The sequence below is a fragment of the Pseudomonas sp. H11T01 genome (genome assembly GCF_048515765.1).
GTDB lineage: Bacteria > Pseudomonadota > Gammaproteobacteria > Pseudomonadales > Pseudomonadaceae > Aquipseudomonas.
In genome coordinates this window covers 57672-113310 of record NZ_JBLYED010000017.1, presented here as the reverse complement: position 1 = coordinate 113310, position 55639 = coordinate 57672, and the positions used below count along the sequence as shown (strand labels likewise).

Genomic DNA, 55639 nt, shown 5'->3' with positions numbered 1-55639 from the left:
CTGCCGATGGCGACAGGTTTTTCGTCTGATTGCAGGAGAAGCTTGCTTAGCGTTAATGGGGCAGTGTCTGATTTAAGTTCAGCCAAACCATCCTCCCCGAAAGAAGTGTCGGTCTTCCCGATATTGGTGAAACCGGCCAAAAAGCTTTGAGTAGCTGTTGTTCCCCCAACAATGATTCTGCCGCTGGTTTTTTGAGTGACCAATCCAATGGAGGAGGTGGGTTGTCCATTGAGTTTGAAGAAGGCATAACCTTGACCATTAAAGGTGGTGTCCAACTCTCCAGTCGATGTCAGTTGAATCAACAAGCCCCAATCACGGTATGGCGCAATCGTGTTGTTGCTGCAAAAGAGGATCTTTCCATCCTCGTTCGTTTCTACCACCGCCAGATTACCGATAGCACTCGTTTGTTGTAGGTACGGGGCTGAAGTGTTTCCGGCGGTGGGCGGTTGTTCTCTGAAAGAGAACACTCCACTGACACCAAAAGTGAGATCAGGAGAGCCATTGACGTTGAAACGCGCTGCGGCAGGGTAGGAGTTACCGCCGATACTTCCTTCTTGAGCATGACCTGCTACAAAAATCTTGTTGTCACTCAGCACTGTGATGCTCGCGGGGACTGAACGGGTTGAAGTGTTCCCGAAACCCCAGCGCGAGTAGCCTGTGGTACCGAACGTGGGGTCCAGTACGCCGTCCTTTTCGAGGCGGAAAAGTATGAAGTCGCTTGCGGTACTGATGACACCAATGATTTTGCCTTGATCAGCCCCTGGAGCTTTCAAGACGGCGAGGGCCTTTACCTCGCTTCCTTCCAGCAACGTTGTGCCGTTATCACCAAAGCTTGCGTCCAGTTCGCCTGACTTGCGTGGTGATTGAGAGGTGTTTTGAGTCGACATGGGGTGTCTCCCTACAGTGTGATGAAATGCTCCGGCCCCGTGTCGATCAGGGGCAGGTCATTCAGCCTGTAGAGAAACGAACTGGGAACTATCAGAACTGCTAGGTAGCTGATGGCCGCTATCTGGTGTATGAGTCCAATTAATGCAAAAGGCCCCGCAGCGTGAGCTGCGGGGCCTTTTTATTAGCGTCCGACTCAGACCATCTTGTCGCCGACGTGCAGGATCTTCATGCCATTGGTGCCACCGGTGGTGTGGTAGCTGTCGCCTTTGGTCAGGATCACCCAGTCGCCTTTCTCGACTACACCGAGTTTGAGCAACTCGTCGATCGCGGCCTGGCTGACTTGCTCAGGCGGCAAGGATGCCGGATCGAACGGTACGGTGTAGACGCCACGGAACATGGCCGCGCGGGCCTGGGTTTCGCGGTGCGGGGAGAACGCGTAGATCGGGATGGAGGAGCGGATCCGCGACATGATCAGCGGCGTGTAGCCACTTTCGGTCAGGGAGATGATAGCTTTCACACCCGGGAAGTGGTTGGCCGTGTACATGGCCGCCAGGGCGATGCTCTGGTCGCAGCTTTCGAAGACCTGACCGATGCGGTGGCCGGAGGTTTTGCTGGTCGGGTGCTTTTCAGCGCCGATGCAAATCCGTGCCATGGCCTGGACCGCTTCGAGCGGGTAAGCGCCGGCAGCACTTTCGGCCGAGAGCATGACCGCGTCGGTGTAGTCGAGCACGGCGTTGGCTACGTCGGACACTTCAGCGCGGGTTGGCATCGGGTTCTGGATCATCGACTCCATCATCTGGGTCGCGACGATCACCGCTTTGTTGTGGCGGCGTGCGTGCAGAATGATCTTCTTCTGAATGCCCACCAGCTCCGCGTCACCGATTTCCACACCGAGGTCACCACGGGCAACCATCACCGCATCGCTGGCCTGGATCAGACCGTCGAGGGTTTCGTCGTCGGCCACGGCTTCAGCGCGTTCGATCTTCGCGACCAGCCAGGCAGTACCGCCGGCTTCGTCGCGCAGTTGGCGAGCGTATTCCATGTCGGCAGCGTCGCGTGGGAAGGACACCGCGAGGTAATCGACTTCCATTTCTGCGGCGAGCTTGATGTCAGCCTTGTCTTTTTCGGTCAGGGCTGGAGCGGTCAGGCCACCGCCGCGACGGTTGATGCCTTTGTGGTCCGACAGCGGGCCACCGATCAACACGGTGCAATGCAGCGCATCATCGGTTGCTGTGTCGACGCGCATCACTACACGGCCATCATCGAGCAGCAGTTCGTCACCGACGCCGCAATCCTTGACCAGGTCTGGGTAGTCGATACCGACGACTTCCTGGGTGCCTTCGGTCAGCGGATGGCTGGTGGAGAAGGTGAACGTGTCACCGACTTTCAGCTCAATGCGCTTGTTGGCGAATTTGGCGATACGGATTTTCGGGCCTTGCAGGTCACCCAGCAGCGCGACGAAGCGGCCGTGCTTGGCAGCGATGGAGCGCACCAGCTTGGCGCGAGCTTTATGCTCGTCGGGGGTACCGTGGGAGAAGTTCAGCCGGGCGACGTCCAGGCCAGCCAGAATCAGCTGTTCGAGAACTTCCGGCGAGTTGCTGGCAGGGCCAAGGGTAGCGACGATTTTAGTACGACGTACGGACATGCAGAGACTCCTGAGTTCAAGCGCAACGAGAGGCTACTATGGTCCGAAGTTGTAGTCATTGTTCGTTTGCACTACTTATTTTTTTGTTTTTTGTTTGTTTCTTGAACCTATCATCACAGGCAGCCTGAAGATTTCCGCCAATGGGTCGATACAGTGCTCAAGACAGGAGATCCCCCATGCGATTCGTGCTCATTGCGGCCCTTGCCCTCAGTGTTGTTGGCTGCACCCGTTGGTCGATGGACCATCATTTGAATAACGCCTACCACGCTTATGACCGTGGCAATTGCGAGCAGGTGATGCTCGAGCTGTCCAAAGTCGACCGCGAGAGCCGTTCGCGGCGCTATATGCAGCCGGAAGTGTCGATGATGCGTGGGCAGTGTCTTGAGCGTCAGAAGCTGTTCATCGATGCGGCGCAGACTTACCAGTTTCTCATTACGCAGTATCCGGACAGCGAATATGCATTCCGCGCTCGCGCCCGTCTGGAAACCTTGCAGTCACTGGGCCATTACCCAACCCGCAGCGCCGCGCAGGCACGTCCGAGCGTCTACTAATGACAGCGGCCATTTAATCGGGCTGACGGTCAGCATTGAGCTAGTATTCGAATACGTAGTTTTAGAAGGTGCAACCTAAAACACGTAACACTTGGGAGTGGCAGAGAAACAGTGACAGGGCCAAGGCCGCTGGCACACCGCGACCGAGGAGAGCGTGCCTGCTCGGCAGGTCCGTTCCGAAGCACTAGTGCGGCCATGCTTAATGGCCTTTTATAGCGATACTCAGCATGTTCACCGACCGCCGGATCGAGCGGCATCAACTGCCGTATTTTTTAAGGGTGTTCAACAGCATCACCGACAAGCCCATTGGCTTTCTGGGTAACGTTTCCGAAGACGGGCTGATGCTGATCAGCCAGTTACCGATGATGATCGGCGCCGACTTCGAACTGCGCCTGAAGATTCCTGTCAGCGACGGTTGCCAGCAGGTAATCGATTTCACGGCCTGTTGCCTGTGGTGCCATGAAGACGCGACGCCGCACCACTACGATGCGGGTTTTGTCGTGCTTAAGGCACCGGTTGAATATGGGCAGTTGGTCAGCGCCTTGAAGCAATATTTCAGTTTTCATTCGTTGTCGGCTTCGGCGTGAGGGCCGGGTCCGTTGACATTGGCTTGGGCGGGTGTTGATCATTCGGCCGCTATCGCGAGCAAGCCCGCTCCCACATTAGGTCTGCTTAGGTCACACCATAATGGCCTTACACAGATCCAGTGTGGGAGCGGGCTTGCTCGCGATGGGGTCTTTCATTCAACAATTGCTTGCCTGACAAACCGCGCCCTACACCTTCACCGATTGCTCGCGATCCATCATTTTTTCGACCAACAACAACCCCAACTCCATCAGGCTATAAATCGCCAGGGCGAGGTTGCGGTGCTTGCCCTCCAGATCATCGGACAAATCCAGGGTCAGGGAGCTGGCCGAGCAAAAGGTTTCATAGGCGTGGGCCAACAAGGCTTCGGGGTTGATGTCCGGGGCGACGGTGAAGATCTGCGGCGGACGGTCGTCGCTTGCGCGTGGCTTGTCGGATGGCGGCGGGGTCAGGTAGTGATCGAGGGGCTGGTGTACGGCCTCGTGGAGCTTTTTTGAGTCGAGGGTTTCTTCGGGAGAAACGGTTGGGGTTTCGGGCGGATTGGGGGTGACTTTGAACATGTTTGGTGCTCCTTGAGTGGAGCCGCAACCACCTCGCTACTAAACGAAGGGGTGGCGGCTGTACGCAGGTTAGTAGACCGGGGAGTCACCATTACCGGCGCGCCGAAGCGCCCTGCGCACAGCCACCATCAAGTGCAGGAATAGGGAATACCTGACTGAATGATGCTTGTACACCGTAATGACAACCTCCGGGCTACTAAACCCGATCGCTGATGGGCAGCGACTGGAGAACCTTAGTAGCGTGGGGCAAGGTGCACAAGCGGGGCGATTCTGGGGGATGTGTAGGCAATGGCGCAAGTTAGTGTAGTCAGTGTAAAGTTTCGAAATAGATGCCTACGACATTAATAGTTGCCGTGCAGGGCTTAACCCGTTAAAGCACGCCAGCCTTCTTCCAGCTCAAGTAACGCGTCACCAGTTCGGCGCCCAATTCACTGGGCCGCGCATCCAGTACCGGAACGCCGTGAGCGGTCAATCGTTCATGAAGCTCGGCCCGTGCATTCAAATAATCGACTGTGCCGCAGTAGGCCAATGCTTCGGACAAGGTTTGCACGGGCGCTTGCCGAACAACGTCTAATACTTCCTCGCGCAGGCTGGCGACCAACACTCGATGTTGTCGGCTCAGGCGTTTGACGGCGGTCAGCAATTCGTCGTCGTCTTCATCCCGCAGGTTCGTCACCAAGACCACCAGCGCCCGGCGTTTTTGTCGGGCCAGCAGTTGGTTGGCGGCGGCCTGGTAATCGGCGGGGCGTTGGCTGCTGTCGAGGTCGTAGACGGCGTTGAGCAGGACGTTGAGTTGGCCGCTGCCTTTGACCGGGGCGAGGTAACGCGGTTGCTCGCCGGCAAAGGTGCTCAGGCCCACCGCATCGCCCTGGCGCAAGGCGACGTAGCTGAGCAACAGGCAGGCATTGAGGGCCTGGTCGAAGTGCGCCAGCTCAACGTCCTGGCTGCGCATGCGGCGGCCGCAGTCGAGCATGAAAATAATCTGTTGGTCGCGTTCGTCCTGATACTCACGGGCAATCGGTGTGCGCTGACGCGCGGTGGCTTTCCAGTCGATCTGCCGCAGGCTGTCGCCTTCGCGAAACTCGCGCAGTTGGTGAAACTCCAGGCCCAACCCGCGACGTTGACGCTGGCGTACGCCGAGTTGGCTGAGCCAGTTGTCCACGGCCAATAGTTGCGCGCCATACAAACGGGCGAAATCAGGGTAGACGCGGGTGCTGTCGATCAGGGTCAGATAACGTCGATCAGACCACAAGCCCAGTGGGCTGGGCAGGTTGATTTCGCAGCGTTCGAAGCTGAAATGACCGCGCTTGAGCGGGCGCAGGCGGTAGCCGATCTGGCTGTGTTGGCCAGGCTGCAGCTCGACCGATTGCGGCAGGTTCTCGAAGCTCAGACCGTCTGGCACGTGGTCGAACAGGTGTACGTTCAGCGGTTGGCGATAGTCGTGTTGGATATCCAGACGTACTTCGCCCCAACGCCCTAGCGCCAGGCTGCCGGGCATCTGCCGTTGCAGGCGCGGCGAGGGCAGGCGTTTGAGCCTGAACGCATCGAGCATTGCCAGGAGCAGGAGGGCCAGCAGCAGTCCCCAGTTGATGGACTGGATGTTTTGCGCCACGTCGACCCCAAGCGCTCGGAATGCACCCAGCACAATGCCAATGCCCAGCAAAACGCCGAGCCAGATCAGCAGCAGGCGGGTGGGTTTCATGGGCAGAGAGGACTCATCATAAGGTTGCCCACCTGTTTTCAAGGCGCACGCACTGTGGCGAGGGAGCAAGCTCCCTCGCCACAGGGGGGTAGTCGATCCAGCTGGAGGTATTCACAACCGTGGCGCCGGGACTTGGTCGAGCAGTTGCTTGAGCACTTGATCGACCTCAAACCCTTCGATATCCAGCTCCGGTGCGATGCGCACGCGGTGGCGCAGTACGGCCAGCGCACAGCCTTTAATGTCATCCGGGATCACAAACTCACCGCCACGCAGCAAGGCTCGGGCCCGTGCGCCGCACACCAGCGCAATCGAGGCGCGAGGCCCGGCACCGAGGGTTAAACCTGGCCAGCTGCGGGTGGTGCGGGCTAAACGCACGGCGTAGTCGAGCACCTGTTCGTCCAGCGGCAAATCGCTGGCGATGCGTTGCAAGGCCAGTACATCCTTGGCTTGCAGCACGGTGCGCAGCGGTTGTACGTCAAGCATGTCAGCCCTGGTCGAACGGCTGACCTGACGAACCATGTTCAATTCCTGGTCGGCATCCGGGTAGTCCATGCGCACTTTGAGCATGAAGCGGTCGAGCTCGGCTTCGGGCAGCGGGTAGGTGCCTTCCTGTTCGATGGGGTTTTGCGTGGCGAGCACCATGAACGGCTGGCCGATCGGCAGCGCGCGACCTTCGAGGGTGACCTGACGCTCTTGCATGGCTTCGAGCAGCGCCGCCTGGGTTTTTGCCGGGGCGCGGTTTATCTCGTCGGCCAGCAGCAGGTTGGTGAACAGCGGGCCTTTACGCAGCTTGAACTGCTCGGTTTGCATGTCGTACACCGCGTGGCCGGTGACATCGCTGGGCATCAGGTCCGGGGTGAACTGGATGCGCGCAAAGTCACCGCCGAAGCAACGGGCCAGGGCGCGGACCAATAAGGTCTTACCCAGCCCCGGCACGCCTTCGAGCAGCACATGGCCGCCGGCAATCAGTGCTGTGAGTACGTCATCGATGACCGCGTCCTGGCCGATCACGGCTTTTCGCAGCTCATAGCGTAATGCCTGAGCCAGTTGACTGGCTCGCTGACGCTGCTGAGCGGCGTGCGCCTGCGGGCTGGCAGGCTCGAAATGACCCACATCCTTCGGTTGTTCACTCATAAGGCATTCCTGAGGGTTTGCAACTGGGCCACCTGACGGCTGAAGTCAGCGCTGGAAAGCTGTTGTCTGGGGCGTGGGCTGAGTGCCTGGCTGATTGCACGGGTGGGTTGGCGGGTCAGGCGCGCGAGCACCTGCCATTGTTCGGCAACGCCGAGTCGTTCAAAGCCGGGGTGGCGGCGTCGTGCGCGGCGCAGGATGTCCTGCTGCAATCCGTGCAACAGGCTGGCCTGGCCACTGCGTCGCAACAGGAAATCAGCACTGGCGCGCAGGTGTTCCTGGAGCTGTCGGCGGGCCTTGGGTGCTGGCGATTGCACGGGGCCACGGCGCATGGCGACGTGCCAGATCCCAAGACCGGCCAAGGCCGCGAGCGCGACCAACGCTTGAGGGAAATAACGCCGCAGCAAGGTCAGCAGGTCGTCGTGTTCAGTATTGAAGAGCAGGGTCACGCCGGTGTCCGAGTACAGGTACCAGAGCAGCCAGGCATTGTCGTACTTGCCGATGTTCGGGTTTTTCCAGAGCTCGGCGTCGGTGACCACGGTGATCGAACCCAAGCCATAGCTCAGCTGCATCATGTGGGTGCCCAAGGCGCTGTTGGCCCACGACTGGGCGAGGTTTTTCGGGTCTTCGAGATGAAATTCGGTGTCGAAGCTGGCGTAGGCCGGCGCCTCTTCGTCTTCGAGATAGAGCTTGGTCAGCTTGGGGTAGGGGTCCTCGCTGGATTTGGGGGGCGGGCCTTTAAGGTCTTTGCTCAGGAATTGGTGCAGCTGCACGCGGTCGAGCAGCAGGTCACCACTGCTGCCCGTTTCCTCATTCCACAGCGCTTCGGCGACAAACAGCAATCGCCCGCCGGCCCGGGCCCAGTTCAGCACCTGATTGACCTGACGCTGACTCATGTTTGACCTGTCGCCCAGCAACAACAGGCTTTGCTGGCGTGGCTCCAGAGTCGGCAGGATATCGAGGCTGTTGGCGTGGGCGACCTGCAAGCCTCGCCTGCGCAGAAAATGTTCGGCGGCCAGGTACGGATTGGCTTGGGCTTCGGGAGAGGGACCATGATCGATCACTTCCTGATAAGGCTCGGCGTTCAGGTAAACATAGGCACCCAGTGCTACCAGCAAACCGCTGATGAGCAAGCCGATGAGCAATATCAGACGACGGTTCATCGCTACGACCCCGCGCCGAACAACTCACGCCAGCCGTCACAGAGTTCCTGTTGCAGATGCGCAGGGGGTAGCTGGTGACCGTAAGCCAGGTTCTGCCAGTGCAGCGTCAGGCGGGTGCTGAAGGCTTGCAGGTCCGGTTGTTGCAGAGACTGGATGCGCTCCAGCACCTGGCCTTCGGTGTCGGCGGCTTTCAGCGGGACGTGAAAGTCATGCAGCAAACGGCTGAGCAAGGCTCGATACAGCAGGCCAAGGGCTTCGCGAGGTTGGGTCTGCCAAAGACTTTCGGCGCTGGCGGCAACATCGGCGGGCAGGGTTTGGAGGCTGACGTCCAGGCCGAATAGTTGCGCAGGGGCAGAGCGCGGGATCTGGCTGCGCAGCACCGGGCGGAGACTGACAAATGCCCGCAACCATTCGCGATAACGCCAGAGCAGCAAGGCAACGGCTCCGATGACGCTGGCCCAGAGCAGAACTTCTATGACCTCGGCCAGAGTGCCAAAGCTGCGGCTATCGAACATCCCGAAAAGCGTTTTCAGCCATGCAGGTGATTCTGTGTTGTCGGCAGGTGATGGTGCGTCTTCGCCGAGTCGATAACGGGTGACGGTTTGCGGATTCGTGAAGGGCGGCTTGTCGAGAATGGTTTTGATGCTGTCCTTGGCGGCCTGGCTGGTCAGCGGTTGTTCGAGCAGGCGCGGGCTGTCTGGAGCGCTGGGTGATTCGCCGGCCCATGCCGGCTGCGCGATGGGCAGCAGCATCAGCCCGGCCAGCATCAAGGTGACAGCGGCGCCGCTCAACCGCTGGCGCAGCCGCCGGAAGATCAATTCGATGTCCCAGGCTTCGAGTACGGTGCGCCGGTTGAGGTACAGGCTGAAGCCGCACGCAACATAGATGGGTTCCCAGACAATCAGCACCACGACGTAGAGGGCATTGAGCAAGTGTTCCAGCCACAGCCAATCCTGCTGGGCAGCGGCGATCAGCGTTTGCCAGCTCCAATCGAGCTCGATCTGTTGCGGCAGGAACAGGTAGAACAGCACCGTCAGTCCGATCCACCAGGCCATCTCCAGATGGGCGCCGATCACGGTCAGCCAACGTGCAGCGCCGCTGTTGCGTTGTTGCAGTACCAGCAATCGTTGCTGTCGGGCCTGACCGCTCAGCCCTTCAAGCTGCACGACGGGCATGATGAAACTGCGGCTCAGGCTCAAGCGGCGCCAGGTCAGGCTGGCCAGCAGCTGCGGTTTGAGCAGGTGTGGCCATTGGATTAGCGCCTGCTTCACGCTTGGGGTTTCACCGAACAGGGCTTTGGAAAGGATATACAGCGGCAGTCGCTCGAACGCCGGTTTCAACCACCAGAACAGCAGCAAGGCGATGTTCGGTGAGTCCCAAAGCAGCAAACTGAGCAGAGCAAAGATCGGCAGGGTGATAGCCGCCCAACTCGTCATCAACAGACGTCGATGTTGCTGGCTCAGCAGGACGCCCAGATCCATGGCTTCCCAGGCTGTACGTGGGCGGATGACCACACTGGCATCACTCAGGCGCATGGGGCGTACGTCCGGCAAACATCAGGTAAGCGGCCATCAGCAACCAAAGAGCGGCGCCCACCAGATATTTGATCAAGGGTGCGGGCTCGGTCATCGAGGACCAATAGGCTTCTATAAAGGCAGCAATCACCAGAAACAGCATCACACCGCAAATCAACTGCACACTCTTGCGCGCCGCCAGTCGCAGGGCCTCACCGCGCGTCAGGCGCCCGGGTGCGATCAATGCCCAGCCCAGTTGCAGGCCCGCCGCGCCGGCCAGGGTAATGGCGCTGAGTTCGAATGCACCATGGCCGATGACGAATGACCAGAAGGATTCCCCATAGCCGATGTGCGTCAGGTGGCCGGCGATGGCGCCGATTATCAGGCCGTTGACGATCAGGAAAAACACGCTGCCCAAGCCAAACAACAAACCACTGGCGAAGGTCTGAAAGGCGATGCCGATGTTGTGCATGATGTAGTAACCGAACATCGCCCAGTCTTCACTGGACGCCCGTTCGGCCGTGCGCCCCAGGTGATGGGCCGTGGGGTCGTACATGCTGTGCATCTCGGACACCTGCTCGGCAGACACCACACTGTAGATCAGCCCCGGGAACAGGTAGACCAGAATGCCGATGCCGCTCAGGCTGCCGAAAAACAACAGACTGGCCACCCACACAAAACGCCATTGTTCGCGGACCAACCGTGGGAAGTCGGCAAGGATGAAACTCAGCAAATTGGCACCCAACTGACTGCGGTGACGGTAGAGCTGTTGATGACCACGTAATGCGAGTTGTTGCAGCGGGTCGATCAGGAAACTGCTGTAGCCGCGTTCCTGGGCCAGGGCCAGATGCTGACACAGTCGTCGGTAGTCCTTGGGGAAGCTTGCGCAGTCATCGGCTCGCGCTTTGCCATGCTCCAGCTGTTGCAGGCGTTGGGCAAATTGGTCCCATTCGGGTTGATGGCGACTTTCGAACAGGCTTTGCTTCATATCGGCCCCAACAAGCCGCGCGCGATACCGTTGAGTTCGGCGACAGCGCCCGGTGGTGATACGTGCAGCGGTTCGGCAAGGATGGCGGCGAGCTCATGGACTCGCTCATCGGAGAGTTCGCTCTGGCGTTCGGCAAAGCTCAATATGGCGCGTTGTTCATTCAGGTTGAGGACAAAGGGAGGCCGTAGCGGTTGAGCGAGGGGAAGTTGCGGGCGAGCCACTGGCTGTTCGCGGTAGATCACCAGCGTGCCGGCTGCCAGGTCACCGAGGCGCTTGAAGGTGGGGTGTTGCAAGCAACTGAGGGCCCCAAGGACGTAGCCCAAAGGCAGCATATCGACAACACGCAGTAGGTTGCGGGTCAGCGAGGCGACCCAGCCAATGGGTGTGCCGTCGTCATGGACGACTCGCAATCCCATTAACTGTTTGCCCGGCGATCGGCCCTGGTTGAGCACTTCGAACAGCACCATGTACCACCAGCTGATGCCAAACAAAAGGATCGAGCCTAGCCCAATGCCGAGCTCTCCCAGAAACCCCAGGGCAATGAACAGCAGGGCAAGAATCAACCCGCGAATTCCCAGGTCGATGGAGAAGGCCAGCGCTCGGGGCATCAGGCCGGCTGGACGTAGCGGCAGGTCGATGCCTTCCGGCGTCTCGACTTGATACCGAGTGTCCAGTGGCGGGTGCAGCAGCGCTTTGCGTGGCAGTGCTGAAGTCTGGATCATGGGCAACTTGATTGGTGGCCTGAGGATCAATACTCGTTTGATGCTAGCAGTGTCCGAGGGCCAAACCACATAACTATGTATGACAAACAATTCAGCCGGTAATGATTGAATGCAGACATCGCTGGTCGGGCCAACCTATGAGCGCCTAGACTTTGCCGGTCTTTAGATCAGGAATAGCCCGTGACCTCCATCTTCTGGTACGACTATGAAACCACCGGCATCAATCCGCGCTGCGACCGACCGTTGCAAGTTGCAGGGATCCGCACCGATGCCGAGCTCAATGAAATAGGTGAGCCAGTCAATCTCTACTGCCAGCCGAGCGACGACATCTTGCCGCACCCGGCGGCCAGCATGATCACCGGCATTACCCCGAGCCGCCTGGCTGAACAGGGCCTGAGCGAAGCCGAGTTCATGACCCGGGTTCACGCGCAACTGGCGGCCCCCGGTACCTGTGGCGCCGGTTACAACACCTTGCGCTTCGACGATGAGATGACCCGCTACAGTCTGTATCGGAATTTTTTCGACCCTTATGCCCGCGAGTGGCAGGGCGGTAACAGTCGCTGGGATCTGATTGATGTGGTTCGCGCAGCCTATGCACTGCGCCCGCAAGGCATTGTCTGGCCTGAAGAGGACGGCCGCGTCACCCTGAAACTCGAGCGCCTGACCGCTGCCAATGGCATCGACCATGGCCAGGCTCACGATGCATTGTCCGATGTGCGGGCGACGATCGCCCTGGCACGGTTGATTCGCGACAAGCAGCCGAAGCTGTATGACTGGCTGTTCCAGTTGCGCAGCAAGCAAAAGGTCATGGACCAGATAAAACTGTTGCAGCCGATGATGCATATTTCGGGGCGGTTTTCCGCTGCCCGACATTACGTCGGCGTGGTGCTGCCGCTGGCTTGGCACCCGCGTAACAAAAACGCCCTGATCGTTTGCGATCTGCATCTGGACCCGCAGGGGTTACTGGATCAGGACGCGGAAACCTTGCGTCAGCGGCTATATACCCGTCGCGATGATCTGGCGGAAGGCGAGTTGCCGGTTCCGCTCAAGCTGATTCATATCAACCGCTGTCCGGTAGTGGCCCCATTGTCTGTATTGCGGGCCGAAGATCAGCAACGCCTGCAATTGGATATGGCGCTCTATCAGGCCAGGGCGCTGCGGCTAAGTGACTCACCAGAAGTTTGGCGAGATAAAGTCCAGGCTATTTATGCCAGCGAGGACTTTGCCCCCAGCCAGGACCCTGAGCAACAGTTATATGATGGTTTTGTGGGGGACCGGGATCGTCGTTTATGCGAGCAAGTCAGGACCGCTGACCCTGCTCAGTTAGCACAACAACAATGGCCGTTCGATGATGAGCGTTTGCCGGAATTATTATTCCGCTACCGCGCTCGTAACTTTCCAGACACCTTGAATGATGAGGAACGGGCGCGCTGGCGATTATTCTGTCAGCAACGTTTGTCAGCACCTGAATGGGGCGCTCCAAATACCTTGAGCGCTTTTAATGAGGCCGCCGTCGAATTAACGGCAAGTGCTACACCGGTTCAGCGTCAGGTGCTCAATGAGTGGAGTGATTATGCTCAGTCGTTGCGCAAGCGTTTGAGCCTTTGAGATCAGTGAGTTCTTTTGCCTGAATCGCAGGCATAAAAAAACGCCAGCTAGCTGGCGTTTTTTTGGTCGCAAACAGGCTGCGACGGGTGTTTCACTTAGCCCAACAGGGTAGCCCAGCCTTCAACCACGTCACCGCCCCACTTGGCTTTCCACTCTTTCAGAGTTTTGTGGTTGCCACCTTTGGTTTCAATGACTTCGCCATTGTGCGGGTTTTTGTATTGTTTAACCTTGCGAGCACGTTTGGTGCCGGTAGTTTTCACGACGCCACGTGGAGCTTTGCTGGTTTTGGATTCTGGGTCCAGCAGCGCAATGATGTCGCGCAGGGATTTGGAGTATTCGCCCATCAGGGTGCGCAGTTTGCCTTCGAATTCCAGCTCGGTTTGCAGTTTGTCGTCTTGGGACAGATTCTTCAAACGGGCTTGCAGCTCTTTAATAGCTTCTTCGGTGGCGCGGTATTCGTTGATCAAGGACATGAGGACTACCTTATGTTGGGCGCTGGATGACAAGGTTACAGTGCCGCAATAATAGGCAGACCGTTTCAGCAAGTAAACATATAAGCAGACTTTATTTATTTTAATAAGACGGTTTAGCGAAAAAGACTCCACGGCTCAGTTAAATAGTGTGATGACGTCATCACCGATAGTCACAATAGAAATCTTACGCAGTTGTAGGAAAGGTCCTTACAGGTCTTGGGCATAGCGCGAGGGCGACGCGCAGGTAGTCGGCGTCTGACGAGCCCATAGAACAAAGCGTCAGGAGTACTGCAGTTTTGCCGCGCAATGGCTAGAATGGCCGCCTTTGCGAAGTTCTGGAGTTTCCCCCTCATGCGCACTTTTCGGTTGGTGATTGCTTGCCCAGACCGCGTCGGCATCGTTGCTAAAGTCAGTAACTTTCTGGCGTCCCATAACGGTTGGATCACCGAAGCGAGCCATCACTCGGACAATCTCAGTGGTTGGTTCTTCATGCGTCACGAGATTCGTGCCGATTCGCTGCCCTTTGGACTTGAGGCTTTTCGCGAGGCGTTTGCGCCGATTGCCGAAGAGTTCTCCATGGACTGGCGGATCACTGACACCGAGCAGAAAAAGCGCGTGGTGCTGATGGCCAGCCGCGAGTCCCATTGCCTGGCTGACTTGCTGCACCGTTGGCACAGTGATGAGCTGGATTGCGAAATTTCCTGCGTTATTTCCAACCATAATGACCTGCGCAGCATGGTCGAGTGGCACGGCATTCCTTATTACCACGTGCCAGTGAATCCGCAGGATAAAGAGCCAGCTTTTGCCGAGGTCTCGCGTCTGGTCAAACAGCATGACGCCGAAGTCGTGGTGCTTGCCCGCTACATGCAGATCCTGCCGCCCGAGTTGTGCCGTGAATATGCCCACAAGGTCATCAATATTCACCACAGCTTCCTGCCGTCCTTTGTTGGTGCCAAGCCGTATCACCAGGCTTCCATGCGCGGCGTGAAGCTGATTGGCGCGACCTGCCACTATGTGACCGAAGAGCTGGATGCCGGCCCGATCATCGAGCAGGACGTGGTGCGTGTCAGCCACAGCGACAGCATCGAAGACATGGTGCGTTTCGGCCGTGACGTTGAGAAGATGGTGCTGGCTCGCGGTCTGCGCTACCACCTGGAAGACCGGGTGCTGGTGCATGGCAACAAAACCGTGGTGTTCTGATGATCGTTCCCACGCTCTGCGTGGGAATGCCGCCCTGGACGCTCTGCGTCCGCTGTCGGGGGTGACATAGAGGATATGAACATGGCTGATCCACTGGATAAAGCGACGTCCAAGGCTCCGGCGACATTAGGCGAGGGCTGCCTGAGCCGCTATGACCCGGATGATCTGAGCCCGGAAGACGGCACTGAGTTTCCCGGCGCCGCCGAGTTGTGGGAGCAATTACAGGAAAAACCGGCTACCGAGCCTGCCTCTAAGCCTGTTTGAGTTTCATCAGCTTGTTCAACAACGGTCGTCCGACCATCAGCAAAAACACCGGCCCACCTGCCAGCAAGTAGAAGTAGTAGGTCACGGCCCGCCAGATCAGAATCGCTGCCGCCGCAGTCGACTTGCCGACCATGGGCGCCAATAGCGCCGCCGAGGTGAGCTCGGCCGCACCTGCGCCGCCGGGCAGCAGGCTGAATTGCCCGGCACTCAGCGAAAGCATCTGGATCAGAAAACTCCAGGCCCACTGCAAGTCCACGCCCAAGCCACGCAGGGCCAGATACAGCACGCTGTAGCGCAAGGCCCAATGCAGGCAGGTCAGGGCAAACACGCGGGCCAGTGTTTGCCACGGCAGTTTGAGGGTGGCGGTGAAGGCCGCCAGAAAGTGCAGCAGCTTACGCGCCCAGCGCCGCCGGGTGTGTGCCCTGACGTTCAGGCGTTTGAGCAGTCGGGCACTGAGGCGAATCAGCCAGCGGTGGTAGCGCGCCAGGATCAGGCAGCTGCAGAGCCCGCCAAACATCGAGATAGCGCTGAGGGTCAGCATCCATTCGATTCTCTGACTCAGATTCTGAAACAGTGAATAAAACAGAATCCCGACCAACGCACACAGAAAAAACAGCAAATCACTCAACTGATCCATGGCAAACACCGCACTGCCATGGGCCGGGCGCACGCCGTTGCGCGCCAGCAGAGCCATCAACGTCAACGGGCCGCCACTGCCGCCGGGCGTTGCGCACATGGCGAACTCGGTGGACATCACCACCCCAAGGCTTTTCAGACGTCCGAGCTGACCGCGCTGCTCCCCCAGTAACAGGCGCAGGCGAAATGAGTTCAGCACCCAGCACAGCACAATCATGCCGAGCATCGTCAGTAACAGGGCAAGCGGGAATCGCTGCACGCGCAGCCACATATCGCTGCCGCCCAGCAGCTGGGGAACCAGCACCGCCGCTAATAACGCGACGACTAGCCAGATTGCCCGGCTCATGCGGCGCTCCTTGTGAGTGTGGTGTGGGCTGCCAGCCAGTTGGCCTTGGTCATCGGCACGCGACCGTCAGCCAGCAAGCGTTTTAAGGTTTGCAGCCAGTAGTTCCGGGAAAATTCATGACGCATGTCCACCGGGTGCACGCCGAGGCGAATCACCGGAGCTTGCTGCCAACGCTGTTCGCATTGATCACTGAGCATCTTTGACAGACCACGGCGCCAGGCGCTGCGCGAACTCCAGACCAGTCCCGGTGCAGCAACCGGAGTGAAGTCCGGCAGGCGATAGAGATGCTGTGGATCACTGGTATAGCGCAACGGCAGTTGTCGCAACGCCTGACGCGTCCCCTCGCTCATCAGCCAGGCCGGAGCGACGAACCCTTCCAGCGGCCAGTTGTAGCGCAGGAACAGCTCGATTCCGGCGTGCAGGCGGGCGAGGGCGGCGTTTTGCGACAAACTGTAGAACTCACCCTCATGGGTATAAATCCGTCGCATGAACCAATCCCGCGGACTTGCTGGCGCGGGGCTGTCGTCGCAATGAAAGTAACCGTGCAGCGCCAGCTCATCGCCTTGGGCCAGGCGGCTGGTCAACAGACGACGGAACCCTGGATGGGCGTCTAGCGCGTTGTGTTTGTGGAAGTCGGGCACTACCAGCCAGGTTATTGGCACATTGCCCAATGCATCGACCGCTTCGACAAACGGCCGATAGTCCGCCCAGGTTTGCGGAGCAACGTCATGCAGGACCAGCAACACGCTGGGCATGCTCATCGCTTCAACCCTGAGCCAGCAACGGCTGCTGGCTGCCGAGCACAGCGTGGTAGTGCCCCAACAGGCTGCCCACCACCGCGTCCCAGGCGTAATGCTGTTCGACATGCTGTCGCGCCTGCTGACCCAGAATAGCGCTGCCGTAGGCGAACAGTTCCCGCACGGCATTGGCCATTGCCAACGGGTTGTCCGGGATACAGAGCAGGCCGCAGTCAGGTGTGACGATTTCATTGAACGCACCGGCGTCCACTGCAACCACCGGAATGCCGCTGGCCATGGCTTCGAGGATCACCAGGCCGAAGGTTTCCTGGTCGCCGGCGTGGAGCAGCGCATCGGAACTGGCCATCAACCGGGCAACCTGGTGAGCGGGGCAGAACTCATCGATCACAGTGACGTTGTCCTGTACCACGGCCGGCATGGAGGACCCGACCAGCAGCAGGTGATAGCGCTCACCGAGGTGTTTCATGCAATTGAGCAGCACCGGCAGGTTCTTTTCCTTGGAGCCGCGCCCGGCGAAGATCAATAGCCGGGTGTCTTCGCCAATACCGAGTTCAGCGCGCAAGCCCGGGTCGCGAGCGCTCGGGTTGAAGGTGTGCAGGTCCACGCCCAAGGGCTGTACATAAACGTTTTTCACCCCCAGACCGATCAGCTTGTCGGCCATGATCTGGCTGGGTGCCAATACCCGATCGAAATTGCCATATAACTTGCGGATATACGCCTCAACATTCGGCGTGCACCAGTTGCCCATACGGTTGCTCGCCAGCAGTGGCAGATCGGAGTGATAAAAGCCGATCACCGGCACATCAAGTTGACGGCGAGCATCGAGGGCGGCCCAAGCGGTGAGGTAAGGATCGCCGACTTCGATCAGATCGGGTTGCAAATCGCGCAGGACATTGCGCCAGGGGGCCAGACGCCAAGGGAAGCGGTAGCCTTTGCCGAAGGGGACGGCGGGAGCAGGGACTGTGTAAATACCGTCCTGCTCGCTCAGATACGCCCCGGGAATCAGCAGGCTGTGACGGATACCTGGATGAAGTCCCAGGCGACGATGTTTGGCATCCAGATAAGTGCGCACGCCACCGCTGGCAGGGGCGTAGAACATGGTTATGTCAGCGATATGCACGATGAGCATCCCTCCTTTCCGTTGTTCTCCTTAGGGTTGACCTTTATGAAGGATAGATGTTCGGCGCGGATTTGCGGGGGAGGTGTCAGGAAGAGGGGTAAGGGGCAGTCAGTTAACGAAAATCCATGCCCTGGCGATGAATTGTGGCGAGGGAGCAAGCCCCCTCGCCACAGGTTTTGTGCTCGACGCTAGAACCTGTGGGAGCCGGGCTTGCCCGCGAAGAGGCCGGTGAGACAGTGCTAGATCCGGAAACTGCCCACCAGTTGTTTCAAGCGTGAGGCCTGTTGTTCCAGGTCGGAACACGCGCGCAGGGTCGACTGCAGGTTTTCCACGCCTTCCTGATTGAGGGTGTTGATCTCGGTGATGTCCACGTTGATCGACTCGACTACGGCGGTCTGCTCTTCGGTCGCGGTGGCCACCGACTGGTTCATGCCGTCGATCTCGCCGATGCGCTGGGTCACGCTGTTTAGGCGCTCACCGGCGAGGTTGGCGATTTCCACGCTGTCGTGGCTGTGGCGCTGACTTTCGCCCATGGTGCTGACCGACTCGCGGGCGCCGACTTGCAGCTCTTCGATCATGGTCTGCACCTGTTGTGCCGATTCCTGGGTGCGATGAGCCAGGTTGCGCACCTCATCAGCCACTACCGCAAAACCGCGTCCGGCCTCTCCGGCCCGCGCTGCTTCAATGGCCGCGTTGAGCGCCAGCAGGTTGGTCTGTTGCGAGATGCTGGTGATCACTTCGAGAATCTGCCCGATGTTCACCGTCTTGCTATTGAGGGATTCAATGTTGGTGCTTGAAGCGCTCAGCATGGTGGACAGCTGATTCATTGCCTTGATGCTTCTGTCGACCACTTGCTGGCCGTCTTCGGCCAGGCTGCGGGCGTCGCTGGAATGTTGCGAGGCGAGGGCGGCGTTTTGGGCGATTTCCTGGGCAGCGGCGCCAAGCTGATTGATCGCTGCGGCGACGCTGCTGGTGCGTGTTGCTTGTTGGTCGGAGTTGAACATCGATGAGTTGGAAGCGCTGACCACGCGCAGGGCCACTTCGTTGACATGCTCGGTGGCCGAGGATACTTCACGAATCGAGGTGTGAATCCGCTCGACGAAGCGGTTGAACGCGGTGCCGAGGATGCCGAACTCGTCTTGAGTCTGGATGGTCAGGCGCTTGGTGAGGTCGCCTTCGCCGTCGGCAATGTCTTGCATCGCACGGGTCATTACATGCAGTGGCTGGAGCAGGATGCGAATCAGCATGCCGAGCAGGGCGATGATGATGACCACGGCAATAAGGGTGGCAACGATTGCCGATGTGCGGAATTTGCTGAGCGTCGCGTAGGCTTTGTCCTTGTCGACGGACAGACCGATGTACCAGTTGACCGAGGACAGGCCCTTGATCTGGGTGAACGTGACGATACGGGTTTTACCATTGACTTCAATTTCGCTGAGGTCTTTGCTCAGGCGCGGCGTGTTTTGCGGGTAGACGTCTTTGAGCGTCTTCATCACCAGCGCCTTGTCCGGGTGCACGAGGATTTTGCCGTCGGCACTGACCAGAAAGGCATATCCCATACCGCCGAAGTCCAGCGCGTTGATGCTGTCGGCAATCACCTGCAGGCTCAGATCGCCGCCCACTACGCCGATGTTCTGGCCGCCCTTGAGCACGCTGTTGACGATGGAAATCACCAATTGGCCGGAAGCCAGATCGACGTAAGGTTCGGTCAACGCCGAGCCGCTGCTGTTCTCTGCACTCTTGTACCAAGGGCGCGCGCGCGGGTCGTAGCCGTCCGGCATTTTGCTGTCCGGGCGAATGAGGAAGCTGCCGTCCTTGTTCCCTAGATAGGCGCCCATGAAGCTGGACGTCACGGCTTTTTGTTCAAGCAGATTGGCGACGTTTCCCATGTCCGGGTTGAGGGCAACGGACTGCGAAAGATTTTCGATCAATAAGCTGCGGCCGGCGAGCCAGGTCTGGATGTTCTTCGCAGTGACGGTGCCCATTTCCTGCAGGTAATTGTCCAGGTCCTGGCGAATCGCATTGCGCTGCAGATAGTCGTTGTACAGCGTGAAGGAGGCAAAAGCGGCAATAACGATCAGGGCGGCGGCAAGCAGGATTTTATGGCTGAAGCGCAGATTTTTGTTCATCACTTGTGGTGTCCGCTAAGGTCTTAATGTCCAGGGCGTGCTGTTATGAAAGCGCGCAAAATGGGCAAAGTTGAAAGTAAGCTGATATTTCCATCTCTCCTTAGGGAATTATCCGACCTAGATTTCAGTCTTTTCTGGTCTCTCGCTTTTCTATATCGACCATGCAGGGTTAAAGATTAACCATGGGTGACAAAATGCCTGACTCATCGCAACTCGTTATCGGTGCTGATCTTGAGGGACAACCGATTGCCCAGGCCATGCGCCTGGCGAACCGTCACGGGCTGGTGGCAGGCGCTACCGGTACCGGGAAAACGGTAACCTTGCAGCGGTTGGCCGAAGCCTTCAGTGATGCCGGTGTGGCGGTGTTTGCCGCCGATATCAAAGGTGATTTGTGCGGCCTGGGTGCCGCCGGCAACCCTCAGGGCAAAGTCGCTGAACGGATCGCCGGGATGCCTTGGCTCGATTACAAACCTCAGGCTTATCCGGTCACTCTGTGGGACATTCATGGTCAGTCCGGCCATCCATTGCGTACCACGTTGAGCGAAATGGGGCCGTTGCTGCTGGGCAGTCTGCTGGAACTCACCGACAGCCAGCAGTCCGCGCTGTATGCCGCGTTCAAAGTGGCCGACCGTGAAGGCCTGTTGCTGCTGGACCTCAAAGACCTCAAGGCACTGCTCAACCACCTTCGGGACAACCCTGAGTTATTGGGTGACGATGCGGCGCTGATGACTACTGGCTCCAGTCAGGCACTGTTGCGGCGCCTGGCAACACTTGAGCAGCAGGGCGCCGAAGCCTTGTTTGGTGAGCCGGCATTGCGACTGGAAGACATTCTTGCGCCTGCCAGTGATGGCCGCGGGCGGATTCATCTACTCGACGCCAGCCGTCTAGTGCATGAAGCCCCCAAGGTCTACGCGACCTTCCTGCTGTGGTTGCTGGCTGAGTTGTTCGAGCAACTGCCGGAACGCGGCGACGCGGAAAAGCCGCTGCTGGCGCTGTTCTTCGATGAAGCGCATTTGTTGTTCGCCGGAACACCCAAGGCCTTGCAGGACCGTTTGGAACAGGTCGTACGCTTGATCCGCTCCAAAGGGGTCGGCGTGTATTTTGTCACTCAGTCTCCGAGCGACTTGCCGGATGACGTTCTGGCTCAGTTGGGTTTGCGCATTCAGCATGGGCTGCGGGCTTTCACTGCCAAAGAACAGAAATCCCTTCGAGCGGTGGCCGAGGGTTTTCGTCCGAACCCGGCGTTCGATGCGTTGGCGGTACTGACGGAACTGGGCATTGGTGAAGCCTTGGTCGGCACCTTGCAGGACAAGGGCACGCCAGCCATGGTCCAGCGTGTGTTGGTGGCACCGCCGCAATCGCGCATCGGGCCTTTGAGCGACGCCGAGCGTGCGGCCTTGATTGCCAGCTCACCGTTGGTCGGACGTTATGACAAACCGATCGATCGTGAATCGGCCTATGAAGTATTGATGGGTCGCAAGGGACTTGCACCAGAACCCGAAGCGGCGCCAGGCAAACCGGTGACTGAAGAACCAAGCTTCACTGACAAGGCCGGTGAGTTTCTCGGCACGGCGGCCGGACAGGCGTTGAAGTCGGCCATGCGTCAGGCAGCCAATCAGTTGGGCCGGCAATTGGTCCGTGGTTTGATGGGCTCGTTGCTGGGCGGCAGCAAACGTCGCTGATGATCGCGGGGTGCTCGACACACCGCGGCGTTACCATCGCGAGCAAGCCCGCTCCCACATTAAATATGTGTTGTGCCACAAATTGGCGGCACACCATCAATCTAGTGTGGGAGCGGGCTTGCTCGCGATTGCGGTCTACTGGGCGCCGCAGGAGAATAATTCAGGTCCGCGGTTTGGCGTGGCTGGCCAGACGCTCCAGCGCGGCGCGCAGGTTGGGGTCGGTAATGCCGTCGGCGGTGGCCTGAATGGTCTCTGCGGCGCTTGTCGACAGGTCCATGGTGTGGCCGATTGCGCCTTGTTGCACGGTAGGCGGCTGAACCTTGAACAGAATGCGCGTCAGGCTGTTGAACTCGTCGAATACCTGCAGTTGACGTTGCAAACGTTTTTGCTGATAGCGCAACCGGGTCGCCCAATGACCGTCGGTGACGATCAACAGCAAACTGCCTTCGCGCCAGGAAGCCACGTGACAATGTTCGCGGGCAGCAGGCTGCAGCTGGCTTTCAAGCAAACGCTGTAAATGGGCCAAGCGTTGAGCGTGGCTGAATATAGCTTTTAAAGGCTTGGCTTCGCGAAGCAGGACGGCGGGTGCTCTGGCCGTAAGAGGGCGAAATGCCATGATCAGACACCTGAAGTAACAGAGCCGCCATGTTAGCAGAAAGCACTGAACACGCTTGGCCCATTGCTTTGCAGTCGGTTTACCCATTAAATCAACGAGTAACTTCTGCCGTGAACGGGTTGAAGTTCAGCAAAAAGCCCTTATTTTAAGTAGGCCCCGTCACAGCGCTGTGCCAGCATCGTGGAATAACGCCACTTTCCTCACCACCGTTTCCGGGTAGAATGCTCGTTCGCATGCGGCCATGAGGGCTGCTCGGGCGACTCACGGGGCCGCCCTCCATCCCTATGTGTGGAAGATCCTGCCGATATGTTTGCGCCTTTGTTAAAGAAACTTTTTGGAAGCAAGAACGAGCGCGAAGTCAAACGCATGCTCAAGACGGTACAGATCGTCAATGCCTTCGAAGAGCAAATGGTGGCTCTTTCGGATGAGCAACTGCGCGCCAAGACCGACGAGTTCAAGGCCCGCATAGCCAAAGGTGAGACCCTCGACAAGCTCCTCCCTGAAGCCTTTGCGGTTGCTCGTGAAGCCGGTAAGCGTGTCATGGGCATGCGCCACTTCGACGTGCAATTGATCGGCGGCATGACCCTGCATGAAGGTCAGATCGCAGAAATGCGTACCGGTGAAGGCAAGACCCTGGTGGCGACACTGGGTGTTTACCTGAACGCGCTGTCCGGCAAGGGCGTGCACGTTGTAACCGTGAACGACTACCTGGCTCGTCGTGACGCCAACTGGATGCGTCCGCTCTACGAATTCCTCGGTATGTCGGTCGGTGTGGTCACACCGTTCCAGCCGCCGGAAGAGAAGCGTGCTGCCTATGCCGCTGACATCACCTACGGCACCAACAACGAATTCGGTTTCGACTACCTGCGCGACAACATGGCTTTCAGCATGGAAGAAAAATTCCAGCGTGAGCTCAATTTTGCCGTAATCGACGAAGTCGACTCGATTCTGATCGACGAAGCCCGTACCCCGCTGATCATTTCCGGTCAGGCCGAAGACAGCTCAAAGCTCTATATCGAGATCAACAAGCTGATCCCGCAGCTTGAACTGCACATTGAAGAAGTGGAAGGCGAAGTCACCAAGGCTGGCCACTACACCGTCGACGAGAAAACCCGTCAGGTCGAGCTGAACGAAGCCGGTCACCAGTTCGTCGAAGAGATGCTGACCCGCATTGGCCTGCTGGCTGAAGGCGAGAGCCTGTACTCGGCACACAACCTGGGTCTGCTGACCCACGTTTATTCGGGTCTGCGTGCGCATAAACTGTTCCATCGCAACATCGAATATATCGTTCAGGACGGTCAGGTCATTCTGGTCGACGAACACACCGGTCGTACCATGCCGGGTCGTCGTCTGTCCGAAGGCCTGCACCAGGCTATCGAAGCCAAAGAAGGTCTGAACATCCAGGCCGAAAGCCAGACACTGGCCTCGACCACCTTCCAGAACTACTTCCGTCTGTACAACAAACTGTCCGGCATGACCGGTACGGCCGACACCGAAGCGTTCGAATTCCACCAGATCTACGGTCTGGCGGTGATGGTTATCCCGCCGAACAAACCGCTGGCGCGTAAAGACTACAACGACCTGGTGTTCCTGACCGCCGAAGAGAAGTACGCGGCCATCATCAATGACATCAAGGAATGCATGACCCAGGGCCGTCCGGTGCTGGTGGGTACTGCGACCATTGAAACGTCCGAGCACATGTCCAATCTGCTCCAGAAGGAAGGCATCGAACACAAGGTTCTGAACGCCAAGTTCCACGAAAAAGAAGCAGAAATCATCGCTCAGGCCGGTCGTCCGGGTGCGCTGACCATCGCGACCAACATGGCCGGTCGTGGTACTGACATTCTGTTGGGCGGCAACTGGGAAGTGGAAGTGGCTTCACTTGAAAGTCCAACGCCAGAGCAGATCGCGCAGATCAAAGCCGACTGGCAGAAACGCCACCAGCAAGTGCTCGAATCGGGCGGCTTGCAGGTCATCGCTTCCGAGCGTCACGAATCGCGCCGTATCGACAACCAGTTGCGCGGTCGTGCCGGTCGTCAGGGTGACGCTGGTTCCAGCCGTTTCTACCTGTCGCTTGAAGACAGTCTGATGCGCATCTTCGCCTCTGATCGGGTGAAGAACTTCATGAAAGCCCTGGGCATGCAGTCCGGCGAAGCGATCGAGCACCGCATGGTGACCAACGCGATCGAGAAGGCTCAGCGCAAGGTAGAAGGCCGCAACTTCGACATTCGTAAGCAACTGCTTGAGTTCGATGACGTCAACAACGAACAACGTAAAGTGATTTATCACATGCGTAACACTTTGTTGGCCGCCGACAACATCGGTGAAACCATCGCCGACTTCCGTCAGGACGTACTGAACGCTACCGTCAGCGCGCACATTCCGCCGCAGTCGCTGCCTGAGCAGTGGGATGTGGCCGGTCTGGAAGCCGCTCTGTCGAGCGACTTCGGTGTGAAACTGCCGATCCAGCAATGGCTCGACGAAGACGATCACCTCTACGAGGAGACGCTGCGCGAGAAGCTGATGGCCGAACTGCTGGCCGCCTACAACGAGAAAGAAGAGCAAGCGAGTGCCGAAGCACTGCGCACCTTCGAGAAACAAATCGTTCTGCGCGTGTTGGATGACCTGTGGAAAGACCATCTGTCGACTATGGATCACCTGCGTCACGGCATCCACTTGCGTGGTTATGCACAGAAGAACCCGAAGCAGGAGTACAAGCGCGAGTCCTTTACCTTGTTCTCCGAGTTGTTGGATTCGATCAAGCGCGACTCGATCCGTGTGTTGTCCCACGTTCAGGTTCGCCGCGAAGATCCGATCGAAGAAGAAGCCCGCCTGCGTCAGGAAGCCGAGTCTCTGGCTCAACGCATGCAGTTCGAACACGCCGAAGCGCCAGGTCTGGAGCATTCGCAAGCTTTGGACGAGGGCATGGATCTCGATGTCGCCCTTGCCGCCGCGCCGGTTCGCAATGAGCAGAAGTTGGGTCGTAACGAGCTCTGCTACTGCGGCTCGGGCAAAAAGTTCAAACATTGCCACGGTCAGATCAACTAAGATTTTCGCCCTGTACTGAAATACCCGCGCCGCGACCGGCATCAGCCGTCGCGGCGTTTTTCCATTTGAAACACTGTCCTTCGTGACGACAGTGTTGGCATCACATACTGTGCTGACATCACATTAAGAGGAGCGTATTCATGGCTGTTGGTCTTGGTCCTTTGCCAACGTTGCACCCGGTTGCCGGTTTTGAACTCGGTATCGCTTCGGCTGGCATCAAGCGCCCGGGGCGCAAGGATGTCGTGGTCATGCGCTGTGCTGAAGGCTCTACGGTCGCCGGCGTATTCACCTTGAACGCGTTTTGCGCAGCTCCGGTGATCCTGGCCAAACAACGTGTACAAGGTCCTGTGCGTTACCTGCTGACCAATACCGGCAATGCCAACGCTGGTACCGGTGCCCCAGGCTTGGCCGCCGCTGAGCGTACTTGCGCCAAACTGGCCGAGTTGACCGGTGTCGATGCCAGTCTCGTGCTGCCGTACTCCACTGGCGTGATTGGCGAGCCGCTGCCGGTCGAGAAAATCGAAGGCGCGTTGCAGGCGGCCCTCGACGACTTGTCCGTGGACAACTGGGCTGCGGCCGCCACCGGTATCATGACCACCGATACCCTGCCAAAAGGCGCGAGCCGGCAGTTTCAGCATGATGGCGTGACTATTACCGTTACCGGTATCAGCAAAGGCGCCGGGATGATCCGCCCGAACATGGCGACCATGCTCGGTTACATCGCTACCGATGCCAAAGTCTCCCGCGACGTGCTGCAGAACCTGCTGCTGGATGGCGCCAATAAGTCGTTCAACCGCATCACCATCGATGGCGATACCTCGACCAACGATTGCTGCATGCTGATCGCCACCGGCAAGGCTGATCTGCCGCAAATCACCGAGGCGAGCGGTCCGCTGTTCGCCGCGCTGAAGCAGGCGGTGTTCGAAGTCTGCATGGAAGTGGCTCAGGCCATCGTCCGTGACGGCGAGGGCGCGACCAAGTTCGTCACGGTTGAAGTGAACGGCGGTGGTAACCACCAGGAATGCCTGGACGTCGGTTACACCGTGGCCCACTCGCCGCTGATCAAAACCGCGTTGTTCGCGTCCGATCCTAACTGGGGCCGCATTCTCGCCGCTGTCGGCCGTGCCGGCGTCCCGGATCTGGACGTCAGCAAAATCGACGTGTTCCTGGGCGACGTGTGCATCGCCAGCCGTGGTGCTCGTGCAGCGACCTACACCGAAGCGCAGGGCGCGGCAGTGATGCAGCAGGAAGAGATCACCATTCGTATCGAGTTGGGCCGTGGCGATTGCAGTGAAACCATCTGGACCACCGACCTGTCCCACGAATACGTGAAGATCAACGCCGAATACCGTACGTAACCACGATCTCGCCAGCACCCGTTCCCCCTGTGGGAGCGGGCTTGCTCGCGATGACGGACGACCAGACGCTAAAAAAGGCTGACCCGTTCCCCTCACGAAAAGGCGCCCGAACATGAGCTTCCACCTGATCATCGGCGACAAACTCTATTCCTCCTGGTCCTTGCGCGGCGCCTTGGCGCTGGAACTGGCCGGAGCGACCTACACCGAAGAACTGATCAAACTGAACCAGCCTGATACCCATCAGTTGGTCCTCAAGCATTCGCCGACCGGCAAAGTCCCTTTACTGAAAACCGAGCACGGCACCATTGCCGATTCGCTGGCGATTGCCGAGTACCTGGTCGAGCGTTTCCCCGAGGCCGATTTGTGGCCGCGCGACATCGCCGCTCGTGCTCAGGCGCGTTCCGCTTGCGCGCAAATGCACAGCGGTTTCTTCGGGATGCGCGGCAACATGCCGTTCGACCTGAGTCGCGATGCACCGCTGTCGCCGATGCCGTCTGAAGTGCAGGCTGATATCGAACGCATGCTGGCACTCTGGGCTGAATGCCGTGCGGCGGCCACCGAGCCAGGGCCTTTCCTGTTTGGTCGGGTCAGTCTGGCGGACGCCTTTTTTGCGCCGATTGCCGTGCGATTGCGGACCTATCAGGTGGCGTTGCCGGCGATCGATGCGGCGTATGTCGAAACGATTTACCAATGGCCAGCGTTCAAGGCCTGGCAGAAGGCTGGTTTAGAGGAAATAGTGCGGTGAAACGAGTACATGTGGCTGCGGCCGTTATCCGTGATACCAATGGCAAGATCCTGATCGCCCGGCGTGCCGACACTCAGCATCAAGGCGGCCTTTGGGAGTTTCCCGGCGGCAAGGTCGAGGCAGATGAAACCGTGGAGACGGCCCTTGCCCGTGAGCTGCAGGAAGAGTTGGGCATTGTTGTCAGCGCAGCTCGACCGTTGATCAAAGTGCAGCATGACTACCTGGACAAGCAGGTATTGCTGGATGTCTGGGAAGTCTCGGCCTTTACCGGCGAACCCCACGGAGCCGAAGGGCAACCTTTGGCGTGGGTGACTGCGCGTGAGTTGGCGGACTATGAGTTTCCGGCGGCCAACCAACCGATTGTCGCAGCTGCCCGTTTACCGGGCGAGTACTTGATTACCCCTGAGGGCCTGGAAACGCCAGCCTTGTTGCGCGGCATACAGAAAGCCATTGCCGGTGGCATCAAGCTGATTCAGCTGCGTGCACCGAACGGCTACGATCCGCAGTACCGCGACCTGGCGGTGGATGCCGCGGGTCTGTGTGCAGGCAAAGCGCAACTGATGCTCAAAGGTCCATTCGAGTGGCTGGGAGATTTCCCGTCTGCCGGTTGGCACGTGACTGCCGCGCAATTGCGCAAATACGCTAGCGCCGGTCGGCCGTTACCCGCGTCTCGTTGGCTGGCGGCTTCTTGCCATAATGCCGAGGAGCTGACCTTGGCTGAGCAGATGGGCGTGGATTTCGTCACGCTGTCGCCCGTTCAGCCCACGCAAACCCACCCGGATGGACAGCCGTTGGGTTGGGATATGGCGGCACAGTTGATCAGGGGCTTCAACAGACCAGTGTTTCTGCTGGGTGGTGTCGGCCCGGCCGAACGCCAGCGTGCATGGGAAACCGGTGCGCAGGGTGTGGCGGGGATTCGGGCGTTTTGGCCTGAGGCTTGATTCTGTGGTGTAGCCACAGATCGTTCCCACGCTCTGCGTGGGAATGCAGCCCATGACGCTCTGCGTCATATTCAAGAGCGGACGCGGAGCGTCCAGTGAGGCATTCCTTTGCTGCGCATGGGAACGATCATCTGATCAGTTTGGTAAAGGCTTCGCCGCCGCCTCCCAAAGAATCTCCGCTATACCCTGACGCTTGGCAATCAAACGCGCGGCAACAAACAGCAAGTCCGACAGCCGATTGATGTACGCCAGACCCACCCCGGTCAGCGGTTCGACGGCATTCAAATGTTGGCAACGTCGTTCGGCACTGCGGGCCAGGCTGCGGCACACATGAGCCTGGGCGATCAGTGCCGAGCCGCCGGGCAGGATGAAATTCTTGAGTGGCCCCAACTCTTCATTCCACCGATCGATAGCCGTCTCCAGACGCTCGACTTCAGCTGAGTTGAGCGCTTGGTACACCGGCATCGCCAACTCGCCACCCAGGTCGAACAACCGATGCTGACAGGGCGTCAATACGTCGATCACCTCGGCCAACCCAGGACAATCGCGGCTCTGTTCGGCCAGTCCGGTCAGCAATAACCCCAGCTGACTGTTCAAGGTGTCGACTTCGCCAATAGCCTCGATTCGCGGATGATCCTTGGGCACCCGGCGTCCGTCGCCCAGGCCCGTTTCACCTTTGTCACCGGTGCGTGTGTAAATCTTCGACAAGCGAAAGCCCATGCTTACCTCTCCAGCTGACTGAATTCATGAGAGGCGAGCTGGCTGCCCGCCAATGGCAGGCGCAAGGTGAAACAGGTGCCTTGGCCCAGGGTCGATTGCACTTCCATCTGACCCTTGTGGTTGTTGGTGATGATGAAATAGGAAACTGACAATCCAAGCCCGGTGCCCTGGCCGATTTCCTTGGTGGTGAAAAACGGTTCGAAGGTACGCTTGCGCACGTTTTCGCTCATGCCGATGCCATTGTCTTCGACCTGTATTTCCGCCCAGGGTGGATTCAGACGGGTGCGCAGAATAATCCGTCCCGGTTCCCTGTCGTCTTCACGCTGGTGAATGGCTTGGGCGGCGTTTTTCAGCAGGTTGAGCAGTACTTGTTCCAGCTCGTTGGCGGTGCCTGGAACCGGGCCCAGCTGCGGGTCGAACTGGCGAACGATGGCCTGGCCTTTGAAGTCGAAGCCGATGGCCAGATCGAAGTCGTTGCTGGCAATTTCTACGGCCTGGTCGATCAGCGCTGGCAGATCGCAGGGAGCCATTTGTCGATTGCTGCGGCGGCTGAAGCTGAGCATGTGAGTCACGATTTTCGCCGCACGCGCCCCGGCCTGTTGGATGCCGTCGAGTAACTTCGGCACCTCACGGCTTTGCAGGTAAAGGTTGACGGTTTCCAGCGGGATGCCGACCTGCTCGGCTTGTTCGAGGTTTTTCGGCAAATCTGGTGACAGGCGACGACGGATATTCTGAACGTTGTGCAGGATCGCCCCCAGCGGGTTGTTGATTTCGTGGGCCATGCCGGCGGCGAGGCCACCGACCGAGAGCATCTTCTCCGATTGCACCATCATTTCCTCGAGAGACAGACGCTGGGTGATGTCATCGATACGGATCACCACGCCGCGTCCGGCACCACCCATCAGTGGATAGAAAGTCAGGGCGTAGTACCTGGCTTCATCGTCCTTGACCCAGGTGACGCGCTCGATCTTGGCCACCGTGTGCTGCTCCACGGTGGCCTTGAGTTGTGGCAGGAACGGCTTTAGCGGTTCGAAGGCAAGGAAGATCGGCTGATTCAGGGCCTCGTCCAGACGGGTTCCGGAAAGGGCACTGGCTTCCTGATTCCACTGGGTTACGTAGAGCTGTTCATCCAGTGCGATCAGCGCCGAGGGCATTGAGTCGATAATGCTGTTGAGGTAGTTCTGAAAACCGGTGAGCTTCCTCTCGATCTTGCTTCGTACCTGGACTTCCAGTTCCAGCTTGCGATTGGTATGACGGGTTTCTTCGGCAAGGCCCTGGGCCTGATCATAAGCCGCTTGGGAATCGTCTCGTGCGCGTTTGAGCTGCTGCTCACGGGCTTCGATCCGCGAGAGCATGGTATTGAAGGCTTCGGCGAGGCTGCCGATTTCGTCGTGGTTACCGCGAGAGGCGCGCAGGGCGTAGTTTTCCTCGCGGGTCACTTGCCGGGACAGTTCCTCGAGTTGGTGAATCGGCTGGGTGATCAGGCGTTTGATCTGCCGGGCGATGATCAGCCAGAGCAGCACACTGAAGATCAGAATCCCCAGGCTGGCGGTCAGGGTACCGGTGTAGAACGCCATCGGCAGTTCGCTGCTGGCCACCAGCAGTAAATGTCCCGGAGCCTGACCGAGTCGAGGCAAGGGGATCAACTGATTGCTGCGAAACTCGGTCAGTTGCCAGGCTTCGATATGCCGATAGCGCTCTGGCAGGTTGAGGCGCTCGCCGTGTTGCAATTGCGCCAGACGCACGCCTTTGCCGTCATACACCGCCGCTGCGCGTAATGGCGAATAGCTGTTGAGTTCATTGAGCAGGTTTTCGGCGCTTTGTGGCGACTCCAGCGCCTGGGCGGCCAGGCTCGGGTTGGAAACCAGTCGGCCGATAGTCTGCAGGGCCTGTGGCGCCATGCTTTCCTGAGAGATCCAGTAGGCGGCGCTGATAAAAGTCAGGTTGGCGACCAGTAGCACGGTGATCAGCAGAACCAGCAGGGCCGCAAGCAGTTTCTGGCCGACCGGCAGGTTTTCAAGGCGCTGGCGCAATTGCATCGGGGGTCGTCGCTGAAGAGGAACAAGTGGGCAGCGTAGCCGCTGCTCAGTCGCTGGGCAATCCACGCGTGCGCAGGTGCCCGATCAGTCGCTGTTGCAATTGATTGAGGTGAGGCAGGGTCAATTGATGTCGATCTGCAACATTGCAGGCATGTCCCAGCAGATAGCTGATCTCGGTCCTGCGGCCATTGGCGACGTCCTGATACATCGACGAGTAATTGGCCGCGGTCGCCTGAATGACCCGCTCGACTTCGTGTTGCAGGTCTTGTGCCGCTGCGGGCTGGCCACAACGCTCCAGCAATTCTGTCAGTTCAGCGCAGAGCGTGGCGACCTCGCAGTGATGCTGCTGCAAGCCGCCGTTACGGCAGTCGTGCAACACGGTCAGTGGATTGATCGCGCAGTTGAGCGCCAGTTTGCGCCACAGTCGCGTGAGGATGTCGGTGCTCCACTCGTGAGGGATGCCGCTGGCGCTCAGGTCATCCAGCCAAATCGGTGGGGTAGGGTGGCCTGCATCACCGAGCCAGGTATAACCGTGACCGGCAAATACCACGCGCCAATCGCCATCGCGAAACGCACCTTCGGTGCTCGAGGCAAATATGCAGCGTGCCAGCGGAACCCGCGCCGCGACCGAGTCCTGGCTACCCAGACCGTTTTGCAAAAGAATCAATTCGGTGTTGGGCGTCAGGCGTGACGCCAGTTGGGCGACGGCCTTCTCGGCGTCGTAGGCTTTGCAGGCTACGAGCAATCGGGCGATGGGTTCGCCACTGTCGACGGTTTCGCCGGGAATTTCATAGAGCCGGCCTTTGCCTTGCTCCACCAATGTGAGCCCGCCTGCTGCCTGGTACGCCTGCAAGCGCTCTTGATCACGCAGGATCAGCCTGACTGGCAAGTCGGCCCGGGCCAGGCGTGTCGCCCACAAGGTACCGAGGCTGCCTGCACCGAGAACGTGCCAGGTGGTAGACATCAGCTTTTTGCTCTGTTTGGCAGACGCATGTGAGGCTCGCAGTGAAGGAGAGGAAAGACCCGTTATAATGAGCCCGCATTTTAACCGCAAGCGTGGCGTGCTCCATCTCTATTGAGCGGCGCCCTTTAACATTGGAGAAATTACATGCCGTCGTTCGACGTGGTATCCGAACTGGACAAACACGAACTCACCAACGCGGTCGAGAACGCCGTCAAGGAACTCGACCGTCGTTATGACTTGAAAGGCAAAGGCAGCTTTGAGTTCAAGGAAAAGGATCTGACCGTCAACCTGACCGCTGAAGCCGACTTTCAGCTGGAAGCGATGATCGAGATCCTCAAGCTCGCGCTGGTCAAGCGCAAAATCGATGTGCAGTGCCTTGAGCTCAAGGATGCTTACGCTTCCGGTAAGTTGATGAAGCAGGAAGCGACCCTCAAGGAAGGGATCGATAAAGAAATGGCGAAAAAGATCGTTGCCCATGTCAAGGACGCCAAGCTCAAGGTTCAGGCGGCCATTCAGGGTGAGCAGGTGCGTATCACCGGCAAAAAGCGTGACGACTTGCAGGAAGCTATTGCCGCACTGCGTGCCAAGGAATTCGGCCTGCCACTGCAATTCAACAACTTCCGCGACTAATCAGGTTCCGGGAACCTCTTGGCGTTATCGGCGTCCGAGGCCCGTGGAATGGCAGAAACGATTGAGCTCAACTAGTTTCAATCGTTCTGCCAGTCGGTATTGCGAGCCGGGCACCCGGTAATAAGGAGAGAGAGATGGATTTGAATGCTGAAGTGGACAACCTGGTCAAGGCGTCCCAGGCCTGGATTCCGATGATCATGGAATACGGCAGCCGGGTGCTGCTGGCGGTCATCACCTTGGGCATTGGTTGGTGGCTGATCAACAAACTGACCCATAAAGTTAGCAAACTGCTGGCCATGCGCAATGCCGATCAGGCCTTGCAGGGGTTTATCGGCAGCCTGGCGAACATCATTCTCAAGGTGTTGCTGATTGTCAGCGTGGCCTCGATGATCGGCGTCGAAACCACCTCGTTCGTTGCTGCGATCGGTGCGGCCGGCCTGGCAATTGGTTTGGCGTTGCAAGGCAGCTTGGCGAACTTCGCGGGTGGCGTGCTGATTCTGCTGTTCCGTCCATTCCGTATTGGCGACTTGATCGAAGCGCAGGGCATTAGCGGCACGGTCGACAGCATTCAGATCTTCCATACCGTTTTGCGTACGGGTGATAACAAGACCATCATCGTACCTAACGGCAATCTGTCGAACGGCATCATTACCAACCACAACCGTCAGGCGACCCGCAAGGTGGTGTTTGACGTGGGTGTTGATTACGAAGCCGATTTGCAGAAGGCTCGTGAGGTTCTGCTGGAGCTGGCCAAAGATTCGCGAGTGTTGAGCGATCCGGCTCCAGTGGCTGTTGTATCGACGCTAGGCGACAGCTCAATCACTCTCTCCCTGCGGGTTTGGGTGAAAACCGCGGACTATTGGGATGTACTGTTCCACTTCAACGAACTGTCCCGTGATCGGCTGAAGGCGGCAGGTATTGATATTCCGTTCCCGCAGCGAGTGATTCGGGTGGTTCAGGAAGCCGCTGTGTAATGATCGTTCTTTCAACTAATGTCTGACCACTCGGTCAGGCATGTTCTGTGTTGTTCTGACCATCAGGGACCGGGTGGTTAGAAACAGTGCTGTAGTGACTGTCCGCTCCTGATTTGATTGTGGGCCGGTACATGTCTGACACTGAATAACAAAAAGGCCCATCCGAAGATGGGCCTTTTTTGTTACTGCAAACGAACTAACCGCAATTACAAGATCGAGATAGGGTAGTCAACGATCAGACGGAACTCGTTGATATCGCCTTCGCCTTCGTCGGTGTTGGCGCGGTGCCATGCTTGACGGATACGGAAGGACAGATCTTTTGCCGGGCCAGCCTGGACAACGTACTTGGCTTCCACGTTGGTTTCGTGGTGTTTGCCATCTTCACCATAAAGACCGGCGTAGGTGCTGTTAGCCGGAGTGTTGGTACCGTCGATGCCCCAACCTTTAACGTAACGAGCCATGAAGCTCAGGCCTGGTACACCGTATTCAGCCATTTTCAGGTCGTAACGTGCCTGCCAGGATTTCTCGCCAGGACCGTTGAAGTCAGAGTACTGGATAGAGTTGGCGAGGAAGATCGAGTCGCCGCCGCGGTTGTTGTCACCCACGCCGATGTAGTCGAACGGAGTGTTGCCATTGACCTTCTGGAAGCCAACAGTAAAGGTGTGAGCCTTGAGGAACGAGTACGCGGCTGCCAGCGAGTAGGCAGTGTTAGCGATATCGCCTGCTTTGGCTTGACCTTCATCGGTGGTGCGGTAGATGTTACCGTCCAGGTTCAGGGACTGTGTATCCGCCAGCGGAATGGTGTAGTTCAGGTTGGCGTAGTACTGGTTCCAGACGTCTTCCAGCTTGGCGCCGTAGAGCGAAGCGCTGAGGTTGTCGCTGATCGCATACTTGCCGCCAGCGTAGTCTATAGTCTTGGCAGTAACACCTGCGTAGGTAGCGAACAGTTCGCCGTCGCGGTTGGTCTGGTCCTGGCTGGTAGACGAGTAGAAGTGACCGGCTTCGACATCAAGACCTGTCAGCTCGCTGCTCTGCAGTTGGATACCGCTTGCGGTTTGAGGCAGCAGACGGGAACCGCCGACAGCGAATACCGGGGCGGTGCTAGGCTGCATGTCACCGAATTTCAGCTCGGTTTTGGAAACGCGAACTTTGACAGCTGCGCCAGCCTTGCCGAAATCGTCATGGTTACGACCTTGGGCGTCGCGGGTCAGGTTGCCAGAACCGGAGAACTTGTCTTCCGCGTCCAGCTTGAAGCCAAAGTAACCAAAAGCGTCAACGCCGAAGCCGACAGTGCCTTGTGTGTAACCGGAGCTGAAGACGCCATGGATGCCTTGGGTCCAGTCCTTGTCGTCAACCGCACCGTCTTTCTTGTCACGGTTGAAGTAGTAGTTGCGAAGCAGCAGATCGAGCTTGCTGTCTTCAACGAAGCCTTTAGCGTCGGCCTGGTTGCCTACGAAAGGTGCGGCCATAGCCAGTTGAGTGCTGGCTGCAGTTACTGCCAGTGCGATCATGCTCCACTTCATCACGCGCATCGTGATTTGCTCCTTTGGTTTTTAGAAGAGTACTGCCGTCCGCCTGTTTTATTATCCGAGCGGCTCTTTCTTTTTGTGTCGGCGCAAACTTATATCACGCTGACAATGTTGGCGATACTTACGTATCCATCCTTTCGGCTTCTTTACGACCGTGTCGCAAAAAGCTCGGTCGATGTCGCAAATTCGCAACCCTACTGTATCCGGGCTGACAACGTTAGTGCAGTTTTCAAAGGGTTGAGCATAGGTAAAATGTTCTACGTCCAAGCCAGTGAAACCTCCATGGGCGACCTTGCCACTATTATTATGGGTCTCAAGGTATCCACTTCCAGTGGGTATCTTTTCGACGATGCAGGTGTGAATGCAACAAGCGTGCACAAACGCCTTTTTTGTCACTAATTTTTTCTGATGCCCTGAGGGGAGCTATCAAAACCTCATAAAGCCGGGGTTTTAAGGTTGTTTTTGCTGGGCTTGACGCCACAGTTTTCCTGATGTTACCTCTCGAAAAAATCAACCTGACAATCAAAAGCGTTACCGGTTCACACTCGGCGTTGAGTAGATGGCGGATAGTTAAAGCATCCAGCGTAGACGAACTGTGCGGTTTTGGTGCAAAACTTTTTCAGAGGTGTGCGAGATTCATACAGGGCGGTTGACCAGTGCAAAGTGGCAGCCCTGAGCCTGCGGGGCATTTCCTGGGGTGCGACCTGATTGTGCGTTTGAGCGAGAAATGTCCCATGTTGGAGCGTCCATGGGCTCGTTGGAGAGCGTCCTGTTTGTTGAATCGTTACTCGCAAGCCACAGAGGAGGGCCGCTGTTCATCGTGAAGGGACTGCCATTCGCAGGTATGCTGCTGTTCTGTCGCTTGGCGAGCAGCCGGTCGAGCTGTGTGCCAAGCTGAAATCTGATGAGCTGAGCGGGAGTGCGCACGGTGTTCGCTTTAGATCCACGACTTCAACAGGACACACTACCGATCGGGGATTTCCCCTTGTGCCGGTTGCTGTTGTCCAATGATTCGAATTACCCCTGGTTCATCCTGGTACCGCGACGCGAGGATGTCAGTGAGTTGTTTCAGTTAGATGCCGCTGATCAACAACAGCTATGGAAAGAAACCACAGAGCTGGCGGAAATGCTCAAGGACTCGTTCGACGCGGACAAGTTGAATGTGGCGACCCTGGGTAACGTGGTCAGCCAACTGCACATGCATGTTATCGCGCGTAAGCGTGAAGATGCAGCATGGCCGGCACCGGTCTGGGGCAAGCATCCTGCAAAACCTTATAGTGCAGAACAGGTCGTAGCTGTTCGCGAGCGGTTGCGAGGGGTGTTAACGGATGATTTTCAGTTTCTGGAGGTCTGAAAAATGAACGCTGAGGCGCGAATTACCGAGTTGGAAAGTCGTCAGGCTTTTCAGGATGACACGATTCAGCAGTTGAGCGATGTGCTCGCAACGCAGCAGCGGGTGGTCGAGCGTTTGCAGTTGCAGATGGCAGCGTTGCTCAAGCGGCAGGAAGAAATGGCCGGGCAGTTCGAGTCTTTCGAGGAAGACGCTCCGCCACCGCATTACTGAGTGCGTTGGAATGCTTCAACAGGCAGGCAATAAAAAACCGCGATGCAGCATGGCTGCATCGCGGTTTTCTTTTTTTGCAGGGGTAGGGGGCTGAAATCAGCGACGCGGCAAGGCAGCGATCACATCTTCAGCTTGCAGGCCTTTGTCACGGTTCATGACGGAGAATTCCACGCGTTGGCCTTCGACCAGGACGCGGTGTCCTTCACCCCGGATAGCGCGAAAGTGCACGAAAATATCATCACCGGAGTCGCGGGAAATAAAACCGAAGCCTTTGGAGGTGTTGAACCACTTGACGGTACCGGTATCGCGGTTGGTCATGTCGTAGCTTTGTGATGGTGCTGAGGCTGATGCTGGCGAAGAGGTGTAGAAGCTGATGCCCAGGTGCAGAAGAACGGCAATCAGTGCAGTCAGGAGGCTGACCAGAATGGCCGGTTGACCACCAATTAAAGGAAGAGGTGCAAGCAGTGTGAGAATTTGCAGGACGACAGCAAGCACCAGCAGGGCGCTGACCAGGTTTTGCAGTTGGTGACGCGGGCCTTTGTTCCAGTAAGGAATAACCGGAGCGAGGGTCAGGTTGAGCAGGCCAAAAAATGCCAGATAAAGTGCATCGGGTTGTTGCAGGTAAGGTACGGCTTCGGATCGCAGGCTAGGGATAAAGGACAGCAGCAGGGCTGCAGCGCCCGTTAGCAGATGGACGATTTTCAACATTTTGATTAACTCACGTTAAGACGGATCACAAGGAAGAGCTGATTGCGAACGGTTCGCTTCTGAACAATATGAGGCGCTGGACACGTGCGCGGCATCAGCCTATGCGCAGCGGTTAGAGAAATGGACCGCAGCGACACACCCTCTATTTAACAGCAAAGCCGGTGCCTTCTCAAATCAGGCGCAGCTGTGGTAGGTGCTGATTGATTGCCGGGCAGGAAGATGTTGCCCTCGTTTGTCTTGTAGACGCTTGTTCTAGACAGCTGTGTGAGTTCTTTAGGTCGCTCGCAGGTTTTTGAGTTCGACACAAATCGGTGATGGCCTTGGTATTCGCGGGTTCTGGCGCTTACGGAGCGGATTTGTCGCAGCGCAGGAAGGGGCGAGGGCGGCAGGGTGCCGATACGCTTGCTAGAGTGGTCCTGTACCTGCTGGGCGAGCGCCAGCCTATTCAAGGGGATACATAGGGCAATTGATATCGGTATCAGCGAAGAAGATCGCAAGTTGATCGTGGACGGACTTTCGCGTCTGCTGTCGGATACGTATGTGCTGTATCTGAAAACCCATAACTTCCACTGGAATGTCACGGGTCCTATGTTTCGCACGCTGCACTTGATGTTCGAAGAACAGTACAATGAGTTGGCGTTGGCTGTTGATTTGATTGCCGAGCGAATTCGCGTTCTTGGTTTTCCTGCGCCGGGTGCTCATTCGGTTTGCGCGCGTCTTTCTTCTATTAAGGAAGAAGAGGGAGTGCCTAGTGCCCAGTGCCGAAGAGATGATCAAACAACTTGTCCAGGGTCAGGAGGCGGTAACACGAACGGCACGCGGTCTCTTCCCATTGCTTGATAAAGTGAGCGATGAGTCGACAGCGGATCTGCTGACTCAGCGTATGCAGGTTCATGAAAAGACCGCGTGGATGCTGCGTTCGTTGCTGGACAATAGCTAATGCCAGGGCACGAATGACGGCTTGAGTACGTCATTCGTGCCTTTCGCTTGAAGGGCGATCTGTCTTGATTTTCTCTTGGTAAATTTTTCTGCGACGACTCATGTTCGCTCGGTATTTCGTTTGTTTGTATTCGACTTTTCTCACTATTAGCTTCGGGGGTAATCTGATTGACTTTGACTGTTTTCAATTGGCCGGTTTCGACTCTTTAATAAAGTCATGTGTGGCCTTTGAATGTAGGACGGCGATACAAGTCGCCCTGCTGCTGTTGGCTTGTCCTACAGGTATGGTCATAAAGTCAGCTGGATATAACTATCGGGTTAAGCTTTTATAAGGAAACAGATTGTTTCTGGTTTTCTGAAGCAGCACATGGCAAAGGAGTGTCGATAATATGGCTCGAGGAATAGGTCGAGGCGTGAGGGAAGTGGCTCAGTTTAAATATGTAAAAATTGATCCGTTCGTCAGGGAGTTCGATATGGGGTTGGCGCAACCCCTTTCCAGGTCGGTCCGGCTGAATGGCTTCGCTACCTGTTTGCGGCTGGAGCAAGTCTACTGGGACATTCTGAGCGAGATCGCCAAGGTCAATTGTTGCTCGGTCAGTGCGTTGCTTTCCTATGTCGATAGAGAGGTGCATTTACGTCATGGCGGAGTGAAAAACTTCAGCGGGCTGGTCAGGGTCGTTTGTGTCGTGCACAGCTTGAAGGAGGGAGCATGTCTCGCTGCCGGGGCTAAACTACCGGGCGAGCTGGGTGCCTGGGTAGGGTGAAGGAGGTGAATGTGTATCAAATGACCTCAAGCGGTCTGGCGTGGCGGTAGCGTAGCTTGAGCCGCGGGTGCCATTAGCAGCTCTATAACGGTTAACGCCAACCTATGCAGTCATACGGCTGCACAGGCTCGATTTAATGGATATAATCCCGCCCTTTGCTGCGTAGCCCGGGCTTTCGTGCGGGCTCGGACTGTAGAATTGATTGCCGAGACGATCCCATGCCCATGTACGACTATCAATGTGCTTCCTGCGGTCATCAACTGGAAGCCATTCAAAAGATCAGCGCTGAGCCGTTGGTCGACTGCCCTGCCTGCCAGGCGCCAGAACTGAAAAAAATGCTGTCCATGCCCGGGTTCCGCCTCAGCGGTAGCGGTTGGTATGAGACTGACTTCAAAACAGGTTCGAAGAAGAATCTGGCCGGCGGCGACAAAGCTGACTAACGTTGAGCGACCACGCGAGCTCTTGCATTATCAGGCGCCTTGCTTAAGGGCGGCGGTGCGCAAGACCTCCAATCGAATTCCGAATTACGAGAAGTGAAACCACCATCATGATGCGCAGCCATTATTGCGGCCAACTGAACGAAAGCCTGGAAGGTCAGGAAATTACCCTTTGCGGATGGGTCCACCGTCGTCGTGACCACGGGGGGGTGATTTTCCTCGATATCCGTGATCGTGAAGGTCTGGCCCAGGTGGTGTTCGATCCGGATCGCGCCGATACCTTTGCTGCCGCCGACCGTGTGCGCAGCGAGTACGTGGTCAAGATCACCGGTAAAGTTCGTCTGCGTCCGGCCGGTGCTGGCAATGCCAACATGGCTTCGGGTGCTATCGAAGTGTTGGGCTATGAGCTGGAAGTACTGAACGAAGCGGAAACCCCGCCGTTCCCGCTCAACGAATTCTCCGACGTTGGCGAAGAAACTCGCTTGCGTTATCGCTTCATCGACCTGCGTCGTCCGGAAATGCTCGAGAAGCTGCGTCTGCGTTCGCGCATGACCACCAGCATCCGTCGTTACATGGACGAAAACGGCTTCCTCGACGTCGAAACACCGATCCTGACCCGTGCTACTCCTGAAGGTGCGCGTGACTATCTGGTGCCGAGCCGTACTCACGCCGGTTCGTTCTTCGCCTTGCCGCAATCGCCGCAGCTGTTCAAGCAACTGCTGATGGTTGCCGGTTTCGATCGCTACTACCAGATCGCCAAGTGCTTCCGCGACGAAGATCTGCGTGCAGACCGTCAACCGGAATTCACCCAGATCGACATCGAGACCAGTTTCCTCGATGAGTCCGAGATCATGGGTATCACCGAAGGCATGATCCGCAACCTGTTCAAGGAAGTGCTGGATCTGGAATTCGGCGAATTCCCGCACATGACCTGGGACGAGGCCATGCGTCGTTACGGTTCCGATAAACCGGACCTGCGTATCCCGCTGGAACTGGTAGACGTTGCCGATCAGCTCAAAGATGTCGATTTCAAAGTCTTCAGCGGTCCGGCCAACGATCCGAAATGTCGTGTTGCTGCCTTGCGCGTACCAGGCGGGGCGAGCATGCCGCGCAGCAAGATCGACGACTACACCAAGTTCGTCGGCATCTACGGTGCCAAGGGCCTGGCGTACATCAAGGTCAACGAGCGCGCCAAAGGCGTCGAAGGCCTGCAGTCGCCAATCGTCAAGAACATCCCTGAAGCCAACCTCAACGTGATCCTCGATCGCGTTGGCGCGGTCGATGGCGACATCGTCTTCTTCGGTGCCGACAAAGCCAAGATCGTCAGCGAAGCCCTGGGCGCGCTGCGGATTAAAGTCGGTAACGACTTCAGCCTGCACACCTGCGAATGGGCTCCGATGTGGGTCGTCGACTTCCCGATGTTCGAAGAGAACGACGACGGCAGCTTCACTGCGCTGCACCACCCGTTCACCGCGCCGAAGTGCTCGCCGCAAGAACTGGAAGCCAACCCGGCTACAGCCTTGTCCCGTGCCTACGACATGGTTCTGAATGGCACTGAGCTGGGTGGCGGTTCGATCCGTATCCACCGCAAGGAAATGCAGCAATCGGTATTCCGTCTGCTGGGTATCAGCGAAGCGGAACAGGAAGAGAAGTTCGGCTTCCTGCTCGACGCCCTGAAATACGGTGCGCCACCCCACGGTGGTCTGGCCTTCGGTCTGGACCGTCTGGTGATGCTGATGACCGGCGCCCAGTCGATCCGTGAAGTGATCGCGTTCCCGAAAACCCAGAGCGCTGCCTGCGTCATGACTCAGGCTCCGGGCCACGTGGATGCCAAGGCATTGCGCGAACTGCACATCCGTCTGCGCGAACAGCCAAAGGCTGAGTAAGGCTGACCTGGAGGGCGCATCTTCGGATGCGCCCTTTCCTTTCTTTATAGATTGAGAGGGGGTCGAGATTTTTATTTGCTGGCTGGCGCGTCATGGCGTGGCGGGCAATGTTTCAAAGAGAATTCGGAGCGAGTTATGGCAGGTCATTCCAAGTGGGCGAACATCAAGCACCGCAAAGAACGTCAGGATGCCAAGAAGGGCAAGATTTTCACCAAGTGGATCCGTGAGCTGACCGTTGCTGCCCGTCAGGGTGGTGCCGATCCGGGTTCCAACCCGCGTCTGCGCCTGGCGCTGGACAAGGCGCTTGGTGCGAACATGAGTCGCGACATCATCGATCGCGCGGTTGCCCGTGGTGCCGGTGCGGCCGACACCGACGACATGGTCGAGCTGACCTACGAAGGCTACGGCCCGGGCGGCGTGGCGGTCATGGTCGAGTGCATGACCGACAACCGTAACCGTACTGCAGCTGCTGTGCGCCATGCGTTCAGCAAATGCGGCGGCAACCTGGGGACTGACGGCTCGGTGGCTTACCTGTTCGAGCGCAAAGGGCAGATTTCCTTCGCGCCAGGCGTCGACGAAGACTCGCTCATTGAAGCGGCCATGGAAGCGGACGCCGATGACGTGGTGACCAACGAAGACGGCTCCATCGATGTCTTCACCTCGTTCGCCGGCTTTTATGCCGTGCGCAACGCGCTGGAAGCAGCGGGTTTCAAGGCTGTGGACGCTGAAATCGTCATGTTGCCAACAACCAGCGCCGAACTGGATCTGGAAGGCGCCGAGAAGGTGCTCAAGCTGATCGATATGCTGGAAGACCTGGATGACGTGCAGAACGTCTACTCCAACGCGGATATCCCGGAGTCGGTGGCAGAACAGCTTGGCTGATCCTTCCCGGCTCTTTGTAGGGGCGTCGACCGGCTGCTCCTACAGGGTTTTGTGTCGGTCTACAGTCATGTGTGTCCGATACACTTCTCTCAACCCGCAGGCGTTATGACTCTTATTCTTGGTATCGATCCCGGTTCACGCATTACCGGTTATGGCGTGGTACGCGATACCGGTCGTGGCTGCGTGTATGTCGCGTCGGGCTGTATTCGCACCGGCAGCGGCGAGCTGCATGAGCGACTGCAAATCGTCTATCGCGGTGTGCGTGAAGTCATCCAGACCTACGGGCCAGTGACCATGGGCATCGAAAAGGTCTTTATGGCGCGCAACGCTGACTCGGCCTTGAAACTGGGGCAGGCCCGTGGCGCGGCGATTGTCGCCGGAGCCGAAGAAAGTCTGGAAATCGCCGAGTACACGGCGACCCAGGTCAAGCAGGCGGTTGTCGGCACAGGCGCGGCGAATAAAGAGCAGGTGCAGATGATGGTGATGCACTTGTTGAAGCTGACAACCAAGCCGCAGATCGATGCCTCGGACGCCCTGGCGATTGCCATCTGCCATGCGCATACCCGTTCCAGCTTGCTGCCCCATGGCTTGGGTACGGCACGCAGTCGTGGCGGTCGCCTGCGTCTCTGATAGCATCAGCGCAGTCATTTTATGAGTGGAGCGTTTGGCGCCTGTCTTGTCGGCGGCCGCGCTCACTCTGTTACTCGTCAGCCATTGATCTGGCCAACGCTTAAGGATCTGAAACGTGATTGGACGCTTGCGCGGCACCTTGGCTGAAAAACAGCCGCCGCATCTGATTCTTGATGTAAATGGTCTGGGTTATGAGCTGGAAGTGCCTATGACTACCCTTTATAGACTGCCGTCGGTCGGTGAGCCGATCACCTTGCACACCCATTTGGTCGTGCGCGAGGATGCCCAGTTACTCTATGGCTTCATTGGCAAGCGCGAGCGGGATTTTTTTCGTGAGCTGATCCGCCTCAACGGCGTCGGGCCGAAACTGGCGCTGGCTTTGATGTCCAGTCTGGAAGTCGATGAGCTGGTGCGTTGTGTCTCGGCGCAAGACACGTCGGCACTGACCAAGGTGCCCGGTGTCGGCAAGAAGACCGCAGAACGACTGCTGGTGGAGCTCAAGGATCGTTTCAAGGCCTGGGAAACCGTGCCGAGCATGTTTGCTCTGGTGCCGAATCAGCCTGATGCGCCAGCGTCCCTAGTGGCCAGTTCCGAGAGTGATGCAGTCAGCGCATTGATCTCTCTGGGCTACAAGCCGCAGGAAGCCAGTAAAGCGGTTTCCGCCATCAAGGATAAAGGTTTGAGCAGTGAAGACATGATTCGCCGTGCCCTGAAGGGAATGATTTAAGTGATTGAAGCTGATCGTCTGATCGCCGCCACGGGTAGCCGTGACCGCGAGGAAATTCAGGACCGCGCGATTCGCCCGCTCAGTCTGGCCGAGTACATTGGCCAGCCGACCGTGCGCGAGCAGATGGAGCTGTTCATCCAGGCCGCCCGTGGACGTAACGAGTCGCTGGACCACACGTTGATCTTCGGTCCTCCGGGGCTGGGTAAGACCACCCTGGCTAACATCATTGCTCAGGAAATGGGCGTGTCGATCAAAAGCACCTCGGGGCCGGTGCTGGAGCGTCCGGGTGATTTAGCAGCCTTGCTGACCAATCTTGAGCCGCACGATGTGCTGTTCATCGATGAAATCCACCGCTTATCACCGATTGTCGAAGAAGTGCTGTACCCGGCGATGGAGGATTTCCAGCTCGACATCATGATCGGCGAGGGCCCGGCCGCACGCTCGATCAAGCTCGACCTGCCACCGTTTACCTTGGTGGGCGCGACCACTCGTGCCGGGATGCTGACCAATCCGCTGCGCGATCGTTTCGGAATCGTCCAGCGCCTGGAGTTTTACAGTACGGCGGATTTGGCGACCATTGTCAGTCGTTCGGCGGGTATTCTCGGCTTGCCGCTCGATCCTGATGGCGCCTTTGAAATTGCTCGTCGTGCCCGTGGTACCCCACGGATTGCCAACCGACTGCTGCGCCGTGTCCGGGACTTTGCCGAAGTTCGGGCCAATGGCCATATCACCAAACCGATTGCGGATCGGGCGCTGAATCTTCTGGATATCGACGAACGTGGCTTCGACCACCAGGACCGACGTCTACTGCTGACCATGATCGAGAAGTTCGACGGTGGGCCGGTGGGGGTAGACAGTCTGGCGGCGGCGATCAGTGAGGAGCGGCATACCATTGAGGATGTGCTCGAGCCTTACCTGATCCAGCAAGGTTATATCATGCGCACACCGCGAGGTCGGGTGGTCACCCGGCATGCGTATCTGCATTTCGGACTTAACATTCCGTCACGATTGGGGGAGATGCCCGTGGTAGACGAGTTTCTCGATACCGTGGACGATTAAATAGCCTCTGCGCACTGATTTATTCAGGGTTTGTGCTGTCCTAGGGGCTGGCATTGCCGTTCTTTCGCAAGAAATGCGTTCGAGAATGAAAAACAGTTGCCTGGCCGGATTGGCAACCTGAGGAGTAAGCACTAGAGTATGCGCGCGCAAAACGGGCTTGAGTCGTTCGCACATCGTTGTCGCGTTTATTACGAGGACACCGATGCCGGCGGCATCGTGTATTACGTTAATTACCTTAAGTTTATGGAGCGGGCTCGAACCGAGCGGCTACGCGAGCTGGGCTTTGCCCAATCGCAGCTTGCAGGCGAGGACCTGCTGTTCGTTGTGCATTCCAGCGAAGCGCGTTACCACGCGCCGGCGCGACTGGACGACGAGCTTTTGGTAAGTGCTGAAGTAATCGAATTGAACCGTGCCAGCCTGCGCTTTAAACAGCAGGTCAGGCGGGCTACGGATAATGCGCTGCTCTGTGAAGGGCAGTTTTTGGTGGCCTGTGTGCGCGCCGATAGTTTGAAACCCCGGGCCATTCCCGAAGCTCTACGTGCGGCCTTTGCCGGCGTGAGCGGCGCGGGTACACACTCAGAGCAGGAGATAAAGCGTGGAAGCTAACGTCGTCGACCATTCCTCCATGTGGAGCTTGGTCAGCAATGCCAGCGTCGTTGTGCAGTTGGTAATGCTGATCCTGGTGGCTGCATCGGTCACCTCATGGATCATGATCTTTCAGCGCAGCACCCTGCTGCGTGCCGGTCGACGTGCCCTGGAGAGCTTTGAAGAGCGCTTCTGGTCAGGTATCGACCTGTCGAAACTCTATCGTCAGGCCGGTAGCAACCCGGACCCGGACTCAGGCGTAGAGCAGATTTTCCGTGCTGGCTTCAAGGAGTTCTCCCGTCTGCGTCAGCAACCAGGCGTCGATCCGGAAGCAGTCATGGAAGGCGTGGCGCGTGCCATGCGCGTGGCTATTTCCCGTGAAGAAGAAAAGCTTGAGCAGAGCCTGCCGTTCCTCGCCACCGTCGGTTCCGTCAGCCCGTATATCGGTCTGTTCGGTACCGTCTGGGGCATCATGAACTCCTTCCGCGGCCTGGCAATGGCTCAGCAAGCGACCCTGGCCACTGTGGCCCCGGGGATCGCCGAGGCACTGATCGCTACCGCCATCGGCCTGTTCGCAGCAATTCCCGCAGTAATCGCCTACAACCGTTTTGCCGCTCGTGGCGAAACCTTGATCAGCCGTTACTACACCTTCGCCGACGAGTTCCAGGCGATCCTGCACCGCAAAGTGCACACCAGCGAAGAATAAGCAGGTATTTCCCAATGGCTTTAATCGCTCGAGCTCGTAAAAAGCGCAAGCCGGTTGCCGAGATGAACGTGGTGCCTTACATCGACGTGATGCTGGTACTGCTGGTCATCTTCATGGTGACCGCACCGATGCTCAATCAGGGCGTGAAAGTTGATTTGCCCAAGGTTTCCAGCGAAGCCTTGCCGCAAGACAACAACACACAGGTCCTGACCATATCGATCAAGGCTGACAAGACCTACTACTGGAACCTTGGCAGCGAAGTCGACACCCAAAAGCAGCAGGACAAGGCGATGACCTTGCCGCAGATGACCGATGCCGTGACCAAGATCATTCGCGCCGGTACTGAAGGTGGCAAGCGTACCCAAGTCTTCATCCGCGGCGATAAAACCGTCGATTACGGCTCCGTGATGGGTGCAATGGGTGGGCTGCAGAAAGCCGGGGTCGGTAATGTTGGCTTGATTACCGAGGCGCCCTGATGCACCAACAGCGAGAGCCGTCCGCCTCGGAAAGCTACTTTTGGCCTAGCGTATGGGCAATTGCCCTGCATATTCTGGTGTTTGGCATGCTGTTCGTCAGTTTTGCCTTCACCCCGGAATTGCCGCCGGCCAGGCCGATCGTCCAGGCGACCCTGTATCAGCTGAAATCGAAAAGTCAGGCGACCACCCAGACCAATCAGAAGATTGCGGGTGAGGCGAAGAAATCCGCCGCACGTCAGACCGAAGTCGAACAGATGGAACAGAAGAAGGTCGAGCAGGAAGCGGTAAAGGCTGCGGAACAAAAGAAAGAAGAATCGGCTCAAAAGGCCGAGGAAGCGAAAAAGGCTGACGAAGCGAAGAAAGCTGACGAAGCCAAGAAGGCAGATGAGGCGAAAAAGGCTGATGAAGCCAAGAAAGCCGACGATGCCAAAAAGACTGCGGAAGCGAAAAAGGCTGAAGAGAAACAATTGGCTGATATAGCCAAGAAGAAAGCCGAAGAAGAAGCCAAGAAGCTAGCTGAAGAAGAGGCCAAGAAAAAGGCCGCTGAAGAAGCCAAGAAAAAGATAGTCGAAGACGCGAAGAAGAAAGCCGCAGAGGACGCCAAGAAGCTAGCTGAAGCGGACGAGGCGAAGAAGAAAATCGCCGAGGATGCGAAGAAGAAAGCTGCTGCCGATGCTGCCAAGAAAAAGGCGACTGACGCGGCGCGTAAATCAACCGAAGAGAAAAAGGCTCAGGCCTTGGCTGATTTGCTTTCCGACAAGCCGCAGCGCCAGCAAGCTTTGGCTGACGAGAAGGGCGATGAAGTCGCTGGTAGTTTCGACGATCTGATTCGTGCTCGGGCAGCAGAAGGGTGGGCACGTCCTCCTTCGGCACGCAAGAACATGACGGTGGTGTTGCAAATCGGCATGTTGCCGGACGGTACGGTGACTTCGGTGACTGTGGCCAGGTCCAGTGGCGATGGTCCGTTTGACAGTTCTGCTGTAGCAGCGGTCAAGAACATTGGTCGTTTGACAGAAATGCAGGGAATGAAGCCGAGCGATTTTGCTCCCTATCGTTCATTCAAGATGACATTCACACCTGAGGATCTAGCCTTGTGAGAAACCTTCTTCGAGGAATGCTTGTCGTTATTTGCTGCCTGGCAGGGATAGCGGCGGCGGATGAAAAAAACATTCTGGTCACCAGCGGCAGTGACCGGGCGACACCGATCGCAGTAGTGCCATTCGGTTGGCAGGGCGGCAGCGTGCTGCCGGACGACATGGCGGAAATCATCGGTAACGACCTGCGTAACTCGGGTTACTACTCGCCGATTCCGAAGCAAAACATGATCGGTCTGCCGACCCAGGCCAGCGAAGTCATTTATCGCGACTGGAAGGCCCTCGGCGCCCAGTACATCATGGTCGGTAGCATTGTTCCTGCGGGCGGTCGCCTGCAGGTGCAGTACGCACTGTTCAACGTCGCCACCGAGCAGCAAGTGCTGACTGGTAGCGTGTCGGGCAGCGTCGATCAACTACGCGACATGTCCCACTACATCGCTGACCAGTCGTTCGAGAAACTCACCGGTATCAAAGGTGCTTTCTCGACGCGCATGCTGTACGTGACTGCCGAGCGTTTTTCGGTGAGCAACACACGTTACACCTTGCAGCGTTCCGACTACGACGGCGCACGTGCTGTGACCTTGCTGCAATCGCGCGAGCCAATCCTGTCGCCGCGTTTCGCACCTGATGGCAAGCGCATTGCCTATGTGTCGTTCGAGCAGAAGCGTCCGCGCATCTTCGTTCAGCACATCGACACTGGTCGTCGTGAGCAAATCACCAATTTCGAAGGCCTGAATGGCGCGCCAGCATGGTCGCCGGACGGTCAACGCCTGGCTTTCGTGCTGTCCAAAGATGGTAACCCGGATATTTATGTAATGAATCTGGGGTCGCGTCAGATCTCTCGCGTGACCAGTGGCCCGGGCATCAATACCGAACCGTTCTGGGGTAAAGATGGTTCGACCATCTACTTCACGTCCGACCGTGGTGGCAAGCCACAAATCTACAAAACCAGCGCAAGTGGCGGCGGTGCTGAGCGTGTAACATTTGTCGGTAACTATAACGCCAACCCGAAACTGTCAGCGGATGAAAAGACCCTGGTGATGATTCACCGTCAGGATGGCTTCACTAACTTCAAGGTTGCGGCCCAGGATTTGCAACGCGGAAGCGTAAAGATCCTCACAGACAGCACACTTGATGAGTCGCCTACTGTCGCGCCTAACGGCACCATGGTAATCTACGCCACCCGCCAGCAGGGCCGGGGAGTCTTGATGCTCGTGTCCATTAATGGACGCGTAAGGCTCCCGCTTCCTACCGCACAAGGCGAAGTCAGAGAACCTTCCTGGTCCCCTTACCTGAACTGACGCGGCGCTACACGTTGTACTTAACACATTGGGGTTCATTAGGAGTTTCACGATGGAAATGCTGAAGTTTGGTAAGTTTGCTGCGCTGGCTCTGGCCATGGCTGTAGCTGTAGGTTGCTCGTCCAAAGGCGGCGACAACGCCGGTCAAGGCGCTGTTGATCCAAACGCTGGGTACGGCGCTAACACTGGCGCTGTTGATGGCTCCCTGAGCGAAGAAGCTGCTCTGCGCGCAATCACCACCTTCTACTTCGAATACGATAGCTCGGACCTGAAGCCAGAAGCCATGCGCGCTCTGGACGTTCACGCCAAAGACCTGAAAGCAAACGGCGCTCGCGTTGTTCTGGAAGGCAACACCGACGAACGTGGTACTCGTGAGTACAACATGGCACTGGGCGAGCGTCGTGCGAAAGCCGTTCAGCGTTACCTGGTACTGCAAGGTGTTTCCCCAGCTCAGCTGGAACTGGTTTCCTACGGCGAAGAGCGTCCAGTTGCTACTGGCAACGACGAGCAGTCCTGGGCTCAAAACCGTCGCGTCGAACTGCGTAAGTAATTCGTCATGCGAACGTGCCGTCGTGCTGTAACTGTTTTGGCTCTCAGCCTCCTGCCGCTTGCGGCGGGGGCTGCGGTTCCTGTGGTCGAGGACAACTCTGGCTATAACAATAGCGGGAGCAGTTATCCGCCTGCGGGTTACGGTACGAACGGCGCCTATGCCGGGGGAGGGGTTTCGGCCCCTGTCTCGGCACAGGGTGAGCTGTTCAACCAACTGCAACAAATGCAGGAGCAAATCGCCCGGCAACAAGGTGTGATTGAAGTTCTGCAAAATGATGTTGCGCGCATGAAGCAGGAAAACCTGGAGCGATACCAGGATCTTGATCGGCGCATTGGATCTGGCGGTGCACCTGCCGCGGCTCCTGCAAATTCTTCCGCTGGTGGTGATGTCAATGCCGCCGGTGCAGCTGCAGCGCCTGCCACTCAGGCTCCTGCGGCAAGTAGCGAACCGGGTGATCCGGCGAAGGAAAAGCTGTATTACGACGCAGCCTTCGACCTGATCAAAGCCAAGGATTTCGACAAGGCCAGCCAGGCCTTCACAGCATTCCTGCGCAAATACCCGAACAGTCAGTACGCGGGCAACGCTCAGTACTGGTTGGGTGAAGTGAATCTGGCCAAGGGCGATCTGCAAGGTGCCGGTCAGGCTTTTGCCAAGGTTAGTCAGCTGTATCCCAAGCACGCCAAAGTGCCGGATTCGCTATACAAGCTCGCTGATGTAGAGCGCCGCCTGGGTCATACCGACAAGGTCAAAGGCATTCTGCAGCAGGTTGTCTCCCAGTATCCGGGCACTTCTGCCGCTCAGCTGGCCCAGCGCGACTTGCAACACATGTAAGCGTGTAAGCTTGTAGAAATAGTTACCCTGTTTTGAAGAAACCCGCGCCCATCGCGGGTTTTTTCGTTAGAATTCACGCCCTTTTTTATGAAACACGCTTCTTGGGATTCGCGCTGTTGCGGGGTTCCTTGAGGTGCCTGACGGAGGCGGACAGCCTGTTTAGCTGTTACGCCCGTGGCGACTATGCAAGACACATTGAGAATTACCGAAGTTTTTTACTCGTTGCAGGGTGAAACGCGGACGGCCGGGCTGCCTACTGTATTTGTGCGTCTGACCGGTTGCCCGTTGCGCTGTCAGTACTGCGACAGTGCCTACGCCTTCAGCGGTGGCTCGATCATGCCTCTGGACGGCATCCTCGAACAGGTTGCCGGCTATCGCCCGCGTTACGTTTGCGTGACGGGCGGCGAGCCCTTGGCACAACCCAATGCCATTCCTTTGCTCAAGCAGCTGTGTGACGCCGGTTACGAGGTGTCGCTGGAAACCAGCGGTGCCCTGGATATTTCTGCGGTCGATCCACGAGTCAGTCGGGTTGTCGATTTGAAGACTCCCGGCTCCAAAGAAGCTCACCGTAATCTCTACGAAAATATCGAACTGCTGACGCCAAATGATCAGGTCAAGTTTGTCATCTGCTCCCGTGAAGACTATGACTGGGCGGTGTCCAAGCTGATTCAGTACGGTCTGGATCGACGTGCCGGCGAAGTGTTGTTCTCGCCGAGCCATCATGACTTGAGCGCTCGCGATCTGGCTGACTGGATCGTGGCGGACAACCTGCCAGTTCGCCTGCAACTGCAGCTGCATAAATATCTTTGGAATGACGAGCCGGGGCGCTGAAATGACTGAGCAACTGAATCAACAGCTTTCTAATGAGAAGCGTGCGGTTATCCTGCTGTCGGGCGGTCTGGACTCGGCGACCGTAGTGGCCATGGCCCGCGCAGACGGTTATAGCTGCTACACCATGAGCTTCGATTACGGTCAGCGTCATCGCGCCGAACTGGACGCCGCCGCTCGTGTTGCCCGGGACCTTGGTGTCGTCGAGCACAAGGTGATTGGCCTGAATCTGAATGGCATTGGCGGCTCGGCTCTGACCGACAGCTCAATCGATGTGCCAGAAGCTCCAAGCGAAGGTATTCCGGTCACCTACGTGCCGGCGCGCAATACTGTGTTCCTCTCGCTCGCCCTTGGCTGGGCGGAAGTGCTCGGTGCGCGGGACATCTTCATCGGTGTGAATGCGGTGGACTACTCCGGTTACCCGGACTGCCGTCCGGAGTTTGTCGAGGCTTTCGAGCGCATGGCCAACCTGGCGACAAAGGCTGGGGTAGAGGGGCAGGGCTTCCGTATCCAGGCGCCGCTGCAGAATATGAGCAAGGCCGAAATCGTCAAGGCTGGCGTGAAGCTTGGCGTCGACTATGGGCTGACGGTGTCCTGCTATCAGGCGGACGATAACGGTCGCGCATGCGGCAAATGCGACAGCTGCCGCCTGCGCGCAGAGGGCTTTGCGGCCGCCGGAATCAGCGACCCAACACCTTATTTCTGATTTATTTCAAAACAGGTGTTGAATTCCCGTTAAAAATCAGTATTATACGCGCCACCACACAGCGGGTCGTTAGCTCAGTTGGTAGAGCAGTTGGCTTTTAACCAATTGGTCGTAGGTTCGAATCCCACACGACCCACCATTTTAGATGTAGATGTTTGAAAATCTGGAAGGCCCATGAAAATGCGGATTTCCAGATTTTTTTTTGCCCTGGATTTTAGTTCTGTCCAATCCGGGCGCTTCACTGCTTTACGCAGGTCAGAATCATCTTTTGAATCCATTGGATATTCTGTAGCCTTGCGCAGCTTCAACGCTGTCCGTGCCTGATGAACTCACTCTCCCGGCGGGGCCCTGATCGGTCCGGAGCCGGTGGTATACTCGACTTTCGCGCAACCGCGCTTGCAGGTCTTGCGAACATGACGCAAATTTCTGAACGCCTTCTGGTTCAAGCCCACCTCGATGCCAAGCAGCCCAAGCCGCTAAGCGCCGAAGAGGAAGCCTATTACCGTGCCGCCATCGCTGCCGAGCTCAAAGCTCAGGACGCCGTGCTGGTTGCTCACTTCTATTGCGATCCGATCATTCAGGCCCTGGCCGAAGAAACCGGCGGCTGTGTGTCCGACTCGTTGGAGATGGCCCGCTTCGGCAACAGCCATCCGGCCAAGACGGTGGTGGTCGCCGGTGTGAAGTTCATGGGTGAGACCGCAAAGATCCTCAATCCGGAAAAACGTGTGCTGATGCCGACCCTGGAAGCGACTTGCTCGCTGGATCTGGGTTGCCCGGTGGACGAGTTCTCGGCGTTTTGCGATCAGCACCCTGAGCGCACGGTGGTGGTGTATGCCAACACGTCAGCCGCCGTTAAAGCCCGTGCTGATTGGGTGGTGACCTCCAGCTGTGCAGTGGAGATCGTCGAAAGCCTGATGGATAACGGCGAGACGATCATCTGGGCCCCGGACAAGCACCTAGGCACTTATATTCAGCGTAAAACCGGTGCTGACATGTTGCTCTGGGACGGCGCCTGCATCGTCCACGAAGAGTTCAAGTCCAAGCAGCTCGAAGACATGAAGGTGCTGTATCCGGATGCGGCGATTCTGGTTCACCCTGAGTCACCGACGGCGGTCATCGAGCTGGCCGATGCGGTGGGTTCTACCAGTCAGCTCATAGCGGCTGCGCAAAGCCTGCCGAACAAGACGTTTATCGTGGCCACCGATCGCGGCATTTTCTACAAAATGCAGCAGTTGTGCCCGGACAAGCTCTTCATTGAGGCGCCAACGGCCGGTAACGGCGCGACATGCCGCAGTTGTGCGCATTGCCCATGGATGGCGATGAACACCCTTGAGCGGATGCTGCAGTGCCTGCGAGAGGGTTCCAATGAGATCTTCGTCGACCCGGCGCTGATTCCCCAGGCCATTCGGCCGCTTAAGCGCATGCTCGACTTTACTCAGGCTGCGCGTATGAAGCTGGCGGGTAATGCCTGATCTGCTGGCAGGTCGTCTGAACAGGCGACCTGTCTCTCGCTGATGTACTCCGACCCACTGTAGGAGCGAGCTTGCTCGCGATGGCGGCCTTCCGGCCGGCCTGTCTCTTGCGGATGTACATAGATCAACTGTGGGAGCCGAGCTTGCTCGCGATGGCGGCCTGACAGCCGGCCAATCTCTTGCTGGTGTACATATCCATTCCTGCGGTAACGGCCACTTAGGGTTCCGTCCTTACGACGGGTCACTTTGGAAAAAAAAGCCCCAAAGTAACCAAAGGGCTTTTGCCCCTTTCGTTCGGCCCTTCGCCTAGGCTCAGGGTGCCCTCGCTCCGGTCCTGCTCCGTGGACACGCCGCCATCGGCCATCCATGGCCGAGGCTGTGTAAAAACGTTTTTCAGCGCGACAGGTACTGAAAACCAGACTGGAAATCGCGCTTCTACGCAAAATCCACATCTGCTGACGTGCCGATAAATTTCAGATTTAACGTAGATGCGCACACTTCAATTTTGTCGACGCGTTTTTACACACTCTGGGCCGGGGGCGGCTAACCCGGCATCCATGCCGGGCTGCCCACTGCGCAGAACCTCCACTCGGTCTCTCGAGGGGGGCGGTGCATCAAGATCAAAAGCGAGGCGGCCGACCGGCCGGCCCGGGCTCAGTGCACGCGTTCCCCTGTGGAGCTGGCTTGCCAGCGAAGCTGTTGATCTGGGTGTTGCTTTTGCTTTGCTTTGGCTTTGGATCTGCCTGCCCCTTTCCCAGAGGCCCTTAAGCCGCCGTTACCGCAGCAACGGATATACACCCAAAAATTCAATCAAAAGATCGCAGCCTGCGGCAGCTACAGGTTTTGTGTACGCCTGAAGCTACTTCGTCTTCTTAGGAATCCGCACCAGCTGGCTGTTGGAGTAGATGTCGTGCCAGCTGCGTTTCTGTTTGTCGAACAACGACCAGACGAATCCCAAACCTACGCAAAGCAGCGAAGCAATCGATACGACAAAGCGCAGCAAGGCCTGCCACAGGCTGATCGCCGTACCGTCGGGGTTCTGTACGCGAATGCACCAGACTTGCATGCCAAGGGTCTGGCCGTTCCAGGTCCAGAATTTGGCGAAGAAGCCGAAGAGGACGAACAGCAGGATCGTTGAAAGCAGCGGGTCACCGTCCAGTGCGCCGGAGTCGGTCAGGGCGCGCATTTTTTCTTCGCCGATGATCGCCATCTGCACCATTTTGTAAATGCCCCCGGTGACGATCAACAGGGCAGTGCACAACAGGAAGTCATAGAACATCGCTGCCAGGCGACGGCCCAGGCCGGCGGCGGGAAAGTCGCCCTGGGGGCTTAGCAGGTGTTTCGACATGACAGAACTCTCGGCTGAAAAAAGCCATTTTACGGAATTACGCGCACAAAAAAGCCCCTGATGTCAGCATCAGGGGCTTTTTCGTTACAGAGGATCAGGCTTCTGCTTGTACTTCGTCAGCCTGCATGCCTTTTTGGCCTTGCACAGCAACGAAAGTCACTTTCTGGCCTTCTTTCAGGCTCTTGAAGCCGTTGCCCTGAATAGCGCGGAAATGGACGAACAGATCCGGACCGCTTTCTGGAGTGATAAAACCAAAACCTTTTTCGTCGTTAAACCACTTGACGGTACCGCTCTGACGTTGGGACATTTCTTGTTTCCTTTGACGCAAAAATTAATGACAGTCTCTTTCTAATGAAAGAGTACTGGGGCTGGTTGCAGGAAAGTAAGAGACGTAGAACGGGTTGTAGCAAACTTATGGCTACTGCCCAGGTCACGGTTCCAAGCGACCCATGCAAACACAGTGAAGAAACTCTACGCCAACTAAGGGAGAAAAAACAAGCCCTTCGAAGCCCCCGGTTTTGCTCAGTGTGAGGGTCGTTTGCAGGCTGGCGATATCGCTTATTCGATAGAACTGTTCAATTGTTTTCGATCGTTATAAGCCAAGTTCATTATCGAAGCTTATAGTCAAAAGCATGCCCTGTTTCATGGCGGTTGCGTTACACATTAGTGCACTGTTAACGCAACCGCGTTACTTATAGAAACAGTCAATCAACCGCGATAGTAGCGTTGTGGCACAAATGGCATTTTGCTTACATTCATTGGCACCTTTTTCCCACGAACAATCGCCCATACGGGTGTGTCGAGTGTCATGTATTGGCTGTCGAGGTAGCCCATGGCCAATGGACCGCCCAACGTTGGCCCAAAGCCGCCGCTGCAGACGGTACCGATCACTGCGCCTTCTTCGTTGACGATCTCTG

54 protein-coding genes, 1 tRNA gene and 2 pseudogenes (2 of these 57 only partly in view) are annotated in these 55639 nt (G+C 57.5%); 33 read left to right on the top strand and 24 right to left on the bottom strand.

Features of this window, described 5'->3' with window-relative positions:
• On the bottom strand, window positions 1-887 hold the 5' portion of the coding sequence (locus ACN1C3_RS22165; protein WP_419117889.1) for a delta-60 repeat domain-containing protein. It extends 379 nt beyond the left edge of the window; 887 of the gene's 1266 nt are visible here — the first part of the coding sequence; the start codon lies at window positions 885-887; the stop codon falls past the left edge of the window.
• 194 nt (window positions 888-1081) lie between these two features.
• Entirely contained in the window at window positions 1082-2533 is a 1452-nt protein-coding gene (pyk, locus tag ACN1C3_RS22160; protein WP_419117888.1) for a pyruvate kinase, read from the bottom strand.
• A 176-nt stretch (window positions 2534-2709) separates the two neighbouring features.
• Between pyk and ACN1C3_RS22155 the strand changes: the two genes are divergently transcribed.
• Both ACN1C3_RS22155 and ACN1C3_RS22150 read left to right on the top strand, forming a co-directional pair.
• Entirely contained in the window at window positions 2710-3084 is a 375-nt protein-coding gene (locus ACN1C3_RS22155) for a tetratricopeptide repeat protein (protein WP_419117887.1), read from the top strand.
• 227 nt (window positions 3085-3311) lie between these two features.
• The gene (locus ACN1C3_RS22150; protein ID WP_419117886.1) at window positions 3312-3671 is read left to right on the top strand and encodes a PilZ domain-containing protein; all 360 of its coding nucleotides are present in this window, start codon (window positions 3312-3314) and stop codon (window positions 3669-3671) included.
• A 186-nt stretch (window positions 3672-3857) separates the two neighbouring features.
• Here the strand turns inward: ACN1C3_RS22150 and ACN1C3_RS22145 are convergent, their stop codons facing one another.
• The 7 genes from ACN1C3_RS22145 to ACN1C3_RS22115 form a co-directional block, all read right to left on the bottom strand.
• Window positions 3858-4229 carry a DUF6124 family protein gene (locus tag ACN1C3_RS22145; RefSeq protein ID WP_419117885.1) on the bottom strand — a complete coding sequence of 124 codons (372 nt, stop codon included), beginning with the start codon at window positions 4227-4229 and terminating at the stop codon, window positions 3858-3860.
• Between the two features lie 370 nt (window positions 4230-4599).
• Complete coding sequence (locus ACN1C3_RS22140) at window positions 4600-5931, bottom strand: DUF58 domain-containing protein (RefSeq protein ID WP_419117884.1); 1332 nt, start codon at window positions 5929-5931, stop codon at window positions 4600-4602.
• Between the two features lie 111 nt (window positions 5932-6042).
• Window positions 6043-7065, bottom strand: coding sequence for an AAA family ATPase (locus ACN1C3_RS22135; protein WP_419117883.1), 1023 nt, complete (start codon window positions 7063-7065; stop codon window positions 6043-6045).
• Window positions 7062-8225, bottom strand: a complete 1164-nt coding sequence (locus ACN1C3_RS22130) for a DUF4350 domain-containing protein (protein WP_419117882.1) — start codon at window positions 8223-8225, stop codon at window positions 7062-7064. Before ACN1C3_RS22130 ends, ACN1C3_RS22135 begins: the two co-directional genes overlap by 4 nt.
• Window positions 8226-8227: 2 nt before the next feature.
• The gene (locus tag ACN1C3_RS22125) at window positions 8228-9760 is read right to left on the bottom strand and encodes a DUF4129 domain-containing protein (protein WP_419117881.1); all 1533 of its coding nucleotides are present in this window, start codon (window positions 9758-9760) and stop codon (window positions 8228-8230) included.
• The gene (locus ACN1C3_RS22120; protein WP_419117880.1) at window positions 9747-10727 is read right to left on the bottom strand and encodes a stage II sporulation protein M; all 981 of its coding nucleotides are present in this window, start codon (window positions 10725-10727) and stop codon (window positions 9747-9749) included. Before ACN1C3_RS22120 ends, ACN1C3_RS22125 begins: the two co-directional genes overlap by 14 nt.
• Window positions 10724-11449, bottom strand: a complete 726-nt coding sequence (locus tag ACN1C3_RS22115; RefSeq protein WP_419117879.1) for an RDD family protein — start codon at window positions 11447-11449, stop codon at window positions 10724-10726. Before ACN1C3_RS22115 ends, ACN1C3_RS22120 begins: the two co-directional genes overlap by 4 nt.
• A 180-nt stretch (window positions 11450-11629) precedes the next feature.
• On the opposite strand from ACN1C3_RS22115, the gene sbcB reads away from it, so the two are divergent.
• Window positions 11630-13057, top strand: coding sequence for an exodeoxyribonuclease I (sbcB, locus tag ACN1C3_RS22110; RefSeq protein ID WP_419117878.1), 1428 nt, complete (start codon window positions 11630-11632; stop codon window positions 13055-13057).
• Window positions 13058-13152: 95 nt separating this feature from the next.
• On the opposite strand, the gene mvaT is transcribed toward sbcB, so the two are convergent.
• Window positions 13153-13530: a histone-like nucleoid-structuring protein MvaT gene (mvaT, locus tag ACN1C3_RS22105; RefSeq protein WP_419117877.1), complete on the bottom strand. Its 378-nt coding sequence runs from the start codon at window positions 13528-13530 to the stop codon at window positions 13153-13155.
• Window positions 13531-13881: 351 nt separating this feature from the next.
• Here mvaT and purU point away from each other — a divergent pair, with 351 nt between their 5' ends.
• Together purU and ACN1C3_RS22095 are read left to right on the top strand one after the other, a co-directional pair.
• Entirely contained in the window at window positions 13882-14730 is an 849-nt protein-coding gene (purU, locus tag ACN1C3_RS22100; protein WP_419117876.1) for a formyltetrahydrofolate deformylase, read from the top strand.
• A gap of 81 nt (window positions 14731-14811) precedes the next feature.
• On the top strand, window positions 14812-14994 hold the full coding sequence (locus tag ACN1C3_RS22095) for a hypothetical protein (protein WP_419117875.1): 183 nt from the start codon (window positions 14812-14814) through the stop codon (window positions 14992-14994).
• On the opposite strand, the gene ACN1C3_RS22090 is transcribed toward ACN1C3_RS22095, so the two are convergent.
• The 5 genes and pseudogenes from ACN1C3_RS22090 to ACN1C3_RS22070 form a co-directional block, all read right to left on the bottom strand.
• Window positions 14981-15976 (bottom strand): lysylphosphatidylglycerol synthase transmembrane domain-containing protein, encoded by a 996-nt coding sequence (locus ACN1C3_RS22090; protein ID WP_419117874.1) that lies wholly within the window; start codon window positions 15974-15976, stop codon window positions 14981-14983. The genes ACN1C3_RS22095 and ACN1C3_RS22090 overlap by 14 nt on opposite strands.
• Window positions 15973-16737 (bottom strand): DUF2334 domain-containing protein, encoded by a 765-nt coding sequence (locus ACN1C3_RS22085; protein WP_419117873.1) that lies wholly within the window; start codon window positions 16735-16737, stop codon window positions 15973-15975. The genes ACN1C3_RS22090 and ACN1C3_RS22085 overlap by 4 nt, the downstream gene beginning before the upstream one ends.
• Before the next feature lie 4 nt (window positions 16738-16741).
• On the bottom strand, window positions 16742-17863 hold the full coding sequence (locus ACN1C3_RS22080; protein WP_419117872.1) for a glycosyltransferase family 4 protein: 1122 nt from the start codon (window positions 17861-17863) through the stop codon (window positions 16742-16744).
• A gap of 230 nt (window positions 17864-18093) precedes the next feature.
• Complete coding sequence (locus ACN1C3_RS22075; RefSeq protein ID WP_419117923.1) at window positions 18094-18858, bottom strand: methyl-accepting chemotaxis protein; 765 nt, start codon at window positions 18856-18858, stop codon at window positions 18094-18096.
• A 93-nt stretch (window positions 18859-18951) separates the two neighbouring features.
• Window positions 18952-19983, bottom strand: a pseudogene (locus ACN1C3_RS22070) (cache domain-containing protein); the annotation flags it as partial.
• Window positions 19984-20177: 194 nt separating this feature from the next.
• Here ACN1C3_RS22070 and ACN1C3_RS22065 point away from each other — a divergent pair.
• Window positions 20178-21665 carry a helicase HerA-like domain-containing protein gene (locus ACN1C3_RS22065; protein WP_419117922.1) on the top strand — a complete coding sequence of 496 codons (1488 nt, stop codon included), beginning with the start codon at window positions 20178-20180 and terminating at the stop codon, window positions 21663-21665.
• Window positions 21666-21825: 160 nt separating this feature from the next.
• Here ACN1C3_RS22065 and ACN1C3_RS22060 read toward each other — a convergent pair whose 3' ends face one another.
• Window positions 21826-22281 carry a DUF721 domain-containing protein gene (locus ACN1C3_RS22060; RefSeq protein WP_419117871.1) on the bottom strand — a complete coding sequence of 152 codons (456 nt, stop codon included), beginning with the start codon at window positions 22279-22281 and terminating at the stop codon, window positions 21826-21828.
• 306 nt (window positions 22282-22587) lie between these two features.
• Between ACN1C3_RS22060 and secA the strand changes: the two genes are divergently transcribed.
• The 4 genes from secA to ACN1C3_RS22040 all read left to right on the top strand — a co-directional run bounded on the left by secA (window position 22588) and on the right by ACN1C3_RS22040 (window position 28373).
• On the top strand, window positions 22588-25329 hold the full coding sequence (secA, locus tag ACN1C3_RS22055; protein WP_419117870.1) for a preprotein translocase subunit SecA: 2742 nt from the start codon (window positions 22588-22590) through the stop codon (window positions 25327-25329).
• Between the two features lie 140 nt (window positions 25330-25469).
• Window positions 25470-26687 carry a bifunctional glutamate N-acetyltransferase/amino-acid acetyltransferase ArgJ gene (gene argJ / locus ACN1C3_RS22050; RefSeq protein WP_419117869.1) on the top strand — a complete coding sequence of 406 codons (1218 nt, stop codon included), beginning with the start codon at window positions 25470-25472 and terminating at the stop codon, window positions 26685-26687.
• Window positions 26688-26799: 112 nt separating this feature from the next.
• Entirely contained in the window at window positions 26800-27432 is a 633-nt protein-coding gene (locus tag ACN1C3_RS22045) for a glutathione S-transferase family protein (RefSeq protein ID WP_419117868.1), read from the top strand.
• Window positions 27429-28373 (top strand): Nudix family hydrolase, encoded by a 945-nt coding sequence (locus tag ACN1C3_RS22040; protein WP_419117867.1) that lies wholly within the window; start codon window positions 27429-27431, stop codon window positions 28371-28373. The genes ACN1C3_RS22045 and ACN1C3_RS22040 overlap by 4 nt, the downstream gene beginning before the upstream one ends.
• Window positions 28374-28508: 135 nt before the next feature.
• Here the strand turns inward: ACN1C3_RS22040 and ACN1C3_RS22035 are convergent, their stop codons facing one another.
• From ACN1C3_RS22035 to ACN1C3_RS22025, 3 genes are read right to left on the bottom strand one after another with little or no spacing between them, the layout of a single operon-like run.
• Complete coding sequence (locus tag ACN1C3_RS22035) at window positions 28509-29093, bottom strand: cob(I)yrinic acid a,c-diamide adenosyltransferase (RefSeq protein WP_419117866.1); 585 nt, start codon at window positions 29091-29093, stop codon at window positions 28509-28511.
• Window positions 29094-29095: 2 nt separating this feature from the next.
• Window positions 29096-31132: an ATP-binding protein gene (locus tag ACN1C3_RS22030; RefSeq protein ID WP_419117865.1), complete on the bottom strand. Its 2037-nt coding sequence runs from the start codon at window positions 31130-31132 to the stop codon at window positions 29096-29098.
• 46 nt (window positions 31133-31178) lie between these two features.
• Entirely contained in the window at window positions 31179-32096 is a 918-nt protein-coding gene (locus tag ACN1C3_RS22025; protein ID WP_419117864.1) for a putative 2-dehydropantoate 2-reductase, read from the bottom strand.
• Window positions 32097-32240: 144 nt separating this feature from the next.
• On the opposite strand from ACN1C3_RS22025, the gene ACN1C3_RS22020 reads away from it, so the two are divergent.
• Window positions 32241-32726 carry a YajQ family cyclic di-GMP-binding protein gene (locus ACN1C3_RS22020; protein ID WP_419117863.1) on the top strand — a complete coding sequence of 162 codons (486 nt, stop codon included), beginning with the start codon at window positions 32241-32243 and terminating at the stop codon, window positions 32724-32726.
• 134 nt (window positions 32727-32860) lie between these two features.
• A complete protein-coding gene (locus ACN1C3_RS22015; RefSeq protein WP_419117862.1) occupies window positions 32861-33700 on the top strand; it encodes a mechanosensitive ion channel family protein in 840 nt (279 codons plus the stop codon).
• A gap of 206 nt (window positions 33701-33906) precedes the next feature.
• Here the strand turns inward: ACN1C3_RS22015 and ACN1C3_RS22010 are convergent, their stop codons facing one another.
• Window positions 33907-35232: an OprD family porin gene (locus ACN1C3_RS22010; protein WP_419117861.1), complete on the bottom strand. Its 1326-nt coding sequence runs from the start codon at window positions 35230-35232 to the stop codon at window positions 33907-33909.
• 925 nt (window positions 35233-36157) lie between these two features.
• On the opposite strand from ACN1C3_RS22010, the gene ACN1C3_RS22005 reads away from it, so the two are divergent.
• Window positions 36158-36583: an HIT family protein gene (locus ACN1C3_RS22005; RefSeq protein ID WP_419117860.1), complete on the top strand. Its 426-nt coding sequence runs from the start codon at window positions 36158-36160 to the stop codon at window positions 36581-36583.
• Window positions 36584-36586: 3 nt separating this feature from the next.
• Window positions 36587-36793: a SlyX family protein gene (locus ACN1C3_RS22000; protein WP_419117859.1), complete on the top strand. Its 207-nt coding sequence runs from the start codon at window positions 36587-36589 to the stop codon at window positions 36791-36793.
• 96 nt (window positions 36794-36889) lie between these two features.
• On the opposite strand, the gene ACN1C3_RS21995 is transcribed toward ACN1C3_RS22000, so the two are convergent.
• Window positions 36890-37501, bottom strand: coding sequence for a cold shock domain-containing protein membrane protein (locus ACN1C3_RS21995; protein ID WP_419117858.1), 612 nt, complete (start codon window positions 37499-37501; stop codon window positions 36890-36892).
• A 453-nt stretch (window positions 37502-37954) separates the two neighbouring features.
• Here ACN1C3_RS21995 and ACN1C3_RS21990 point away from each other — a divergent pair.
• From ACN1C3_RS21990 to nadA, 19 genes and pseudogenes are all read left to right on the top strand, one after another.
• Window positions 37955-38441, top strand: a pseudogene (locus ACN1C3_RS21990) (Dps family protein).
• Window positions 38442-38829: 388 nt separating this feature from the next.
• The gene (locus tag ACN1C3_RS21985) at window positions 38830-39204 is read left to right on the top strand and encodes a ribbon-helix-helix domain-containing protein (protein ID WP_419117857.1); all 375 of its coding nucleotides are present in this window, start codon (window positions 38830-38832) and stop codon (window positions 39202-39204) included.
• Window positions 39205-39422: 218 nt separating this feature from the next.
• Window positions 39423-39644 carry an FmdB family zinc ribbon protein gene (locus tag ACN1C3_RS21980; RefSeq protein WP_090400567.1) on the top strand — a complete coding sequence of 74 codons (222 nt, stop codon included), beginning with the start codon at window positions 39423-39425 and terminating at the stop codon, window positions 39642-39644.
• Window positions 39645-39751: 107 nt separating this feature from the next.
• Window positions 39752-41527 carry an aspartate--tRNA ligase gene (aspS, locus tag ACN1C3_RS21975; RefSeq protein WP_419117856.1) on the top strand — a complete coding sequence of 592 codons (1776 nt, stop codon included), beginning with the start codon at window positions 39752-39754 and terminating at the stop codon, window positions 41525-41527.
• A gap of 135 nt (window positions 41528-41662) precedes the next feature.
• A complete protein-coding gene (locus tag ACN1C3_RS21970) occupies window positions 41663-42409 on the top strand; it encodes a YebC/PmpR family DNA-binding transcriptional regulator (RefSeq protein ID WP_419117855.1) in 747 nt (248 codons plus the stop codon).
• Between the two features lie 105 nt (window positions 42410-42514).
• Complete coding sequence (ruvC, locus tag ACN1C3_RS21965) at window positions 42515-43039, top strand: crossover junction endodeoxyribonuclease RuvC (RefSeq protein WP_419117854.1); 525 nt, start codon at window positions 42515-42517, stop codon at window positions 43037-43039.
• A gap of 115 nt (window positions 43040-43154) precedes the next feature.
• A complete protein-coding gene (gene ruvA, locus ACN1C3_RS21960; protein ID WP_419117853.1) occupies window positions 43155-43766 on the top strand; it encodes a Holliday junction branch migration protein RuvA in 612 nt (203 codons plus the stop codon).
• The gene (gene ruvB, locus ACN1C3_RS21955) at window positions 43767-44825 is read left to right on the top strand and encodes a Holliday junction branch migration DNA helicase RuvB (protein WP_419117852.1); all 1059 of its coding nucleotides are present in this window, start codon (window positions 43767-43769) and stop codon (window positions 44823-44825) included.
• A 138-nt stretch (window positions 44826-44963) separates the two neighbouring features.
• A complete protein-coding gene (gene ybgC / locus ACN1C3_RS21950) occupies window positions 44964-45431 on the top strand; it encodes a tol-pal system-associated acyl-CoA thioesterase (protein ID WP_419117851.1) in 468 nt (155 codons plus the stop codon).
• Complete coding sequence (tolQ, locus tag ACN1C3_RS21945; protein ID WP_419117850.1) at window positions 45421-46116, top strand: protein TolQ; 696 nt, start codon at window positions 45421-45423, stop codon at window positions 46114-46116. The genes ybgC and tolQ overlap by 11 nt, the downstream gene beginning before the upstream one ends.
• 23 nt (window positions 46117-46139) lie before the next feature.
• Window positions 46140-46592: a protein TolR gene (gene tolR, locus ACN1C3_RS21940; RefSeq protein WP_162491085.1), complete on the top strand. Its 453-nt coding sequence runs from the start codon at window positions 46140-46142 to the stop codon at window positions 46590-46592.
• Entirely contained in the window at window positions 46592-47689 is a 1098-nt protein-coding gene (gene tolA, locus ACN1C3_RS21935; RefSeq protein ID WP_419117849.1) for a cell envelope integrity protein TolA, read from the top strand. Before tolR ends, tolA begins: the two co-directional genes overlap by 1 nt.
• The gene (tolB, locus tag ACN1C3_RS21930; RefSeq protein WP_419117848.1) at window positions 47686-48987 is read left to right on the top strand and encodes a Tol-Pal system beta propeller repeat protein TolB; all 1302 of its coding nucleotides are present in this window, start codon (window positions 47686-47688) and stop codon (window positions 48985-48987) included. The genes tolA and tolB overlap by 4 nt, the downstream gene beginning before the upstream one ends.
• Before the next feature lie 52 nt (window positions 48988-49039).
• Window positions 49040-49537, top strand: coding sequence for a peptidoglycan-associated lipoprotein Pal (gene pal / locus ACN1C3_RS21925; protein WP_090187413.1), 498 nt, complete (start codon window positions 49040-49042; stop codon window positions 49535-49537).
• A 6-nt stretch (window positions 49538-49543) separates the two neighbouring features.
• Window positions 49544-50368: a tol-pal system protein YbgF gene (gene ybgF / locus ACN1C3_RS21920; RefSeq protein ID WP_419117847.1), complete on the top strand. Its 825-nt coding sequence runs from the start codon at window positions 49544-49546 to the stop codon at window positions 50366-50368.
• Window positions 50369-50551: 183 nt separating this feature from the next.
• Window positions 50552-51199, top strand: coding sequence for a 7-carboxy-7-deazaguanine synthase QueE (gene queE, locus ACN1C3_RS21915; protein WP_419117846.1), 648 nt, complete (start codon window positions 50552-50554; stop codon window positions 51197-51199).
• A 1-nt stretch (window position 51200) separates the two neighbouring features.
• On the top strand, window positions 51201-51902 hold the full coding sequence (gene queC / locus ACN1C3_RS21910; protein ID WP_419117845.1) for a 7-cyano-7-deazaguanine synthase QueC: 702 nt from the start codon (window positions 51201-51203) through the stop codon (window positions 51900-51902).
• Window positions 51903-51965: 63 nt separating this feature from the next.
• Window positions 51966-52041 (top strand) — tRNA-Lys (locus tag ACN1C3_RS21905).
• A gap of 274 nt (window positions 52042-52315) precedes the next feature.
• Window positions 52316-53374: a quinolinate synthase NadA gene (nadA, locus tag ACN1C3_RS21900; protein WP_419117844.1), complete on the top strand. Its 1059-nt coding sequence runs from the start codon at window positions 52316-52318 to the stop codon at window positions 53372-53374.
• Between the two features lie 859 nt (window positions 53375-54233).
• Here nadA and ACN1C3_RS21895 read toward each other — a convergent pair.
• From ACN1C3_RS21895 to gcvT, 3 genes are all read right to left on the bottom strand, one after another.
• Complete coding sequence (locus ACN1C3_RS21895; protein ID WP_419117843.1) at window positions 54234-54722, bottom strand: RDD family protein; 489 nt, start codon at window positions 54720-54722, stop codon at window positions 54234-54236.
• 94 nt (window positions 54723-54816) lie between these two features.
• Window positions 54817-55029 carry a cold-shock protein gene (locus ACN1C3_RS21890; RefSeq protein ID WP_003175786.1) on the bottom strand — a complete coding sequence of 71 codons (213 nt, stop codon included), beginning with the start codon at window positions 55027-55029 and terminating at the stop codon, window positions 54817-54819.
• A gap of 401 nt (window positions 55030-55430) precedes the next feature.
• On the bottom strand, window positions 55431-55639 hold the 3' end of the coding sequence (gene gcvT / locus ACN1C3_RS21885) for a glycine cleavage system aminomethyltransferase GcvT (protein ID WP_419117842.1). Its footprint extends 916 nt past the window's final position; 209 of the gene's 1125 nt are visible here — the last part of the coding sequence; the start codon falls outside the window, past its right edge; it ends in the stop codon at window positions 55431-55433.

Excerpts from the sequence above, each read along its gene's own strand:
- pyk (WP_419117888.1), bottom strand. The coding sequence starts at position 2,533 with ATGTCCGTACGTCGTACTAAAATCGTCGCTACCCTTGGCCCTGCCAGC.
- ACN1C3_RS22155 (WP_419117887.1), top strand. The coding sequence starts at position 2,710 with ATGCGATTCGTGCTCATTGCGGCCCTTGCCCTCAGTGTTGTTGGCTGC.
- ACN1C3_RS22150 (WP_419117886.1), top strand. The coding sequence starts at position 3,312 with ATGTTCACCGACCGCCGGATCGAGCGGCATCAACTGCCGTATTTTTTA.
- ACN1C3_RS22145 (WP_419117885.1), bottom strand. The coding sequence starts at position 4,229 with ATGTTCAAAGTCACCCCCAATCCGCCCGAAACCCCAACCGTTTCTCCC.
- ACN1C3_RS22140 (WP_419117884.1), bottom strand. The coding sequence starts at position 5,931 with ATGAAACCCACCCGCCTGCTGCTGATCTGGCTCGGCGTTTTGCTGGGC.
- ACN1C3_RS22135 (WP_419117883.1), bottom strand. The coding sequence starts at position 7,065 with ATGAGTGAACAACCGAAGGATGTGGGTCATTTCGAGCCTGCCAGCCCG.
- ACN1C3_RS22130 (WP_419117882.1), bottom strand. The coding sequence starts at position 8,225 with ATGAACCGTCGTCTGATATTGCTCATCGGCTTGCTCATCAGCGGTTTG.
- ACN1C3_RS22125 (WP_419117881.1), bottom strand. The coding sequence starts at position 9,760 with ATGCGCCTGAGTGATGCCAGTGTGGTCATCCGCCCACGTACAGCCTGG.
- ACN1C3_RS22120 (WP_419117880.1), bottom strand. The coding sequence starts at position 10,727 with ATGAAGCAAAGCCTGTTCGAAAGTCGCCATCAACCCGAATGGGACCAA.
- ACN1C3_RS22115 (WP_419117879.1), bottom strand. The coding sequence starts at position 11,449 with ATGATCCAGACTTCAGCACTGCCACGCAAAGCGCTGCTGCACCCGCCA.
- mvaT (WP_419117877.1), bottom strand. The coding sequence starts at position 13,530 with ATGTCCTTGATCAACGAATACCGCGCCACCGAAGAAGCTATTAAAGAG.
- purU (WP_419117876.1), top strand. The coding sequence starts at position 13,882 with ATGCGCACTTTTCGGTTGGTGATTGCTTGCCCAGACCGCGTCGGCATC.
- ACN1C3_RS22095 (WP_419117875.1), top strand. The coding sequence starts at position 14,812 with ATGGCTGATCCACTGGATAAAGCGACGTCCAAGGCTCCGGCGACATTA.
- ACN1C3_RS22090 (WP_419117874.1), bottom strand. The coding sequence starts at position 15,976 with ATGAGCCGGGCAATCTGGCTAGTCGTCGCGTTATTAGCGGCGGTGCTG.
- ACN1C3_RS22085 (WP_419117873.1), bottom strand. The coding sequence starts at position 16,737 with ATGAGCATGCCCAGCGTGTTGCTGGTCCTGCATGACGTTGCTCCGCAA.
- ACN1C3_RS22080 (WP_419117872.1), bottom strand. The coding sequence starts at position 17,863 with ATGCTCATCGTGCATATCGCTGACATAACCATGTTCTACGCCCCTGCC.
- ACN1C3_RS22075 (WP_419117923.1), bottom strand. The coding sequence starts at position 18,858 with ATGTTCAACTCCGACCAACAAGCAACACGCACCAGCAGCGTCGCCGCA.
- ACN1C3_RS22065 (WP_419117922.1), top strand. The coding sequence starts at position 20,178 with ATGCCTGACTCATCGCAACTCGTTATCGGTGCTGATCTTGAGGGACAA.
- ACN1C3_RS22060 (WP_419117871.1), bottom strand. The coding sequence starts at position 22,281 with ATGGCATTTCGCCCTCTTACGGCCAGAGCACCCGCCGTCCTGCTTCGC.
- secA (WP_419117870.1), top strand. The coding sequence starts at position 22,588 with ATGTTTGCGCCTTTGTTAAAGAAACTTTTTGGAAGCAAGAACGAGCGC.
- argJ (WP_419117869.1), top strand. The coding sequence starts at position 25,470 with ATGGCTGTTGGTCTTGGTCCTTTGCCAACGTTGCACCCGGTTGCCGGT.
- ACN1C3_RS22045 (WP_419117868.1), top strand. The coding sequence starts at position 26,800 with ATGAGCTTCCACCTGATCATCGGCGACAAACTCTATTCCTCCTGGTCC.
- ACN1C3_RS22035 (WP_419117866.1), bottom strand. The coding sequence starts at position 29,093 with ATGGGCTTTCGCTTGTCGAAGATTTACACACGCACCGGTGACAAAGGT.
- ACN1C3_RS22030 (WP_419117865.1), bottom strand. The coding sequence starts at position 31,132 with ATGCAATTGCGCCAGCGCCTTGAAAACCTGCCGGTCGGCCAGAAACTG.
- ACN1C3_RS22025 (WP_419117864.1), bottom strand. The coding sequence starts at position 32,096 with ATGTCTACCACCTGGCACGTTCTCGGTGCAGGCAGCCTCGGTACCTTG.
- ACN1C3_RS22020 (WP_419117863.1), top strand. The coding sequence starts at position 32,241 with ATGCCGTCGTTCGACGTGGTATCCGAACTGGACAAACACGAACTCACC.
- ACN1C3_RS22015 (WP_419117862.1), top strand. The coding sequence starts at position 32,861 with ATGGATTTGAATGCTGAAGTGGACAACCTGGTCAAGGCGTCCCAGGCC.
- ACN1C3_RS22010 (WP_419117861.1), bottom strand. The coding sequence starts at position 35,232 with ATGCGCGTGATGAAGTGGAGCATGATCGCACTGGCAGTAACTGCAGCC.
- ACN1C3_RS22000 (WP_419117859.1), top strand. The coding sequence starts at position 36,587 with ATGAACGCTGAGGCGCGAATTACCGAGTTGGAAAGTCGTCAGGCTTTT.
- ACN1C3_RS21995 (WP_419117858.1), bottom strand. The coding sequence starts at position 37,501 with ATGTTGAAAATCGTCCATCTGCTAACGGGCGCTGCAGCCCTGCTGCTG.
- ACN1C3_RS21985 (WP_419117857.1), top strand. The coding sequence starts at position 38,830 with ATGGCTCGAGGAATAGGTCGAGGCGTGAGGGAAGTGGCTCAGTTTAAA.
- ACN1C3_RS21980 (WP_090400567.1), top strand. The coding sequence starts at position 39,423 with ATGCCCATGTACGACTATCAATGTGCTTCCTGCGGTCATCAACTGGAA.
- aspS (WP_419117856.1), top strand. The coding sequence starts at position 39,752 with ATGATGCGCAGCCATTATTGCGGCCAACTGAACGAAAGCCTGGAAGGT.
- ACN1C3_RS21970 (WP_419117855.1), top strand. The coding sequence starts at position 41,663 with ATGGCAGGTCATTCCAAGTGGGCGAACATCAAGCACCGCAAAGAACGT.
- ruvC (WP_419117854.1), top strand. The coding sequence starts at position 42,515 with ATGACTCTTATTCTTGGTATCGATCCCGGTTCACGCATTACCGGTTAT.
- ybgC (WP_419117851.1), top strand. The coding sequence starts at position 44,964 with ATGCGCGCGCAAAACGGGCTTGAGTCGTTCGCACATCGTTGTCGCGTT.
- tolA (WP_419117849.1), top strand. The coding sequence starts at position 46,592 with ATGCACCAACAGCGAGAGCCGTCCGCCTCGGAAAGCTACTTTTGGCCT.
- pal (WP_090187413.1), top strand. The coding sequence starts at position 49,040 with ATGGAAATGCTGAAGTTTGGTAAGTTTGCTGCGCTGGCTCTGGCCATG.
- ybgF (WP_419117847.1), top strand. The coding sequence starts at position 49,544 with ATGCGAACGTGCCGTCGTGCTGTAACTGTTTTGGCTCTCAGCCTCCTG.
- queE (WP_419117846.1), top strand. The coding sequence starts at position 50,552 with ATGCAAGACACATTGAGAATTACCGAAGTTTTTTACTCGTTGCAGGGT.
- queC (WP_419117845.1), top strand. The coding sequence starts at position 51,201 with ATGACTGAGCAACTGAATCAACAGCTTTCTAATGAGAAGCGTGCGGTT.
- nadA (WP_419117844.1), top strand. The coding sequence starts at position 52,316 with ATGACGCAAATTTCTGAACGCCTTCTGGTTCAAGCCCACCTCGATGCC.
- ACN1C3_RS21895 (WP_419117843.1), bottom strand. The coding sequence starts at position 54,722 with ATGTCGAAACACCTGCTAAGCCCCCAGGGCGACTTTCCCGCCGCCGGC.
- ACN1C3_RS21890 (WP_003175786.1), bottom strand. The coding sequence starts at position 55,029 with ATGTCCCAACGTCAGAGCGGTACCGTCAAGTGGTTTAACGACGAAAAA.